The organism is Lyngbya sp. PCC 8106, assembly GCF_000169095.1.
Classification (GTDB): domain Bacteria; phylum Cyanobacteriota; class Cyanobacteriia; order Cyanobacteriales; family Microcoleaceae; genus Capilliphycus.
This window is the reverse complement of the sequence record NZ_AAVU01000003.1, coordinates 230,687-284,203: the sequence shown is the minus strand read 5'-3', so window position 1 is coordinate 284,203 and position 53,517 is coordinate 230,687. Positions and strand designations below refer to the sequence as shown.

Sequence of the window (53,517 nt, the reverse complement as noted above, 5' to 3'; positions counted from 1 at the left end):
TGTTGTCATTGTGGGGGGGGTGTAATCATGATTTTAATTCGCTTTTTTTCTCCGGTTTTATCTGTATTACCCATTACACTGTTTAGCAGTTTACCTGCTTTTGCGGTTACTTCCCAACCCATAGAAAATTTTGCGGTAAATTCTGATACTTTTTATCAAGTTTCTCCCGTTTCCGGTTCTGAAATTATCCTCACCCAAGCCATTACCCCCGCAAATGATGGTACGGGTACGGTGGTAACGCCCGAGGGAAATCGCTTCAATATTGAAGGCGGAACTCGTTCGGGAAATGGGGAAAATTTATTTCATAGTTTTGAGAAGTTTGGACTCGATGAAGGTCAAATTGCCAACTTTTTATCTAATCCTGAAATTCGCAACATTTTAGGTCGAGTTATTGGGGGTGATGCCTCTTTTATTAACGGTTTAATTGAGATGACAGGAGGCAGTTCTAACCTGTTTTTAATTAATCCATCGGGAATTTTATTTGGGCCGAATTCACAGTTAAATCTTCCCGGTGATTTTACCGCAACCACAGCAAACGGCGTACAGTTTGGCGAGGAATGGTTCAATGCTGAAGGGTTAAATAACTACGAAATATTAATCGGAAATCCAACGGGGTTTGCGTTTACAATGGCAAATCCTGGAAGCGTGATTAACTTCGGAACTTTAGCCGTTGAACGAGGACAAAATTTAACATTATTAGGTGGAACAGTTGTTAACGCTGGACAACTTTCAGCCCCAGAAGGACAGGTGATTATTACTTCTGTTCCCGGTGAAAATTTTGTTAGAATTAGTCAAGCCGGACAACTTTTAAGTTTAGAAATTCAACCGATAGTTCCCGGTAGTAGTCAACCGAATAATTGGTCAATTCCGATTACCAGTTTACCCGATTTATTAACTAGAGGGGTGAGTGGCTATGACATGGCGGCTAAAGTTAACCCCGATGGAAGTGTAGACTTAACTGTTTCTGATACCACCATTCCCGTCAATTCTGGGACAACAATTGCGTCGGGAGAGGTGGATGTTTCGGGAGAAATAGGCGGAACTGTGGGAATTTTTGGGGAAAGAGTTGGGGTAATTGATGCTAATATAAACGCCTCTGGAACAAATGGCGGTGGTACTGTTTTAATAGGCGGAGATTATAAAGGACAGGGAGAAGTTCCTAATGCGTTAAGGACGTTTGTTAATCGCAGTACGATTATTAATGCAGATGGTTTATTAAGCGGAGATGGCGGACGGGTTATTGTCTGGGCGGATGAAGTCACGGGGTTTTATGGGAATATTAATACTAGGGGTGGGAGTGAGTTAGGAAACGGGGGATTTGTTGAAGTTTCGGGGAAAGAAAGTTTGATTTTTGATGGAATTGTTGATACTTCGGCAGTGAATGGTAATTTCGGGACGTTATTACTTGATCCTCGAAATATTACAATTATTCAAGACCTAACTGCCAACCCAACCGATGGTGAATTACCTGATATTTTTCAAGATGATTTTGCTAATCAAGATGTTACAGTTAATTCAACGACGCTAGAGTTTCAAACCGGAAATATTATTTTAGAGGCGACTGAAAATATAACAGTTGCAGATGGAATATCTCTCACTTTTGTAGAAGGGGAAGGTTCAATTACCTTTACAGCAGATGCAGACAATAATAACACTGGTAACTTCTTAATGGATCAAACTCAATCCATTAATACTGTGGGAAGAAACCTCACCATTTCGGGAGTAGAAATTACGATGGGAACACTATCTACTCAGGGAGGAAATGTTAATCTTAATGCTTTAGGAAATCAAGCAGAAATTAATCTTGATGGTCAAGGAGCTGCTTCTATAACTACAGGAGGAGGAGTAGTTAATATTACGGCGGGAAATGACACTGCAACTCAAGGCGGTTTGATTCAAATCAATGGTCAAATCAACAGTGGAATTTTCCCATCTGCTGATGATTCTGGAGGAGGAGATATTGAAATTAATGCTTTAGGAAACAACAGTTTAATTGATATAAAAACACCAGATGATGATACTACAGAAGTTGATCTTACTACTCCACTGGTAACAAACGGAGAAGGAGAGATCAACCTGACAGCTTCGGGAAATGGTGGTCAAATTCTTATTACAAATGGATTGGCAGCCATAGATAATCCATTTGCGGCTATAGTTACAGAGAGAGGAAATATTACACTAACGGTTGGAAATAAGACAGCTAATCAACGCAGTTCTATTAAAATAAGCGGTGATATTAATTCTACAATGTCTCCTTTTCCCATAACAGTTACTCTCAATTCGTTAGGAAATAGCAGTGAAATTGTAGTACAGCGAATAGCAGCATCAGGAGGAATAATTAACCTTAATGCAGGGAGTGAAACAGCTACTCAATCTAGTTCAATTAGAGTAGTAGATTACATTGGGACATCCAGTATTAGAGGAGGAGAAATTAATATTAGGCTTTTTGGAAATAATAGTACCTTAGATGTAGGGGATCTCCGTACAACAGGAGGAGAGATTAATGTTAATGTTGGTAATGTTAATAGTGAAGGAGGTTTAATTAGAATAAGAAACGGAATTAATACGGATCTCGGCGATCTTGTTGAGGTTTTAGATGATCCTAACAATCCGGCTGATAGAATAGCTAATATTGAACTTAATTTTTTGGGAAATGGAGGTCAAATTACAGTAGGAAATTTAAGCACAACTGGAGGAGAGGTCAATATTACTGCGGGAAATGAAACGGCTAACCAACCGAGTTCGATTACAATTAATGGTGAAATTAATACATCGAGTGGTGGTGATAATCCTGCTGATATTAATCTCACAACTTTGGGAAATGGTGGTCAAATTCTTATAGAAGGAACTCCAGACTTAGCAAGTTTAAGAACAACTGGAGGAGAGGTTAATATTACTGCCGGGAATAAAACGGCTAACCAACCGAGTTCGATTGAAATCACGGGAGGAATTAATACTTCAGGTGATAATCCTGCTGATATTAATCTCACAACTTTCGGAGATGGAGGTCAAATTTTTGTTACAACCAGTCCCAATTTTGCTGCTTTAGCAACTTCTGGTGGAAATATTAATCTCACAGTTGGAAGTGATATAGTCAATCCAACAAATCCTATTCAAATTGATATTAGTGGAATTGATACAACAGGAATTAGTGGTGGAAATATTAATTTTAGTGCGATTGGAAATGGCGGTCAAATTAGCACCGGAAACTTAACTACAACGGGAGGAGTAGTTGATTTTAATTTTAATAATAATAATACCAATCAACCCATTTTACTTCAAACGGGTTTTATCGATACATCTCGCGATAGTGATGGAGATGTCAATCTCAATATTATCGGAAGTGGTAATATTATTACGCAAGAATTAGTGACAACAGGAGGAGAAATCAACCTAAATATTGGGGAGAATAACGCCACTCAACCGAGTTCCATTCAAATCAACTCAATTGATACTTCTCGCGCACCTGAAGGCAATATAACCCTTAATGCTTTAGGAAATGGAGGTCAAATTACGACTCAACAAATGATTACAAATGGAGGAGATGTTGACCTCACAGTTGGGAGTGATACAGCGACTCAACCAAGTTCTATTGATATTGGTTTTATTAATACATCTCGGGGAAGTGATGGCAATATTAATCTCAATGCTTTAGGAAATGGCGGTCAAATTACGACTCAACAATTAATTACAACGGGAGGAGATGTTAACTTAGTAGTTGGAAATAATACAGCCAACCAAGGAAGTTCTATTCAAGTCTCGGGAGAAATAGATACTTCTACGGGTGTTGAAGGTAATATTAATCTAAGTGCGTTAGGAAATGGAGGTAATATTATTACGAATAATTTCATCACAAATGGAGGGGATATTAACCTCCAAGCCGGAAGTAATACAGCCAACCAAGCAAGTTCTATTCAAGTTGGTTCTCTGACTACAACTTCGATTAATGGTGACGGAAATATTAGCTTAGATGTTCAGTCTGGAACCGGAAATACAAGTATACTAACAAATGAAATTAACTCAACTTCCAGCATGGGAACCGGAGGAAATGTTAGTATTAATGCAGGGTCTAATACGGGAAATAGTACAATAACAATTGGCGATATTGATTCCTCTGCTAATCAAGGTAAAGGAGGAAATATTTCTTTCACCAGTGTCACTGAAGATGATAATATTCCCACTTCGACTACAAATGGTGCAAATATTACGTTAAATAATAATCAAACCTTTAACGCTGGAACAGGAACAATTAGCCTTAATAACGTGGGTATAGCTGCGGGAAATAATAACTTAATATTAACCGCAGATGAAATTAACTTTGATATTGATAATAGTCGCACGATTTCAGGAAGTGGCAATTTAAACCTACAATCCTTTACTCCAGAACGAGGAATTAATGTCGCTAATTCTGACAATACTGATACTACCAATCTAAATCTAACTCAAGCTGAAATTAACTTAATTCAAAATGGCTTTGAGTCAATTATTATCGGACGTGATAACAGTAGCGGAACCATTACTGTTGTTAATCCCGTTACTTTTAATGACCCTTTAACCCTACAAACCCCATTGGGTGATATTACCGTTGATGGAACGTTAACGGGATTGGATAATGCTTCGATTACATTAATAGGTTTAGGCGAAACAACCACACTCAATGCTGATATTATTACTGCTGGAAATCCCATTACAATTAATGATAGCGTTGTTATCGGAGTAAATACTGTTAATCTCGATACGACTAATAATTTGAATCAACCGGGTGCTAATATTACTATTCTCGGAACCGTTAACGGAACCAACCCGAATACAGAAACTTTAAACGTCATCGCAGGAGTTGGAGATGTTAACTTTAACAATGCAATTGGCAATTTAATTCCTCTCTCTAGACTGCAAATTAATAGTGCAGCTAATGTGACGTTTAGCAATGCGTTAACCACAGATAATATTACTTTAACGAGCGATGAAATCAACTTTGAAGGCGGTAATAATTCAGTTACCGGAAATAGCATAAACATTCGACCGAGTACAGTTAATAATATTGAGGTTGGAAGTTCAACAGATACGAATACCGATACACTCAACCTGACCCCAAGCGATTTAGCTACATTAAATAATTTTGAGTTAATTACCATCGGTGGTTTGAATTTTAGTGGAAATATTACCTTTGAAGGAAATGCAGAGTTTTCTGACCCAGTGGTTATTGATGCTGGTAATGGTTCAATTACTTCTAATAACAATTCAGGAATTATTGGAACAGATAATGCTTCTATTACCTTGAATGCAGATAGTGAAATTAATATCGGTCAACTCTCAACTGAAGGCGAAGCAATTAACTTAAATTCAATTGGCGATAGCGGACAAGTCACGACAGGAAATATTACTACAAATGGCGGTAATCTTAATATTTTAGCGGGGAATAACTTTATAGATAATTTAACCCCTAATTCGATTACAACCGGAACAATTAATACCTCATCTAACAGTGGAAATGGCGGTAATATTAATCTCGATGTTCAGTCAGGAAGTGGAAACGCAACTCTAGAAACGGGTGAAATCAATTCAACTTCTATTAGTGGGAGTGGAGGAGTTGTTAATCTGAATGCGCGTACAAATACAGGAGTAAGTAACATCACTGTTGGAAATATTAATTCATCTGTTAATGGCGGGATTGGCGGAAATATTACTTTCAGTAGTAGCTTTATCGGACGGGAACAGCAAGAATTGAGTCTAGATGGTGCCAATTTAACACTCAATAACAGTCAAACTCTGAACGCTGGAACCGGAACAATTACATTTAATAATGTCGGTATTGTCGCCGGAAATAATGATTTAACCCTCACCGCAGATGAGATAAATTTTGATATTAGTGGAAATAATCGGACAGTTTCAGGAAGTGGAAATTTAACTCTACAACCCTTTAGCGTTAATCAAAATATTGTTATTGATGGAACAGACAGCGGAGATTCCACAACCCTTGATTTAACCTCAAATGAACTTGCATTACTTGAAAATGGATTGAGTTCAATTACGGTTGGAAGAACCGACTCATCTGGTACAATTACGGTTGCAAATAGCGTTACATTTAATGATCCAATTATCCTACAATCTCCCGAGGGTTCAATTGATATTGGTGGAATTTTAACGGGAATAGATGATGCTTCTATCACTCTCAATGCTAACTTAATTAATCTCAGTGAAGGAATTACAACCGACAACGAAAATATTACCATTCAAGGGAATGAAATTAATCTAACTGGAAACACAACACTGGATACTGATAATACAGGTGGCGGCGATATTACAATTAACGGAAATATTAACGGAAATTCTGACCTTACCCTCACAACTGGAACCGGAAATATTAGTTTTTCAGGGACAATTGGGGAAACTCTACCCGTTGGAAATATTACCGCCAATAGTAGTGGAATGACTGAATTTAGCGGAACAGTTAATGCTAATAGTCTGACAACAGATACAGGCGGTTCTACTGAACTCAACGGTGATATTACGACGACAAACAACCAAACCTATAATGATTTTGTGAACCTTTTGGGTGATGTAATACTTGATAGCAGTAATGGGAATGGTAGTATTAACTTTGCATCCACCGTTGACGGAAATTTTAACTTACAACTTAATTCTGGTACAGGTAATATTACACTCGGAACCGTCGGAGATAATCAACCTTTATCTTCCTTAACTGTTAATAGTCAAGGTCAAACTAATTTAGGAGGAAATATTACCACAAATGGTTTTGAGGGTGTTGACTTTGAAAATGCTTCAACCGTTGAATTAAGTGATAATATTAGTATTAATACCCGTTCGGGAAATGGACTAATTAACTTTAGTCAAGCAAGCATTAATGGAAATTTTGATCTAGAACTAAATGCAGGTAACGGTGAGATAAATTTAGGAACAGTGGGAAATAATACCCCGCTTAATTCTTTGACCCTTACAACCACTGGTTTAACCACTTTAAATAATAATCTAACAACAAACAATAATATTGACTTCACTCAAGCAACAGGGGGAACCCAACTCAATACTGATGTTATTATTACCAGCAATAACGGGAATATATCATTTGAAAATAGTCCGATAACCGGAACCGGAAACAGCTTAACTCTTGATACAACCGGAGAAATTTTTCTGGATAATGTGGGTGAGGATAATAATGAAATTGGAGGCGTTACCATCACCAATGCTAACATTGTTAATCTATTGGGTAATATCTATACAGATGGCGGTATTAACTTTCCCAGTGTCACAACAATTAACCTCAATAGTGATACAGTTACTCTCGAAACCGATAGCGATAATGGAAATATTAATCTTTCGGATGCTTCGGTTGAAGGAAGTGGCGGATTAATTATTAATGCAGGAAGTGGTCAAGTTAATTTAGGTACTTTTGGTAATAGTATCCCCCCTGAAAGTTTAACTATTAATACATCTGGCTTAACCACTCTCAATGGTAATCTCACAATTAATAATAATATTGATTTCATTCAAGCTACAGGTGGAACCCAACTCAACACCGATGTTAATATTACCAGCAACACCGGAAATATTTTATTTGAAAATAGTCCAATCACTGGTACCGGAAATAACTTAACTCTTGATACATCAGGTAATATTTCACTTAACAATGTCGGTCAAGAGGGAAATGAACTCAACGAATTAATTATTAGTAATGCTAATAGTATTAACTTATTTGGTGATATCTTTACAAATAATAGTTTAGACTTTGTAGGTGCAACAACTGTTAATATTGCGGGAAGTTCAGTAACACTGCAAACCAACAGCGGAAATGGAAATATTAACTTTTCAGGTGTTCCAATTGAAGCCACAGCAACCGGAAACGAACTCATTTTTAATGCAGGAAGTGGTAACATTACTTTAAACAGAGTAGGGACTAATATTCCTCTTGATTCTTTATTGATTAACACAAGTGGTCAAACCAATTTAGAGGGAAATATTAATATTAGTGGCGTTGATGGGATTACCTTTGAAAATGCGACCAATATTGTTTTAATTAATGATGTAATTATCAATACAACTTTAGGAAATGGAAGCATAAACTTTAATAATGCTACCATTAATGGTAATTCTAACTTAGAACTCAATGCGGGAACGGGTAATATTACATTGGGAACAGTCGGAAATAATATTCCTTTAAATCTTTTATCCATTAATACAAGTGGATTAACGAATTTAGGAGGGAATATTAATATTAGTGGTACTGATGGGATTACCTTTGAAAATGCAGCCAATATTGTTTTAACCAATGACGTTCAGATTGATACAAGTTTTGGAAATGGAATTATTAATTTTGGAACGGGAACGGTTGATGGGAATTTTAATTTACAACTGAGTGCAGGTAACGGTAATATTATCTTGAGTACATTTGGACAAAATGAGACTCTAAATTTACTGGATATTCAAACAACAGGATTAACAACTCTTAACGGTAATCTCACAACAAACGAGAGTATTAACTTTACTCAAGCAACGGGTGGAACTGAACTTAATACTGATGTTATCATTAATAGTAACAATGGTAATATTGATTTTAATAATAGTCCAATCTCAGGAACGGGTAACAATTTAACACTCAATGCACCCAACGGAAATATTATTTTAGATGCAATCGGAAGTTCAGGGAATGGGTTAGGTGAAATTACAGTTAATAGCAGTGGAATTACTCAATTTAACGCCACTGTGAACGCCAGTAGCTTAACTACAGATATAGCAGGAATAACTGAACTCAACGCTGATATCACCACAACGGGAGAGAATGGTCAAAACTACGGTGATGCAGTGAACATCTTAAATAATATTACTTTAACGGGTGATGAAATTAACTTTAATAATACTGTCTCTGGGAATAATATCAATTTAACATTACAGCCTTTTAGTTCAAGTTTTCCTGTTGAAATTGGAGGAAATAGCAATAATAATTTGAGTGTTTTAAATTTAACAAATACTGAACTAAACTTTTTACAAAATGGCTTCAACTTAATCACAGTTGGGAGCAATAACACCGGAACAATTACTGCTGCTGGGAATATATCATTCCGTGACCCTGTTAGACTTCAATCTGCTACTTCTATTGAAACAACAGGATTTACAATTACAGGAACGGATAACGCAGCAATTACGTTCAACGCCAATCAAAATATTAATGTCAGTAATATTATTAATCCTAACGGTAATATTAACTTCACAACAAATAATGGTTCAATCAATGCTAATAATTTATTGGGTCGTTCTGTAAATTTAACGACAAGTGGAGGTAATATTACTCTCGATTTTAATCAAAACTTTTCTTTCAATAACCCCAACGTTCAGACTAATGGTGGTGATTTTAATATCAACAGTTTGGATTCCATTCAACTTTTAGGAAGTGGAATTATTCAAACAACCGGAGGAGATATTACCCTTTCAGGAACCAATATTAATAGTGAAATAAACTTTAATTCTAGTAATCCTCAAGGTCTAGGCGGTAATATTAATTTAACCGCAACAGAGGGAACAATTTCTACTGCTAATTTAAACAGTTCTGGCTTAACAGGAGGTGATATTACTGTTATCGCTCCGACTGCAATTATTACCGGAGAAATTAACAGTAGTGGTATCATTGGTGATGGTGGAAACGTAATTATTGACCCGGTTGGTGATGTTGAAGTTGAGTTTATTAACGCTCAAGGTGGGCAAAATGGTCAAGGGGGAAATGTACTTCTTGAATCAACAGGTGGATTTGTTCGAGCAACTCGATCTTTTATCGATCAAAATAACATTAATGCCAGTATTTCTACAGCAGGTGGACAGGGAGGAGGTTCTATTACAATTCGACATCAAGGGGGGTTAGCTGATGAACCCATTGCTAGTTTTGAAATCGGAAATACAAACCTAACTGAGAATGATAATGGTACAGCCGCAGCTATTACAACAGGTGAATTTACGATTAATTCTGACAACTCTTTTCCCGAATCTTTTACAGTGGGAAATATTGCAATTCAAACTGATGATCTAGCGACACCAACACCAACACCAACTCCCACCCCAACTCCCACACCAACTCCAATTGAACCCACTCCAATTGAACCCACTCAACCGGAATTTCCTGGCGATATTTTACCCCGTCAAAACCCTGTTGAACCTTTATCAATTTCTGCTAGTCTTCCTTGTAGTCCAGTAGATGCGGGAGTGTTAGCAGTTGAACAGGGATACACTCAAGATTTTGAAGAATATTGGGGAATATCTGCGAGTAAATCTGCAAAAGGTTTACTGGAAACCTGTGATGCTTTAAGTCAAATTGCCGGAATTACAGGGATTAAACCTGCTGTTATTTATGTTAACTTTGTTCCGGTTGAATATGATATAGAAGCTCAAGAAAATCAGGTCAATGTAATCGATTCTCCATCAGAAAAACCTGATCAAAAGGGTAGTTATCAGCTCGAATTAGTAATGATTACTGCTGAAGGTCAACCGATTCGGAAACGAATTTCTGGGGTGACTCGTGATCAAGTTTTAAAACAACGAAACTTTTTCTTTAGAGAAATTTTTCCAACGACTCGCAGAAGTAGTTTTTTACCCTATGCTCAACAATTTTATCAATGGTTGATTGCTCCATTACAAGCTGAGTTAGAAGCACAAGAAATCAATAACTTAGTCTTTATTATGGACGAAGGATTACGTTCTTTACCTTTAGCCGCTTTACATGATGGTGAACAATTTTTAATTGAAAAATATAGCGTAGGACTTGCACCTAGTTTGACCTTAACTGAAACTCGTTATAGTGATGTTAAACAAGCTCGTGTTTTGGCGATGGGTTCAACTGAATTTCCCGCTGATTCTAGATTAAACGATTTACCTGCGGTGTCAGCAGAAGTCAATATTATTGCGGATAATGTATGGAATGGAGAATCATTTTTAAATGAAAACTTTACAATTGAAAATTTAAAAAAAGAACGATTTGCAACACCTTTTGGTATTGTTCACTTAGCAACTCATGCAGAATTTAGGACGGGACAACCCAATAATTCTTATATTCAATTTTGGGATGATAAACTTAGACTTGATCAAGTACGAGATTTAGGATGGAATCAACCTCCCGTGAAATTATTAGTCTTAAGCGCTTGTCAAACGGCTTTAGGAGATCGTGAAGCCGAGTTAGGTTTTGCAGGTTTTGCGGCGAAAGCAGGAGTAGAATCTGTAATCGCTAGCTTATGGAAAGTCGATGATCAAGCCACATTTGCACTCATGGTTGATTTTTATCAACAATTAACCCAAGCGCCAATTAAAGCCGAAGCCTTAAGACAAACTCAAATTGCTTTATTAAGGGGAGAAGTTCGGATCGAAGATTCACGCCTAATTTTACCGGATCGAGAAATCACTTTACCTCCAGAATTTGATAACTCTGGAATTGAAATTTTTTCTGACCCTCAATACTGGGCTGCATTTACAATTATCGGTAGCCCTTGGTAGTTTAGAAGCCTTTTATATACTCAGAATTAGGCTATTGATTTGAATACTGACTTCTTTTAATTTGTTCCTGTTCCATTGCTTCAAATAAGGCTTGAAAATTACCTTCTCCAAATCCTTTGGCTTCAACAAGATTTCCATTAACCCAACTGTTTCTACGTTCTATAAACTCAAAAAAGAATGTGGGTTCCTCAAAAATAGGCTGAGTAAAAATTTGTAATAACATTGCGTCTGAATCAGACATATCAATCAGGATTTCATACTCTTGAATCGTTTTCCAGTCGGCGGGTGATAACTCATTTTGATTTAACTGTTGTTGTAACTGGCTATAATAGAAAGGAGATACGGAAATAAATTGTAATCCTTGCTGTCTCAACTGACCAACAACTTGAATAATATTTTGAGTTTTCAACGCAATATGTTGAATTCCTGCACCTCGATTAACATCGATAAATTCCTGAATTTGTGACTTTTCTGATGTAGGTTCATTAATGGGAAACTGCACATTTTTATGTTCATCAACCAGCACTTGACTATGCAAACCAGAACGCTTTGTTTGAATATCAAATGTCTGTTTAGATTCAAACTGAAGAACCTGTTTATACCAGTTTACAGCCGCTTGTAAATCTCCTGCATTCACATTTAAAACGACATGATCAATTCCGACAATATGAGAATGAACTTGAGAATAGGGAATGGGAAAAGGAACAGAAGGAAGCAACTTCCAGTGAGGATGATTTTGCCGTTCTACTAAGGTATGATGTAACCCACTCCAGCCCACAATAGTAAACCATTTTAGGAGACTATTATCGACAGAATATTGTTGAATCGGTTGCATCATTTTAACCCCTTCAACTTTCATTCGTTGAGCCGCAGATTCTATATCCTCAACTTGAAATGCCACATCTACAATACCAGACGGATGTTGCTCCAAATACTCAGCCACCGGACTCGCATCCGTTACCGGAGAAGATAACAGAAAATAAACCGATCCATGCTGTATAATTTCTGTATGAGTATCAGAGGTTGTCACACATCCCTGAGCTTGAAAACCCAACTTCTGAATAAACCAATCTCGTGATGCCTTAGCATTGGTGACATAAAAATGTAGATGATCAAACTGCATCATAAACTCCCACTATTTGGTGTTTGGAATCAACGCTCAATTCCTCATTCCCTATTCTTTCTCACTAAAAGAATAAATGACTATCGGGTTGAATATTAATCTCCATTGGAACAGCCTGAGGTTCGGCTGAGAGTGCAAATAAAATTGCATCGGCTGCCGTTTCAGAACTGAGCATTTTTGAACGGTCAACCTTTAAACTAACACTATCCCAAAAAGGAGTATCAACCCCCCCAAGATAGAATAATGTAAATTTAATTCCATACCGACGCATTTCATCAGCCATACACTTACTAAAGCCAACTACCCCAAATTTAGAAGCACAATAAGCACTTCCCATTGCCATCGAATGTTTTCCTAAAATCCCAATTACATTACAAATATGACCAGATTTTTGCTGTTTCATCACACTCGCAACCGCTTGAGTGGTATAAAAACTCCCCTTGAGGTTCAAGTCCAACATTCTATCGAGGTCAGAGGGTTCGATTTTATTCCACTGTTTGAGAATTCCGGCGCCGGCTGCATTGACCAAAATATCAATCTGGCCGAAGTGACTTTCGGCTTTTTGCATCAATCCTTCAACTTGCTGCGGGTCAGTGATATCAGTTGAAACCGCCAAAACGTCTGGTGTTCCCAATTCTGAAGCTAAGGTTTCCAATTTATGGCTGTCTCTGGCGGCCAACACCAGTTTGACCCCGGATTGGACTAACTTTCGGGCGACGGCTGAACCGATTCCACCTGTTCCCCCAACGATTACCGCTACTTTGTCTCGCATTTCGTTACATTTCTTAAAAACTCCCTTCTTAGTATAGTCACAACCGTCCGAGTCGGGGAAAGACAAAAGATAGATTTATTCAACTTCTGAAAAATAAACTCCATCTGTCCCTCAAATTAACGACAATATTCTGATTTGGCAAAGATTCACTCAAAAAAGTGACTGTGCAATGGATAACCCAGTGATTAGATTAGAACTATGAATATCAATCCACTGGAAGTTTAGAGATGCAAACCACAGATTTTTATCCGAAAACGATTCAATCTCTACCGATTGTGCGTCGGGGGAGTCAAGGAAAAACCATTAAAAACTTGCAAGAACGCCTCAGTATTTTGGGATACAAATTATTAATTGACGAAGTTTTTGGTATGGCGACTGAAGCAATGGTCAAACAATTTCAAAGAGAAAATCGATTATTAGTCGATGGCATTGTTGGGTCGGAAACTTGGAATACGTTATTGAAAGCGACTAGCGTTCCTTTTGAGGCTCTACAATCTTTACCGATTCTCAGTTTTGGAAGTGTGGGAAATGATGTGATTAGGTTGCAAAATCGTCTGAATGATTTTGAGATTAATTTGCTGGTTAATGGTATTTTTGCCTCAAAAACAGAAGGAGCTGTTAAACAATTTCAACGCCGTTTTGGGTTGACTGCTGATGGAATTGTTGGGCCTTTTACATGGAATGCTTTGCTGCATGAATTCTTTTAGGTAAAGGATGAATTGATTAAATTGACCATTCATTTTCCCTCTAAAATAGCTTTGACTCTCCCTGAAGTCTCCTTTTTTGAGATTAAGGGAATTTTTATGTTGTTTATATTTTAGACTTGACTTGGACTGAAACCCAAACATTCATTTACATAAATGAGTGACTACCCAATCCTGTTTAGATTAACTATATTAGAACTATAGAAACAAGTTAGTTGGGAAATCAATCATGCAATCAAAAACAACTATTGTACGTCGGGGCAGCCAAGGTTAAGCCGTGAAAGATATCCAAGCACAACTGAATATTTTTGGGGCAAAATTAGTTGAAGACGGTATCTTTGGGGCAACTACAGAAGCAGCCGTTAAAGAGTTTCAAAAAAAGAGTGGATTAACGGTTGATGGAATTGTTGGGCCGAAAACAATCAATATTTTATCTCAGGCGACTTCGGTTCCTATCCGCACTCTAAATTCTCTACCAATTTTGCGTCAAGGTAGTAAAGGAGAAGATGTAATCCAGATTCAAAATAACTTAAATAATTATTCGGGAGAAAACTTAGTTGTTGATGGTGTCTTTGGAAACGCTACAGAAGCAGCCATCAAGAAATTTCAAGCCGAAAAAGGGTTAGTTGTTGATGGAATTGTTGGTCGTTTAACTTGGAATGCTTTACTGCATCCTTTCTTCTAATTCCCTGAGAATATCGATGTAGGAGTCATGTAAACCCGTGACTCCTCAATTCTCAAAAAGCAGATTAGATTTATTCAAGTTCACTAATTTCAGGAAGTATTAATCATGCAAACATCCAGTATTTCTTCTACAACCGTTAAATCTTTACCCATTTTGCAGTTAGGTAAAACCGGAGATAATGTCATCTATCTACAAAATAGCCTCAATATTGTAGGTGCTAATCTCAGAATAGATGGAGTTTTTGGTTCTGATACGGAAATAGCAGTTAAGCGGTTTCAAAGAGATAATGAGTTAATCATTGATGGGATTGTTGGGTCGCAAACTTGGAGAATTTTATTAGAAATTACAACAGCCCCGTTAGATAATCCTGATGATGATTTTCCGGTTTTAAAAGTAGGAAATACTGGAAAAATTGTTTTTGAATTGCAAACTCATCTGAATAATATTGAGGCTAATTTAGTCGTTGATGGGATTTTTGGGGTGAAAACATTAGATGCAGTTAAGCTATTTCAACTTAAACATGGATTAGTAGCAAACGGAATTGTTGGGCTTAATACTTGGAAAGAAATTCTGAATCAAGAATTTTTATATATGGATTAAATCAACAGATTTTTAACCGATTTTCCCCTTTATTCTTCTTCTGAAGATGAAGGGAAATTTGGCGTTAGTAAACACACACTCCAGCCTCTTTCGGTTTCCTCTAACTCAAAAGAACTACACATATCAATAAATTTTGGGAACTTACCTCCCGGCTGAAGTTGTTTAATTACTTGGGTAATGGCTTGACCATATTTTTTATTAAAGTAACTTCCTAAGATTGATAACGAAATGCAAGAACTGGTGGTTTTAGCAGTGAGTTCTTTAACAATTTGAACGAGGGCGATTTCTAACTGTTCAATGGATTGAATTTTCACTAAACCATTGGTTGAATTTTCGTCCGCAGCAGGCGTTAACTCATCTTTCGGATATGCGAGTTCAAATAAAGTCACATAGGTTTGGGACTTTTCAGAAGGTTGATGAATGGCAAAAATTTGAGGGTTGTTAATAAATATGTCTCTGGCTTTAGATTCGGGAAAATGGGCAGAAACAACTTGACTAATTGTTATTTTGTAGGTATCTTTATAGAGGGAAGAAAGACGCGAGAGTTTAATCCATTGACTATTAATACGCTTTTGTTCGGAGCGAACTAAATCTTGTAACTGTACTAGAAATTTATCTAACGAGGGAATATCGCTAGAAGATGTTAAATTAAATTGTTGAGTTTCCCCGGTTCGATTATCAAACACCAGAATCTGATCTTTTTTCTTCTTGACCTGATAAACTGTTAACCCATGAGCTTGTAGAGTATTGCATAGATGAGTCAAGGCCCGATCAGACGAACAAACCAAAACTTCTTGGGCTGTGGGATAATAGACGAAAATAGAAGAACCAACTGTCGCCATTTTTAAATCAGCACTATCTTTTCCGGGCGGAACATGAATGAGTTGATACCCTCGCTGATGCAACTCAATATCTTTTTTTCCCATGCTACGCCAATTAGCAAAAGCAACCTTAATTTGCAACGGACAGGTACAAACACTTTCTAAAAATTTCTCGGTTTCGACATCCAATTGAAGATTTTCCACATCCAACAACAGAATACTAATTCCACTGGTTGAAAAACTGCGCCCATTAAAATAGAGTTGTTGAGGGTTGATTTCCCCAGGATGTGGATAAGGAGTCAGTTTAGGGTTTGGATAAATCAGTTGTTCGAGTTGAGCAATAACAGCCTGATATTCCGAGGATTGAAGAAATTCCCCACTCAGCAAAACCTTGAGATAATTTTGAACTTTCGCCCGTAATTTCTCAGGCGGCTTGACCTGACTCAACCCTTGAGAAATCTTCTGGAAAAAGATAGACTCATAGCGCGGTTGATGCCAGGGAATATTTTGGTAGCGAGGATTAAGCCATTGAGGATGCTGCTTCTGGAGTGAAACCAGAGTTTGATAAAGAAAATGGCAAACCGTATCGACTACAGTAGAATCATTAGTCCCAAGTTGGTGATTTGGATGGGGCATGACCCTGCAAGTCCGATCAAGATATCTGATGCTCTATTCTTTAAGAGTAACACGTTGGGCGACGGGAATGCGATCATGTCCAAAAAACTCACCCCCCTTTCGGGCTTATTGAGGCTGAACCCTCTGCAAAATGAAGCGCCACAACCAGCCAACCGCAATTAATCCTAAACCCACTAACCAAATTTGCCACTCTACCCAAAACGCCAGAAAAAAACACGATACTAGCCCAATCACTGCTATCGGCTTCGGATAAAGTCGTCCTTCCGGCGGAATTTTTAACGCGGCAAAATTCGTAATAGCATAATAAATTAAAACATTAAACGCACTAAATGACCATGTTGTTTTCACATTCCCAATCAACACCAACACCCCAATAATCACCGTAACAACAATCACCGCAATTGTAGGAGTCGTTTGAGAAGGGTTGAGTCGCGCCACTTGACGAGGCATATCTCCCCGTCTCCCCATCGCCAACAACACCCGGGATAACCCCAAAATCAAATTCAGCAACACCCCCAACATCGCCGTTATCGCCCCAACAGCCACAACTTGAGGAATTCCCGGTATTCCAAACTGACTCGCCGCCACTTCCAACGGTGCCACCTTTTGCGTCGCATCACTCAAGCCCTCAACCCCAACTGCGGCGACTCCCACCACAGCCACCGTCAAATACAACAACATTGTGACAATCATCGTGGTAATCATCGCTTTGGGAATCGTCACTCGGGGTTCACGCACTTCTTCACCTAAAGTCGCAATACGTCCATATCCGGTGTAGGCAACAAACATTAATGCAGTGGCTTGTAATAAAGCGGCGATGGGATTTTCAGCCGTAAAAAAAGGCATTAAATTGTTAGCAGTCGTTGGAGATAATGCCGTTGGTAAACCCGTGATAATAAAGATAAGTAAGGAAAATAACGTTAACGAAACAATCCCTAAATTAGCTAGATTAGAACGACGAATTCCATTTAAAACAATGACTGTAATCGTGATAACTGCAATTAAAGCTGTCGGTATCAATAAACCATTATCCAAGCCCAAAGCGTTGAGAAAATAACCCGCAAATCCTAAAGCAGCAGTCGCTGCCGAGGCACTTTTTGCGAGTAGAAACATCCAACCTGCGGTAAACCCAAAAAAGGGATTGAGATATTTGTAACCATATTCATAAGTTCCACCACTCACGGAATGATTAGCTGCAAGTTGAGCGCTACTCAACCCATTACATAAAGCAACCATCGCCCCAATTGCCACCGCTAAAATAACAGACGGCCCAGCAATTCCCGTCGCAATTCCAATACTTACAAATACCCCCGTTCCAATAATTGAACCTAACCCCATTAAGGTAGCACCAAAAACCCCAAGTTCTCGTTGTAGGGATGGCATTTGACCTGACATTTAGCGATTTCTCCCAAAAATCATTGATTGATTATAATCTAATTTCGTTAATGGCAGGTTAACAATCACAATGTTTTTGAGTAATCGAGAGTGATATGATGCTAATTTGATGATTTTGATTGTCGGACTTTAAAAATATGTTTCCAGGTAATATCACCTAAAACAAGAGAGTAAAAAAGCTGTAATAATCAAATAAAAAAAGAAAGACTTAGAGGAAAATTAAACCCCTTGTATAACCAATTTTATCCATTTGTTCATTATAATAGACTAAATAGACCATCACTCCAGAAAAATAATGGCGAGAGATTTACGGGGATTCCTCAAACGGCTAGAAGAACAGGGACAATTACGACGGATTAGTGCTTTAGTAGACCCCGACTTAGAAATTGCAGAAATTTCCAACCGAATGTTACAATCCGGTGGCCCAGGTTTATTGTTTGAGAACGTCAAAGGGTCGCCTCATCCTGTTGCTATCAACTTACTCGGAACCGAACAACGAGTCTGTTTAGCAATGAATATGGAAAAACCCCAAGAATTAGAAGAATTGGGGAGAAAACTCGGAATGCTGCAACAACCGAAACCCCCGAAAAAAATATCGCAAGCCGTAGACTTTGGGAAAGTATTATTTGATGTTGTCAAAGCCAAACCCGGACGAAATTTCTTTCCTCCTTGTCAACAAGTCATCCTCGAAGGAGAAGAACTAGATTTAAGCAAAATTCCCATGATTCGCCCCTATCCTAAAGATGCGGGTAAGATTATTACATTAGGCTTAGTGATTACCAAAGACTGCGAAACCGGAACTCCAAATGTTGGCGTTTATCGCTTACAATTGCAGTCCAAAACAACCATGACTGTACATTGGTTATCGGTTCGGGGAGGGGCAAGACACCTGCGAAAAGCCGCTGAAAACGGCAAAAAACTAGAAATTGCGATCGCATTAGGCGTTGATCCGTTAATCATAATGGCGGCTGCTACACCCATTCCCGTTGATTTATCTGAATGGTTATTTGCCGGATTATATGGCGGTTCCGGTGTACAACTCGCTAAGTGTAAAACCGTTGATTTAGAAGTTCCCGCCGACTCCGAATTTGTACTCGAAGGAACCATTACCCCCGGCGAAATGTTACCCGACGGGCCGTTTGGAGATCATATGGGGTATTACGGTGGCGTTGAAGATTCGCCGTTAATTCGATTTCACTGCATGACTCATCGCAAAGACCCGATTTATTTAACCACATTTAGCGGTCGTCCCCCCAAAGAAGAAGCGATGATGGCGATCGCTTTAAACCGCATTTATACCCCAATTTTACGACAACAAGTTTCTGAAATTGTTGACTTTTTCTTACCCATGGAAGCGTTAAGTTATAAAGCAGCAATTATCTCCATTGATAAAGCGTATCCGGGTCAAGCCAGGCGGGCGGCGTTGGCTTTTTGGAGTGCATTACCTCAGTTTACTTATACCAAATTTGTAATTGTTGTGGATAAAACGATTAATATTCGTGATCCGCGTCAAGTTGTCTGGGCAATTTCGTCTAAAGTTGACCCCTCTCGGGATGTATTTATTCTTCCCAATACGCCCTTTGATACGTTAGATTTTGCCAGCGAAAAAATTGGTTTAGGTGGACGAATGGGAATAGATGCAACGACCAAAATTCCTCCCGAAACCGACCATGAATGGGGCGAAGCATTGGAGTCTGATGTTGATGTCGCGGCGATGGTTTCTCGACGTTGGGCGGAATATGGGTTAGGAGATTTGAATTTAACCGAAGTAGACCCCAATAAATTTGGCTACGACATCCAATAATTCAACTATTTTCCAATATTTTAGGGGCGCTGTCTGGGTGTTCTATGGGCGTTCTATGGGCGTTCTATGGGCGTTCTATGGGCGTTCTATGGGCGCAAGCCTTGCGCCCCTACGAAGGGAAAAATAGCGGAAAACTATTTGATCATCACCAATACCAAATATGAATCAATGTCATTCCTAATCTCTCGGAAAAATGTTAGATTGGGCGCTGTATGGGCGTTGTAGGGGCGCAAGGCTTGCGCCCTCATGCTTGCGCCCAGCCTACGGTTGGACTATCCCCAATACCAAATATGAATCAATGTCATTCCTAATCTCTCGGAAAAATGTTAGATTGGGCGCTGTACGGGCGTTGTAGGGGCGCAAGGCTTGCGCCCTTATGCTTGCGCCCAGCCTACGGTTGGACTATCCCCAATACCAAATATGAATCAATATCATTCCCAATATCATCGCCGTTCTATTCGTCTTCAGGGGTATGATTATTCTCAAGCTGGTTTTTATTTTATCACCTTATGTACTCGCGATCGCCAATGTTGGTTCGGCGAAATAAAAAACGGGAAAATGCACCTCAATTCTATTGGTTCTATTGTCGCTGAAGAATGGTTAAAATCTGCCAAAATCCGATCAGAAATTGAATTAGATGAATGGATTATTATGCCGAATCATTTTCACGCGATTGTGATTATTAAAACAGAAATTAATAACGGTTTTGGCGAACAGTTGGAAAACAATCCCGGTGCCAGAAAACACCGATCTTTGTCTACATTAATTTCAGGGTTTAAAGCCGGAGTAACAAAACGAATTAGTGAAATTCGTCAAATTTCAGGCGTTTCGATTTGGCAGCGCAACTATTATGAACATATTATTCGAGATGAATTATCATTGTATAATATCCGAAAATATATCCTCGAAAATCCATTATCTTGGTCGGAAGATCCAGAAAACCCTCAAAAATATTCCCATTATCAAACGATTGAATTAGATTTACCCTTTTGATCGCTATCTATTTAACGTTTTTCAAAAATTGTAGGGGTGCAAGGCTTGCGCCCTCTGAGTGGCTTCACAGGAAAACTGCCAACCAAAAGTGATCGGCAGCTCCGGATTACTCCAGATTATTTGTAGAATCCCGCATTCTTAGACTGCAAACGCCTTGATTTTGCTCCCCATTTCTGAGAAAACGACTAAAATACGCTCTCATTCAGCCCTCAGAGAGACGAGATTAACCCAATCGGCAGATAACAGTCCCCCCTAGACCTGTGTTATAAGTATTTATATTTCTTAATCTTTTTTTATCAAATGTTTATATCTTCGACGAGGCTAGCCAAAATCAAAGCCAATATCAAGAAGAATATATTTTTCGGTAAGAAGCCCACCCCAGAACTAATAGCAATATTACTCGTATACTTCGTTCAAGGCATCTTAGGACTGGCGCGACTTGCTGTGAGCTTCTTTCTCAAAGACGACTTGGGAATGACGCCTGCTGAAGTCTCAGCAATGTTGGGAATCGTCGTCTTACCTTGGGTAATCAAACCTTTATTTGGCTTTCTTTCCGACGGTTTACCCCTATTTGGCTATCGTCGCCGACCCTATCTGATTTTATCAGGTTTTTTGGGTGCGATCGCCTGGATTGCGATGGCAACAGTCGTAGATAGTCCCCTCACCGCCACTCTCGTCATCACCCTCAGTTCGTTGTCTGTCGCCATCAGTGATGTGATTGTAGACTCATTAGTAGTTGAACGGGCGCGAAAAGAATCCCTCAGTGATGTCGGTTCCTTGCAATCCTTGTGTTGGGGAAGTTCAGCTTTAGGGGGATTAATTACTGCTTATCTCAGTGGTTTTTTATTAGAAATCGTCACCGTAAAAACTGTCTTTTTAATCACTGCAAGTTTTCCTTTAATTGTCTGTGGAGTGGCTTGGCTAATCACAGAAGAAAAAGTGGGCGATCGCTCAAATCTAGAAACCGTTAAACAACAAATTCGTCAACTCCGTCAGGCTGTTACTCAAAAAACAATCTGGCTACCGATGGCTTTTTTATTCATCTGGCAAGCCACCCCAACAGCCGATTCAGCTTTCTTTTATTTCACCACAAACGAACTCGGATTTCAACCCGAATTTTTAGGGCGAGTTCGCCTAGTGACCAGTATCGCCTCTTTAGTCGGTGTGCTGCTATTTCAACGCTTTTTTAAAACCGTTCCCTTTCGCAAAATCTTCACTTGGTCTACAATTTTATCAGCAGTTCTTGGCTTGACAATGTTATTGCTTGTCACCCATGCTAACCGTGCATTAGGCATAGATGATCATTGGTTTAGTTTAGGCGATAGTCTAATTTTAACCGTCATGGGACAAATCGCCTATATGCCTGTTTTAGTGTTAGCAGCGCGTTTGTGTCCGCCTGGAGTTGAAGCAACTTTATTTGCGTTGTTAATGTCAGTGTATAATCTAGCCGGACTCTTATCTCACGAATCTGGAGCATTATTAACTCACCTACTCGGAGTAACAGAACATCAGTTTGAAAACCTCTGGATACTGGTGATGATTACCAATATTTCCACACTGCTTCCCCTTCTCTTTCTTAACTGGTTGCCCAATCTTAGCGCAGAAGCAGAGGGAGAAAATTCTGATTCTAAAATGCCAATCTCTCAACGCACTGGACACAATCATGTACCCGAATTTGTACCAGAATATGAGGGGATTGGGATTCGAGATTAAAGTCGAATAACACCTCCTCAATGATTTTTTGGATAGACTTTTATTAAACTTCTCACACTCAAAAAAAGAACAATGACTAACCTACAAATGCCGAAACCTTTCGTAAAGAAAGAATTATCTTACAATACCAAAGACTGGCAAAAAGGCTATCAATCTCAACCCCATGAATATGACTATCCGATAGAAGATATCGAAGGGAAAATTCCACCGGAATTAACAGGAACTTTGTATAGGAACGGCCCCGGTTTATTAGATATTAATGGTTATCCTGTCCATCATCCTTTTGATGGCGATGGGATGATTTCGGCAATTCAATTTTCCCAAGGACGCGCCCACTATCGCAACCGTTATGTAAGAACGAAAGGATATGTTGAAGAACAAAAAGCAGGAATTCCTCTTTATCGGGGTGTATTTGGGACTCAAAAACCGGGCGGTATATTGGCAAATGCGTTTGATTTGCGTTTAAAAAACATTGCCAATACTCAAGTAATTTATTGGGGTAATAAACTGTTAGCCTTGTGGGAAGCAGCCGAACCTCATCAACTCGATCCTCAAACCTTAGAAACCATTGGAATTGATTATTTAGATGGCATTTTAGAACCGGGCGATGCGTTTTCAGCCCATCCTTGTATTGACCCCCATTGTGAGTTAGACGAGGGCGAACAATGTCTCGTGAACTTCTCCATTAAACCCGGACTTTCTACCACATTTACTATTTATGAACTGAGTCCCCAAGGCAAACTTTTACGCAAACACGCCCATTCTGTACCCGGATTTGCCTTTGTTCACGATTTCGCCATTACCCCAAATTATTGTATTTTCTTCCAAAATCCAGTTAGTTTTAATCCTCTACCCTTTCTGTTTGGGTTTTGTGGGGCGGGAGAATGTGTTAACTTTAAACCCAAACAACCGACTCGGATTATTGTCATTCCTCGTAATCAAAAAGAACAACCGGGAATCAAATGTTTTGAAACTCACTCGGGGTTTGTTTTCCATCACGCCAACGCCTACGAACAAGGGGATAAAATTTGTGTAGATTCAATTTGTTATCAATCCCTTCCCGGAGTTGATCCGCAAGCCGATTTTCACGATACAGATTTTACCGCATTAGATCCAGGGCAATTGTGGCATTTTGAGATTAATTTGAAAACAGGTCAAGTCGAACGTCAGCAAGTTGACAGCCGTTGTTGTGAGTTTCCCACCCTCAATCCCGAATGGGTTGGACGTCCCTATCGTTATGTCTACCTCGGCGCCGCCCACGATGCGGAGGGAAATGCACCGTTACAGGGAGTTCTCAAGCTAGACTTGCAAACGGGTGAACGTCAACTCTGGAGTGCAGCCCCTCACGGCTTTTCCGGTGAACCTGTGTTTGTTCCCCATCCTAACGGTGTCAACGAAGATGATGGCTGGCTCTTGACATTGGTGTATGATGCGAGTTATCATCGCTCAGATATTGTGATTTTAGATGCAAAAGATCTTAACAGGGGGCCAGTTGCCCAATTGCATCTCAAGCATCATATTCCCTATGGTTTACACGGAACGTTTGCTCACATTTAAAAGATTGAAGCTGTCTCCGCGACATTAGATTCCATGCCTTTTCCTAAACAGGAGGGCGTGGAATTTGAATGAATTTTGGTGTTGAGTGGGTTGTTAGTTGACTGCAAAAATAGATCTGGCCGAATCTTCCCCGGTAGTGCTACTGTGGAGTCAAACTTCTACCTGACATTGACTCAGGTCGGTATGGCGAGATTCTGGGACAACTTTACTCATCTACTCTTACTCAACAATGCCTCAAGAAGCGTCAACAGTGGCAATCCGGTTTAGTATCGTCATCACCACTTATAACCGCTTAAATTTGTTGAAACGGGCGATCAATTCCGCCTTAAAACAAACGGTTCCCTGTGAGGTGGTCGTTGCTGATGATTGTTCCTCTGATGGGACTGAAGAATATGTCAAAAATTTGTGTCAATCTCAACTTAAACAGAGCGATCGCCGTCTAATTTACCATCGTAATGAGCGCAATAGTGGTCATTCCCAAACAATGAATATGGGGGTGAGTGTTGCATCGGGAGAGTGGATTAAACCTGTTGATGATGATGATTATCTCGCTCCAAATTGTATCGAAGAAATGGCACAGGCGATCGCAATTCATCAGACGACAATCACCCCTGAAAAAAACTCTAAAGCCGTGATTTGTTCGGCTCAAGCAGCACAGGTTGATCCCAACGGACGAGAACTCAGCCGCACTCGAATTATTGGGCCTGGAAAAGCATTTTATATTCCTCAAGAAGACATTCATTATGGAATGTTACTCGAACAAGTTCCCTTTGGAACTCCGGTACAAGTTGCTTATCGCCGAGATGCCTTTCTTAAATCTGGAGGGTGGGATTCGAGTTTGGATGTGAATTTTGATGATATAGATTCTTGGATTAAAATCGCTCAGTTTGGAGATGCTATTTTTATTAATCGTTGTTTAGCTTACCGAACGGTTTGGCCGGGAGCTTATAATCAAAAGTTGTCTCTAGAAAAGCGACTGAGAACGAATATTTTAATCAAAGAGAAAATTTATCCTCTGATTCATCAAAAGCATCATCATCGGCTTCCTGACCTGGCACAAATTCGTAATTATTTGAGATTACATTGGGGCTTAGTTGCCTTGAAATCAGCTAAAATAAATCCAGCATTTAAGATGGCTTCTTCTGCTCTTTTATCACAAAAAGCTTGGAAAATTTTGTTGTTATCAATGGCAACTCGTAATCAACCAAAACTCTCTGAAGTCAGTTTTTCGGAGTTAGAAAATAATCGTTCCACAGTTCATCCCGATGTAGAAGCCGACATTTACAATCCTCAGCAGCTTAAAACCTATCTCAAACTTCGTAGTGGTTTAACAGCCGTGCAACGAGGAAAGCTCAATAAAGCGTATAAAAATTTATTTCCATCCTTATTATCTCCCGCTAATTTAAAGGTTTTTATGAACCTCTTGATTTTAGATAATTCTAAAGATATTGTTGACATTCAGAAACATATTTTGATTCAGTAAAAACGCTCAATATTAGTTTTAAAATGTGGAAAACTGCCAAAACTTTACTCACGACTTATTATGCCTATATGTTAGAGTATCGGGCTGAACTTTTTTTATGGGTATTATCCGGTTCATTACCTTTTATTGTTATGGGAATTTGGGTAAAAGCTGCTCAATCTCAGGAACTTGCCCTAGAACCAGTTCAGTTTGCACGTTATTTTCTTGCCGCTTTTTTAGTTCGACAATCTAACGTCGTTTGGGTGATTTGGGAATTTGAGCGAGAAGTCATTCAAGGGAAACTCTCGCCGCGATTACTTCAACCCATTGATCCCGTTTGGCATCATTTTTTCTCGCATATCGCCGAACGATTTGCCCGATTTCCCTTTATTATCGGACTGGTATTGCTATTTTTTACCCTCTATCCCCAAGCTTTTTGGCTACCGAGTTTGAGTACCACTTTAATCTTTCTTTTAATTCTTTTAGTTGCTTTTTGCTTACGATTTTTAATTCAATATACCTTAGCCTTAGCTGCATTTTGGACTGAACGAGCATCCGCCTTAGAAGAACTATGGTTTTTACCTTATTTGTTCCTATCTGGAGTGATTGCTCCTTTAGAAATGTTCCCCCCAACCTTGCGAGAAATTGTTCTGTGGACACCGTTTCCTTACTTAGTCAATTTTCCCGCTTCAGTGTTAGTGGGACTACCAACCAATATTGGGCGAGGGTTAATGGTAATGTTGGGTTGGGGTATAGTTATGTTTGTATTAAACCGTTGGTTATGGCGAAAAGGGCTGCGACAGTATTCAGGAATGGGGGCTTGATGGCGATGAATTTTAGACTTAAACAATCGTTTTAAGTTGCTCGGCGACTTGCTTTAAATTTTCAGTTCCGATTCGAGTTTGACGAATACCCAGTGCAGTTTCTTTTGCTCCTTGATTAATACTCTCCATTGCTTCTACGACTTGTTGAATGGCGAGGACTTCCTGTTGAACATTGAGAGAAATTTGTTGATTGTACATCACAACTGTATTAATCGTATTAGTAATACCAACAAAGGCTTGAGTTGTGTTTTGGGTCATGCTCATACTCCAGTTTACTGTTTTTTTACCTTCCTCTGCTGCTATAACTGTAGAACGAATTGAATTTTGAATCTCATCAACCAAAGTATTAATTTCTTCAGTTGATTTTTTACTTTTATCTGCTAATTTTTGAATTTCTGAAGCAACAATCGAAAAACCTCGACCCTGTTCTCCTGCTCTAACTGCTTCTACCGCAGCATTGAGTGCTAACATATTGGTTTGACTAGCCAGATCACTAACAATTAGAGAAATATTACCAATTTGACTGGTTTGTTCACTTAATCTAGTAATTTGATCCGCAATTTCTTTAACTCTTTGCGTTAATTGGTTCATACCTTCTAATGTTTGGGAAACGGTATTATTTCCATTTTCTGCTGCTTGGAGTGCAAGCTGTGCCTTCTCAGATGCCGCATCTGCTTGTGAGGCAGATTGACGTGAAGATGCTTCTAATTCATCCATTGTTGTCGTGGTTGTATTAACCGAAGCCGCTTGTCCTGAAGCCGTGCGTTCTTGTTGTTCAATGGCTGTGGCAATCTCATGAGCCGAAATTGCAATTGTATTCGCAACAGTATTAATCGGTTGAATCGCGAGTCTATTGATCAAAAATAATACGAGAATGCCGACTAGAAAAACAGTGATTAATCCAATCCAAGCTCCTAAATTAACTAATTGATAATCGAGTTGAGTCCGTTCTTGTCTTTGGCTGAGAAGATCACTTTCGACTGCGATCATCTCTGCTATTTGTATCCGAATTTCATCCATGATTTGTTTGCCTTGAGCTGACAGCATAATATCCAAAACCATGTCATCTTGTCCGGCTTTCTTTAAATTAATCGTTTGTTGTAGTTCGGTGAGTTTGTTGTTTGCTAGTTCTTCAACTTTAGTAAGTCTTTCGAGTTGTTCAGGATTATCTGATATTTTGTCACTTAATTGATCAAAGTCATCATCTAAATTCTGTTCAGTATGATTATAGGGGTCGAGAAATTCATCCTGTCCTGTAATAATAAAACCTCGTTGTCCGGTTTCAGCATCAACTAAACTTTTTTCTAAACCTCTTAACATTGATTGCACTTGATAGGTATGGGCAACCCACTCGGAAGACTCTTTTAAAGTGGAGGTACTATTCAGCGTAATTAAGCTGTTAATACTCACAATTAAAAGAATAACTCCAAATCCTAACGGTAAAATTTGTTTGATATTCATCGTTTTTCCTGTTGTCACTTCTATTATTCTTGAATAAAGTGATTATCTGAACAGTCCTATCTCGGTGATGGTAAATAAGTGATCTTAAAAGAGAAAAGAGAACAAACAACGATAATAGGACTCTCTATCGGGTGAAGTTGTATTGAAACGGTCAGGGAACTCTTTCTATAGTAACTCTCCTGAGACCGAAGCTTTTGAACGAGGCGACAAATTCAACGACTACAAAATCTTAGACAGTTTGAATTTAACCGTGTCCTTGGTTGATCTCTATGAAGATGTCACCCTAGAGAGTCATTCTACAGAAACTCCAGACACCTAAATTGGATTGAGAATTGAGTAATATTTATGACTGTGATGGGGGGAACTTACTTCTAACGATAGAGGTCTTTTTTGCTATCTGGCGATCAAAATTGCATAAGCGTCAAAATTTAAGCCATATGTACTTTTGACAGATGCTAGTTCATCTGCGCCCTATGTACATTGATGAATGTCAGTTCATCTCAACCCCATACCAGTCTGATGAGTGAAGTGTTTACCGAATCTATTCTACCAGAGTGCCAAACTCTCGAATCCTGGGTTGCTCAAGAAGTTGAACTTCAACTGAGAACCCTTCCGGGCGAGATTACCCAATCTATTGATAAAAACCAGGCGATCGCTTACGTTCTCAAGTTTCTTCCACCAATGGGGAAAAAGACTGATAGCCAATGGCATTGGCCACCTGAAAAAATGGGTAAAATGTTGCAAGAGTTGATTACAGATGCGGCAACATTATCTTTAATTCGTTTGGTATCTAGTCATCGAGCTTAGAACTTAATTTTGAGAATGAGATCAAATTCAGGGCTAAAAACAAGGGGCGCCCAATTCGCGCCCTAAACTCTATTTTTATTGTGTAAATTAAACAGACTTTTGCAAAGGAAATCCTAAAGTTTCTCGTTGTTCTAAATACCGCCCAGCCACTCGTCGAGCTAAGTTGCGAATTCTGCCGATATAACGAGTGCGTTCAGTCACAGCAATCACACCCCGAGCATCCAAGAGGTTAAAGCTGTGAGAACATTTCAATACATAATCTAAACTCGGCAAAACTAATCCTTTGTCGATTAATTGTTCGGCTTCTTGTTCATACAAGCTAAAGAGAGTAAACAGTAATTCAGGGTTCGAGGCTTCAAAATTGTAGGTGCAATGTTCGACTTCTCCCTGAAGATAAATATCCCCATAATTAATCGTATCTGTCCAGGCAATTTTCGTCATGGCATCGACATCTTGAAGATACATTGCCAGTCGTTCCAGTCCGTAGGTAATTTCAATAGAAACGGGACGACAATCTATTCCGCCACATTGTTGAAAATAGGTGAATTGGGTAATTTCCATTCCATCTAACCAGACTTCCCAACCGACTCCCCAGGCGCCTAAAGTGGGAGATTCCCAGTTATCTTCGACAAACCGCACATCATGATCTTCGGGTTGAATTCCCAGCGATCGCAGGGAGTCGAGATAAACCTCTTGAATGTTATCAGGAGAAGGTTTAATCAAGACTTGGTATTGAAAATAATGTTGAAAACGGTTTGGATTTTCGCCATAACGTCCATCGGTGGGACGGCGACAGGGTTCGATGTAGGCGACAGACCAGGGTTCAGGGCCGATCGCCCGCAGAAAGGTATGAGGACTCATGGTTCCCGCCCCTTTTTCGGTGTCGTAGGGTTGGGCGATTAAACACCCGCGATCGCTCCAAAATTGATGTAAAGTGGCAATGACGGATTGAAAGTTCACTGGTTTGACTCTAGTTTAATGATTTCTCATTTTATGATCATAGATGTACCTCCAGAAATCAAACGAGGAACTTCCCCGATTATTAACTCCAGTTTTGAAGGGTTAGAACTGATCCCCGAACAACTTTTTCAACAAGCGGGTATTCCTTAAGCTATGATTTGTTATTTTTTCGGAGGGGAAAAACCAGTTAACTTATACAAATTATGCACTTCAATTTGAGTTAAGTCTCGCCATTGACCCGGTTTTAATCCGTCTAAACGAAAATCAGCGATCGCCACTCGAACTAACCTCAAAGTTGGGAATCCCACGGCTGCGGTCATCCGACGTATTTGACGATTGCGACCTTCGGTAAGGGTGATTTCTAGCCAAGCGGTGGGAACAGTTTTGCGAAAACGAATCGGCGGATCACGAGGAGGTAAAGCGGGTTCTGTGGGAAGTAATTGCACTTGAGCGCTTCGAGTTTGATAGTCTTTGATCTGCACACCCGCGCGCAAAGCATTCAAGGCGGTTTCATCCGGTATGTGTTCCACCTGAACCCAGTAAGTTCGAGGGTGATTAAATTTGCGATGACTCAAACGATGTTGAATTTTGCCTTGATTGGTAAGCAGCAATAATCCTTCACTATCGCGGTCTAATCGTCCGACGGGATACACCCCAGGAATTGAGATAAAATCTTTGAGGGTTTTCCGGGGGGAAGTGGTCGGATCGTTATCGGTAAATTGGCATAAAACGTCATAAGGTTTATAAAACAAAATAGATTGAGCAGGCATATTCTTCAAAAGATAATGAACCCGAAAGCGAGAATAGATTGCACCGGAGTGGACGAAACGTGATCTGTCCTTAAAATCACTGGTTTTGAGAACTTGAATTCAATGATCTTTTTAGGTTCATACTGTATATCGAGATACCAGAAATCATCTTAAGAGAGAACTTAAATTCAATTTATTCCGGATTTGCTCTCATCGTTGTTGATCCAATGCTATTAGAGATTCTATAGAGGACAGTGCTTTCAATTCCTATGGAGTATTATCCACTAGGATTTTTCAAGCAGACCTCAGCTAGATTACCATCGGGAAGTCACAGTGATCTCTGCGGTCAGGTTAGGAGGTTCCACTTTCGGAACTTAAACAACTTGAATTTCTTCCATAAAATAACCAGGGTAAAGTGATAGTTAAGTAGAAAGCTATTCGCGCCAGATAAGAACTACCGTACAAATTTTGTGAGACCTTACAAGCTGAATAAGTACCGAAGGTTTCCTCTATAGGCTGATTTTAGATTTATTCAAGGGAGATCGAACAATGTTTTTTCGTAATAAAATCCACACAACGCCTTGTGATTCTCAACCGATTACAATTATAGGAGAAGGTATTGTCTCTGAAGAAATTCAACCTTATCGTCAAGGTCGAGTCAAATTTCGTGGAACTTGGTGGAATGCTCGATGTGTAACGAATACCACAGTCAGACCCGGAACTATTGTTCATATTGTCAAGAAAGAAAATATTACTTTGTTTGTTGTACCTGCACCTTTTGAGTAAATCTAAAGTTGAGCGCTACCTCAAATAAAGGTATGAATTGAACTTGATTATTGAATTCCGTCAGACGCATCTTCTTTTTGAGGGGATGTGTTTTTTATCGGGTATACTGTTGTATTCTCGCTGTCTCGGAGTGTATAGATCGGTCACTCGCTCTATGTTTTCGGAAAAATTAAAGCTTTGTTTAAGATTGGGGTCAAACATTGCGAACTTCTGTAAACTTAGATTAGAACAACTTGATCTCATATTTTACAATAATGTCAAATCAAAAATTCAACTCCGATAATAACCCGAATAGAGTTTTGTCTCCTTCAAGTGATCCTCAGTTGAAAAAGTTTAATAAACGTTTGAAAGCCAATGGTCAACGAGATTTTGCCGTACAAGAAACATTGAATTGTCTTCTCAAGAAGCTACAAGTCAATCGGGTTGTACTGTATTATTTTTATCGCCAATGGGAAGGACAAGTCACATTTGAGGCTTTAAGTCATCCCAAATGGTCAATTTATGGTTCAATAGGAGGAGATGAATGTTTTAATGACGAATATGCCGCGTTATATCTTGCGGGTCGAACACGAGCGATTTCAGATATAGAAGTAGAACCGATTCAGGATTGTCATAAAGATTTTTTGCGGAGTATAGAAGTGAGAGCAAATTTAGCCGTACCTGTTTTGTTGAATCACCAGCAGTTATGGGGATTGTTGATTGCTCATCATTGTGAGAGTTCTCGTTCTTGGTCGCCATCAGATGTTGAACTTTTACAAGATGCAGCTCAGGCTTTAGTAGATGATCTTGCTTATTTAACTTAATTTTTTTGGCAATATCACGACACTAACGAACTGAAATAGAGGAGAATGAGGGCGTTTTATCATCAAATTTAAAACGATTAAAGTGGAGTTTTAATGACAAATTATGTCCCTTCATTCGGAGTTGAAAGAGAGTATAACTTGGTATCTGAGATTAATCTAATTTTGTTAATTAGCTGAAGTGACTACATCTTGAAACTGAATTTTAACAATGGCTCGTCTCAATTAGTCATTTAAAAAGGATGGGTTGTTTGATGAATCTTTTTTGCTCAATAAATTCAGACTTGGAATTTACCATAAACTTAACTGAATTGGATTCTGATCGAGTTGATCCCACGGTAGAGTAGGGACACAAACTCTAGACTGTTCAAGCATTTTTTGAAACTGATGTGCATGAGAAGGTGATTTTTCTTCCCTCGGACAGTGCATGAAAAAATAAACCCGAGTTCCTTGAGAAAGCCATTGTTTAATTTGAGTCACCCATTCTTGCAAAAAAGGAACATTGATTGCCAATTTAGGATGAGAAATAAATCGAACTAAACTAAAGGATGTTGTTGTTTTAAATTGAACAGGAACATTCGGTTTCCGTCGTTTACTATGTAAAGTTTTAAGAAATCTGTTGAGCGACTTCCCGGTGGATAAAAATCACCAATCCAGTCTTTATAAGCCCAAACTGCACAACCGAGAAAAAATTGAGATTTGTGGGATTGAGTCATTAAAATTAAATTGCGGTCACACCATTTAAAACCTCTTGAATTTGATCATATCTAAATCACTCCTGAAATCATTTTCTGATTGTAGCAATCAAATTAAAACGGTATTCAGCATGAAGTTTGTACAAACTGAATACCCAATAGAGGAAAACCATGTTGAAAGTGAATCGATCAATTTTAAACTTTCACCTTTGACAAGGTGGTAAAATAGTGTTGAGCAATAATTTCAGGAGTTAACTTCGCTTCTAAATATTGACGACCAGCATCACCCATTTGAGTTGCTAATTGAGGGTCAGATGCTAGTAAACGAATAAACTGAGCGAGTTGAGTTCCATCTCTATTATCAAATGCAGCGCCACATTTTGCTTCTTCAAGCAGTTGACGTAAATAGGAATGGGATTCACAAACAACAGCAACCGGACGTCCTGCGGCTAAGACTCCATAAAATTTACTGGGGGCGACAATTCCTTCCATTCCTTCACTGACACTGACTAAGGAAAGATCACAAGCAGTTAGAGAATAGGGTAATACGGCTTTGTCTTGATAGGGTAAGAACACGCAGTTATCTAATCTTAATTCTTGTACTTTCTTCATGCAAGTCTCTCGCTTTGCTCCGCCACCAATGAAGACAAATTGAATCGGTTCATTTTGTAATTCGACAGCAGCTTCTATAATGGTGTCCATGTCATGACATCGACCCATATTACCGGAATATAATACGGTAAATTTTTCCAGTAGGTTGAATTCCCGGACAAACCAATTTTCGGTTTTATTCAGGGGTTTAATAAACTTAGAATCAGCCCAGTTTTGAATCACACTGATTTTAGGCTCAATCTGAGGACATTTAGCTATGATTCTATCTTTCATGGTTGAGCTGAGTACAATAATTGAGTCGGCTCTTTTCCAAACTTTACCGTTCATCCAATCCCAAAATTTAACGAGTGGGTTTTTGGGTGAAATTAAGCCAAGTTCTACAGCGACATCTGGATACAAATCATACAATAAACAAGCGTAATGCTGACCAAAACAGAGATGGGCTAAATAACCCAAAATGGTTAGGTATGGTGGTGCTGTTGTCAGCAATAAAACCTCTGAGCGGTTAACACTTCTGAGCAAGTGTAGACCTGATCTAAAGCAAAAAAATAATCCATTTAGAGCTTTACCTCTAATTCTTTTTGACCAAATCTGAGTGGTTCGGGTTCGCTGAATATGTACTCCTTTATCGATTTCTTTTTGAGGAGCTTTGCTATTTTGAAAGGCATATCCAGGCTGTCCTGTAAAGATTTTTACCCGCATTCCTAAGCTTTGGAGTTGAGTGGCTAGTTCTGCAATCAGTTGTCCTGTTGCGGCATAGTCTGGAGGATAAAATTGAGTAATAATTGCAAGTTGACTGGCTTGAAAACTGTGAAAATTAGTAGATTTTTCTGAGGTTTTCTGCTTGTCAACGGATGCAGTTTTTACTTTTCCCAGATGTATCTTAGACATTGTAGATTCGTTGATCATAACTAAAAGCTTAGATAGATTTAGCTAAATTGGATGCAATCAATTGTTAACCCTTCTTACAAAAATTGAAACAAATATCCGGAATTTACGAAGGTTTTATGAAAAGATTTTAATGTCTTTTTTATGAAAAAATAGAATATACTTTTGAGCGGTTTTTTATACTTAAAACAGTATATTTGATAACAATTTTTAATATTAAACTTGGTTTTAAGTTAATCCTGAAAATATCTATCGAGAGATAGACTAATAATATTTATGATTGACTTATAGTAAAGAGTTTACTGAAAAGAGATAATATTTAATTCAGTTCAAAGATAGAGGAAGTCAATTATTTTTTTAAATGACTCCATAGAAAGATTAAACTAAAAACTTTAGCAATAGAAGATTAAGTAATCTGACTTCATCTATTGCTTGAGGTTCAGCAAGTAATCAATACAAATTTAAGGAAAGATAGAAAGCCCTGGGGAAATAGCTATTTCATCAATCTTTACAATGCTTAGAACTTTGCTACATCCACTCAGTTTAACTACTAAGCCTAAGCAGTTGTTTTGACTCCCATTAATAGTAGTCTCTTTGATCAAATAAGTTACAGGGGTTTTTGTAAAGTTAACCTGATTTTATGTAAAGCTTTTGTAAAAAGACAGTCCATTTTGTGAACACAAAAAAAATCCTCTATCATCCCACTTATTGGGTTTGTGGTGTCTATAAAGGATAATTTTTTAGATCTCCGTAATCATAATATCATCAACTTTATTGAATGCAAGCAAAGTCTAAACAATGATTAATCAACTGAATTGAGCTGTTTATTCTCCCCCAAATTTCGACTCATATAAATGAGTAATCCGGTTGCTCCGAGTCCATAAAATATCCCACCTGGAATCCCAATAATTGCCAGAGCTAAACATCCCACCCATAACGTCAATGTATAGATATATAGAACAGTTAATCGTTGGGATAAACCTCGATTGAGCAGTCGGTGATGCAAATGACTTCGATCCGCATAAAAAGGGGATTTACCATCGGAAATTCGAGCGATAATCACAACTAACATATCTAAAATAGGAACAAATAAAATCAGAAAGGGAAGAATAACTAGACTAAAATCAGAGGTTTTCATCAATCCAATGACAGCCAAACTCGCGAGTGTAAATCCGATAAAATAAGACCCTCCATCTCCCATAAAAATTTGAGCGGGGCTAAAGTTATAGCGGAGAAATCCTAGAGTTGCAGTGGCTAAAGTCACAGCAATTAAAGCGGCTGCGGGTTGATTGATGGACAAACAAATCACCAACATGATACAAGCTGAAATTCCCGATATTCCTGCTGCTAGTCCGTCTAAACCATCCATCCAGTTAATCGCATTGACAACTCCGGCTAACCAAATAATGGTAATTGGTAAACTCAAAAGACCTAAAGGGATTAATCCGAATCCGGGAATGGGTAGGAATTCAATCCTCACTCCAACAATCCAGACTAAACTAGCAACGCCGAATTGTAGTCCTAATCGGGTAAAGGGAGATAAATCCGATAAATCATCGGTTAATCCAATCAGAAAAAATAAGAATCCTCCGACAATGACTCCCCAAAATTCTAAGATTTTGACGGGAGGTAAACAGGTGAAATCATCAAATAATCCAACAATTAAACAGCTACTTAGGGTTGCCAAACAGATTGCAATTCCACCCAAACGAACAATCGGCTTGTCGTGAATTTTTCGTTCTCCAGGATGATCAAAATATCCAGTATTTAGACCGATTGATCGAACAAGCGGTGTACTTAAGAGAACAATAAGGATAGAAAGAATGAAGGCAACCCCATAAGGATAAAAAAATACCATAGTGTGGGGAAATGAAGAGTGTCAAGGTTGCGCGATTTCCATTCCTCTATACCAAATTGTCATTTCATATCCGGATTACTCAGCAACAGAGAATTTGGAATCGGGGGTGAGAGATTCGGAAGTGTTTTGAATCATTTCTGGAATAGCTTCTCGAATGGTTCGTTTTTTAATCAGTTGAGCGGGATTTCCAGCATAAATGGTCATCGCTGCGAGAGAATGTCCGGTTACACTTCCTAGCCCTAAAATTGCACCCTGACCGACTCGGACTCCTGGCCCAATAATGGCTCGGGCTGCTATCCAACTCCTCTGTTCAATGTAAATTTCGGCGGTGATTAGTTGAAAATGGGGATCACTCCAATCATGGTTTCCCGTACACAGATAAATATCCTGAGACAGACAAACGTGACTTTCAATCGTAACGAGGGCTAAATTATCAATCCAGGCATTTTCACCAATCCAAACATGATCCCCAACGGTTAAACGCCAGGGAAATTTGATGCGAACTCCGGGCTTGATCCGCACGCCTTGACCAATTTTGGCACCAAATCGACGCAAAATTAAGACTTTCAAGCCTGAAAATGGGAGTAGTCGGCTACGAACGAGGGGGTCGCCGAGAAAGAACCACAGAAGTTGTTGGAATAGGGGAGCGCCGGGAGTGTAGGTTCCAGTCGTGTATTGGTTTAAACGCATGAGTCATTGCTACTCTAGGGTTAAGACTTGCTCCGGTTCGCCCTGTGATCACCCACAGAATAGAACGTCCCATATCCCGCCAGATCCGCAAGGAGGATTCTTCTTTTTCTGGAGTTGGAACGGCAACTGGGGTAAAGGTGATTCCTTGACTTCCGAGTACAATCGTGGCGATCGCTTGGGAGCGAGGGAGATGAAAATCTGAGGTAATTAAGTAAATATGTTGGATATTCCGTTGTTTGAACTCATCGACCATTGAGGTAAAATTTGTTACCGTATCCACCGCGAGATAATCGAGGTGAACCCGACGATCCGGGACTCCTGCGGCGCGAAAAATATCCATCGCAGGTTCACGGGGAATTCCAGATGACACCCAAATGTCTAAGTCGGGGTGATCTTGGGCGAATTGAGCGGTAAACAGTTCTCGATTTGATCCTCCCCCCAGGGTGAGAATGGCTTGGGGTTGGGGGGCTTGAGAGTGAGCGATCGCCAGTTGGACTGGAATAATGCTGATCAGAAATAGAAGCAGAATTGAGCCAGCCCAGATAATCCAATGGTCGGGTGATTGTGTGCGCTGAAACCACTTCATAAATTCGCTGTTTTACTATTATAGTAACTGATGCTAAGTTAGATCGGGGAGTAAAGATTGATTCTGGGTTTGGTATCTGTCGATCAGAGGAAGACAAATTGCTCTGATCTGAGTTAAATTTTGACTCAACTTTGGATTAAGAGGAGGTTATTTAAAGCCAGTTTATTATTTTACCAATAAAGTAATAAGATTACGTAAAATCGCTCAAATTTTTCCTGAGAAAATTCTCACATTCTGTAAAATGAACCAGAATGATTTGAGTGCTGGATTGAATCTCTACTCGTAATAACAGAGTAAGGATTTTCTCAACAAACTCCCATTCATCTGTTGAATTTAATCCTATCCCCCTCTTTCTGAGTCACCCAATAAGCAATTGCTTTTGACAACAGCTCCAAAGTTTGGATTCAACTCCTGGAGAAATTAATTTCATGTTCAATCCCATCGCTTCTATCTACCACTCAACTCTAACCGCAGGTGTTGCTAGTTTAATTAGTTTTGCAGCCCTGTTTGGATTGGAGAATTCGGCTCAAGCTATCGTCCTCAACGGTGGTTTTGAGACGGGTGATTTCTCTACTGAATGGATGTCCATTGGTGACACTCGCATTGTCACAAATACTTATGGTGTAACTTCGACTGAAGGGGAGTTTCAAGCCTTAATTACAAGTAAATACGGCTCGGTTACAGATCCCGATTTGGAATCTTTCCTCGATTTATCTCTAGGGAATCTAGATACTCTATTGTCAGCCAAGGTTGTTGAAGGTTCAGCGCTCAAACAAACGCTCACCGTTCGAGCGGGAGAGACTCTCAGGTTTTCTTGGAATTTCCTCTCCAATGAAACTGTATTTGATAATAATGAGCAAACGTTCAATGACTTGGCGTTTGTCTCCATTGGAAGTACAGTTCTAAAAATTGCCGATACTTCTAGTTTAGCCAATCCGTCGAACACCATCTTTAATACAGAAACCGGATACAAAACCTTTTCCTACACCTTCACTCAAGGAGGAACCTATCTATTAGGAATTGGGGTTGTAGATGTGGATGATAGTAATGATTTCTTCCCCTCGGGTTTGTTGGTGGACAATGTGGAAATTCAATCTGTTCCTGAACCGATGACGATTTTAGGTTCGTTAGTTGCATTAGGAATGGGGGCGCTTCTCAAAAAGCATCGTTCCCAAGACCAGAACCAAGATTAAATCTCATCGCTTCTAGAATAGTTTTAACACGCGATCGCTTTGATTCTCTCGGAATTGAGGCGATTATTTTTTGGGGATCAACTTAATCTTTACAAAAGGGGGGGTTTTTTAAAGCTGAACCCTTGAGTATCTTCACAAATCCCCTAGAAATGTAAAAAACAGGGGGTTGATTCCTGAATATTTTTAAAAACGCTGTAAATTGAGGCGACTGAAGTGAACATCAATTTGGTTATTGCATTTCAGTACCAGACTCAAAAGTATTTTTTGAAACAAAAAACATCTGGGTGTCTCTATGCTCACACTCAATTTTTGGAGAAATGTCTTAGATGACAACTGTAAATTTTCTGAAAAAAGCTCTGATGGCGGCAACGGGTGCCACTGTTGTTACTCTCGCCGGAGGACAAGCAGCCGAAGCTGTTACTTTCAACTTTGGAGGATTTGACTTAGATAACTCTCTGTCTTTCTCTGAAGGCGGTATCGATCTCACAGCTACGGGATTTGCCACAAATGGCAACCGTCAGGTTTCGCGAGGGCCTAATGGTTTGGGAGTTTTTGGAGGTTTTGGTGACAGTTTTCAGGTTGATGGGTTAGGGTTTAACGAAACTCTCCAATTAGAGTTCAACAAGCAAATTAGTTTGGTTTCTGCAACCTTTTCGCGAGTTGGCTTTAACGATGACTTCCGACTCCTGGTTGATGGAAATCAGTTAGTTAGTGCTGATATTCCCGGTACTGGAACCTTCGATTTTACCTCATTTGCGCTAGCTGACAGAACAGGTTCTGTTTTAGGATTTACTGTCGCAGATAATAACGATGACTACTTCCTCCGTTCTATTGAAGTTGAACCTGTTCCCGAACCTTTAACCATCCTGGGTTCTCTATCTGCCCTCGGAATGGGTGCTGCGCTGAAGAAAAAACAGCAGAAAAAGAGCTAAATTTTACTCTCGTTATTCGACCCTCGATCTGTTGATTTTAACTCTCTAAACTATTCCTTTAACTTGAAGATAAAGGGATTGAGATAAAGTGTTTTTCCATTTTTTAATAGACAAAGCGATCGCAAATTTTCTGTTTTTGGAGATGCGATCGCTTATTTCGTGGCACAAATTATGATAATTTCTCTCAAATCTTTAAGTAATTTTAAGAAGACTGAAACTCTCACAATTTTCACAAAATGGGTGATTTTTGAAAGTTGAATTCAAGTTCAGTATACAAAATATAAAGAGTCTGTAAAGCTATAGTGGTAAATCCGGAAAAGTATTCCAAGTTTGGAAAAGGGGAGTAATGATTTAACTCCGTAAATACACGGTTAAGTCTAATCAGTAACTATACCTTCAACTCCGAGAAGGATTCGGAAATCAAAAAAGAGGAGTAATGATCAGGCTTCAGAGTTTACGGTAGGGTCAAGCCATAAACACAACAAGTTAAGGATTAAATTTGGCACTGAAGCCTGTCATCAAGAGTTTTTTAACAACAAGGGAACACTACCAAAGCTACATTATTGAACCCAGCCACCTTTGAAGTTACAACTTTTTTGTAATTTCATCTGTGAGGTAATGATTTTAGTTGCCTCTTTCTAATGTAAACAACGATTTTTTGGGGAATTTGTGTTATGACAGTTTCATCTGTTCTAAAAACATTATCAGTCGCTACGACAGGAGCTATTGCAATCGCTTTCTCTGCGGGAGAAGCAGCACAGGCTGTCTTCATCGATTTCAGACGTCCTGGCCAACCCGTTGACTTCTTTCCTGAGTTAACTTTTTTCTCTCCATCTGGATTAAACGTCACCGCAACTGGTGCTACTCTAAATGGAGTTTCAAAAAACATTAATCAAAGCCAATTTGGTTTAGGGATCGGAAATGTTAGTCCTATTGAAGTTAATGGTCGTCCAGGAATCGCTAATGACGAAGTTTTAAGTCTTGATTTTTCAACTAAGGTCAAGGTCAATGAAGTTCTGTTTAGTCTAGCTAGTGGAGAGGATAACGTCTCGTTCCGATTAGATGGCGATAACAGTAAAAGCTTACTCAATCAAGTGCTAGGTGCTTCTGGTGTTTTTAGCTTTTCTGGAACATCTCTCGAAAATATATTTGCTGATGTCGTTGAGATTGGAGCTTTACAACCTAATGATTCCTTCTTCATTGCAGGAATCGATGTTGAACCGATTCCTGAACCCTTTACTATCTTGGGTTCTTTATCTGCTTTAGGTGCTGGAACTTTGATGAAAAAACAATACGAAAAGCGCCAAAACAAAGTCAATTCTGATGCCTAATTGATTGATAAAATTACCTAGAATAACCCCTTCATTCTCTCTCAGTGAGGGGGTTTTCTGACTATAAATGCTGATGGCTATGAATGCAACTTATCCTGTATTATTTCAACGCCTCAAAACCTCTCCCTTCTGGCTTTTAACAATTGGTTCCGGCTTGATGGCGATTCATCTGACGTTAGTTTGGAGAGCGGATAATCCTAATACACTCGGCACCAGTATTTTATTTTGGTCTGCTGTTGCATCATTGGTTTGGCAAAGACGCGATGACTTGAAACTCGAAAGCGGAGTATTTGCGAGTCTCGTTGGTTTTTTGCTCATTGCTATCATTTTGATTAGAAGTGCTTCAATTCCGTTAGGGGGAAATTTCTTTGATTTGATTCCAGTTTTGTCAGGTTTAGGACTGGGGTTACTCGCCTCTGGTTTTCGGGGATTAAAACAATATTGGACTGAGTTAGTCGCTCTATTTTTTATTGGCGCTCCTCGTTTACTAGAACCTTGGATTGTTGATATTTCACCAATTACAGCAAAATTTTCTGCATTTATATTGTGGTATTCCGGTTTTGAAGCCAAACTTAATGGAGTATATATCAGTTTACCAACCGGAACTGTAGAAGTTTATCCGGGGTGTTCGGGTATCGAAACCATGATTCATTTGTCAGGTTTAGCACTACTGTTTCTGCTGATGTTTCCGACGAATTGGATACAGAAAATTTTTGTACCCATCGTGGCTTTAAGTATAGGATTTTTTGTGAATGGATTTCGGGTCATGTTGTTGGCTATTTTAGTTGCACAGAATAATACAGAAGCTTTTGACTATTGGCATCATCGCGATGGTTCATTTGTTTTTTCTATTATAGCTGTGTTGCTGTTTGGGTTATTTTGCTGGTTTTTATTACAACAAAGTGATCAGGAACCCCAAGAAAATAAAATAGAGGGTTATGAGTTATGAAGTTTTGGCATCAACTGCGAACTCCTCTGTTAGTATTTACGGGTAGCTTTGTGATCTTAGTTTTAGCCCGAGTTGTGTTTGCATCTTCTACTCAAACTCTTAGCAAAGCAACTATAAATTTACCCGAAGTAGTGCCATTGTCTGAGTGGGATATCGCTAGTTCTACTGTTGAAAAAACTGATAAAGAATCCCTATTTAAGCCACCAGATCAACGCTATAAATATGTTCAGAATAATATTGATCTGAATATTGAAATGCGCTATCTTACCGGAGGAGATATAGAGAAAATGGTTGAAAAATATCAGCTTTCTCCATCATTCCCTCTAGTCCGTCAGCAAGATAAAGTCGGTTTTTATGGGCTTTTCGTTACTCAAGATCAAGCTTATCTCAGTGCTTGTATCAACCCGAAGGGAATCAGTACGTTTACTCGCAAGCAATACCAACAGAATCAGTCTATTTATACCCTAGAATGGAATCGCTTTATTCCCTGGTTTTTGGGACAAAAACAACTGCGAAAACGGGGATGTTTGTGGGCAAATTTATCAATTCCTCTAGAAGATTCTTCCCCAGAAGCGGCTTATCAAGTCTTAGAGAAAGCTTGGTTTTCCTGGTATACATGGTGGTCTGCTAACTTTCCCAGTTTAAACTGAGAGGGTTGACGATCTCATTTAGTCAACTTTTTATTTTTTCTTAGTAGCTATGACTCAAGTAGATAGTTCTTCTTCTAATCAATCTGTAGAAGTTTTACGACGTTTTAATATCAGTCTTCTACGTTCTATTAATCTCATTCGATGGGTAGGATATGGATTTTTAGTTCTGAGTTTATTTGACTTAATTGATATCTTGTATCCACCTGACTTTATGAATCCTTCTTGGGAATTACAAACAATGGGACAGTTAGTGGAACGAGTGGCTGTTCCTCTCCTCGGATTTGTCTTAATCTTTTTTGGTGAACGCAATTCCAGAGATCGTTGGGAAATTCCAGTTGTGAGTTTTTTATCTTGGTTAACTTTATTCTATGGAGTTATCTTTTTATTACTCATTCCTCTTGGATTGTTTAATACTTTGAGAATTGATCGTCAAGCCAATCAACAAATCTCGACTCAGGTTAATCAAGTTCAAACTCAGATTAAACAAGTTAAAGATCAACTTAAAACGGTCAATAATCCGACAGAAATGGAAAGTTTACTGAGTCAGATTAACCCTCAAGGAGGTGTACCAGAAATTGACAGTTTCCAGCAATTTGAAGATATCAAAAATCGTCTATCAACTGTTGTAGAAAATAGCGACAAACAACTCACAACTCGAGCAAAAGAAGCTCGTAGTACCCAACGCCAAAACCTTTTTAAGCGTTCGATTAAATGGAATTTAGGGGCTTTGATTACCAGTGCTTTATTTATTAGTCTGTGGAAAGGAACAGTCTGGGCGAGACAAAAATGGTAATTTGATTATTATTTAGCCATAATAAATAGCACTAAACAGCAAATTTTGTCTGCTTGTCGTTTGAGATAAAGTTCTATGGAAGAAAGATCAAAAGTTGTTGCTATTCCCGATCAAATCTCTACTCATTTGGGCGGAGAGACTTTGATTTTACATCTAACATCTGGAACATATTATGGTTTGAATCCAGTCGGAAAAAGAATTTGGGATCTGATTCAGGAGCCAAAAACGGTTGCAGAAATTAGAGACACTTTACTGACTGAATATGAGGTGGATCTTGAACAATGCGATCGCGATCTCAAAGCAATATTACAACAATTGTCAGAACAACAATTAATTAAGATTGATGACGAAACAACTGCATAAGTTTTTGACTCTGGCAAATCACAGTTACTAATTTCTAATTAAAGCCTTAATTTTGATCAAATTAAACCCATAAGAATTAAGGCTTTTTAAAAGTTGATCTTTAATTATACTTAAAATAATTAAGACAATTATTGATTGAATAAGTTGATTTAATTGAATATACTTCAGCCTTGTATTAATATTTTTGCGATATAATATTTAAGTTTTATTGATTTCTTTTTCAATTAACCGAACTGACAGCAAAATTTCTGCTAAAGTTCGTTGAAAGGCATAATACAATCCTGCCCAACCATCCAAAACTCCACCTTTTAATATTAAGCAATAAAAGAGAATAATCAGAGGAGCAAAAATCATTTTTTGTCGGATGCGATCACTCAAACTTAATTCTGATACGGGTGTTTCTTGAAGTTTTTTAGCTTCGATAATCATGTAGCGATCTTGCGCCCATAGCCAACGACCAAGAGACTTACGATCATCGTGATTAATATAAGAAGATAACATTCCTGAGTTACCTTGAACTTTTAATAATTGTGTATGTCCATCATCAATATAAACACCTTTTTCTCGTTTAAATAAAACCTCTCGGGGCGGAAGTATTGTTCCTCGTAAAGGTTGACCAAAAACACAGTATCTAAATCGCACAAAATAACTATCAAATTGAGTCTCAAGAGAAAGCATTTTGATTTCCTCAATCAGTTTATCTGTTAACTGATAATCCGCATCGAGAGACAAAACCCATTCTGATGTGACTTGTTCTAAACCATAGTTCCATTGATGGGTATGAGTATCAAACTCTCGTTGAAATATCTCAACTTGGGGATAAGACTTCAATATTTTTAGGGTTGAGTCTGTACTGTAGCTATCAATAACTACAATTCGTTTAGCCCAAGTAAGCTGTTTAAGCGTGCGATCAATGTTGGGAGACTCGTTGTAAGTGAGAATCACAGGGGTTATTTTTTCTAGCATAAAATCGGAACTTAATTTTATAGAATTGAGTTTTAAATATATAAAATTAATCTCTCTATTGATTAATTAATTCTGCAAAATCATCTAGATATACTTTTGCAATTTGTTCATAGCTATAGTGCTGCGCTTTCTTAGCCACATTTTGCCCAATATTCATCGTTTTTTCCCAATTTTGAATAGCTAAGGCAAATTTTTCAGCGAGATTTTGTACTGCGTTTTCACTACGATGATCAAAAAAGTAGCCGTCAATTCCGTCTTGAATATAATCTTCAAAACAAGCAAGATTAGAAACAATAGGAACTAAACCTGTTGCCATTGCTTCGAGAGGTGCAACTGGAAAAGCTTCTCCTTTTTCGGCTAGGGAAGGATAGCAAAATAAGTCAGCCGAACGATAAGTATCAGCAAGTTTACAAGGCTCAAAAATTGGATCAACAAAATCAATCGGTAAACCTTGAGCTTTAGTTTTAAGTATGCGTAAATATTCTTCTCCTCCGCCTCCTTGATTTCCTTTAATGGGGCCGACTATCTTTAAGCTAACTGGAAAATTTTTTTGAACTAAAATACCAAAGGCTTCTATAAGAAGATGAATCCCTTTTTCAGGATGAACTCGACCAACATATAGAATTGTTTTTTCCGTTCGATTAACTTTAGGATAAGTTGGAGGCGAAAAGATAGAAGTATCAATCGGATTTGGAATAATTCGCATTCGAGGAATAGCGGCTGGATATTCTTGGGCTATTCCCTGTTGAATAACACGAGATAAAGCCACAAACCGAGTTACACCTGCATACAAACCTAAGCGATATTGACCTTTTGGAAATCGACCTGCATGAATGACAATTTTACCTGCATCCGGACGAAAAGTAGCGGCAAAAGCAGGCAACCAAAAATCATTAATAATTAGAATATCTGCCGAAGGTAAAGTCGGAAATGTTGTCAAACTATAAGCAAAATCTTTAACTAAATCTAGATAAATATTTGTGCTTTGAGGAAGTCCACCTCGACGAATATAGGTGACTTTATTCCTAATTTCGTGATTGGGTTGACCTGGATAGGAACGACAGAGAATTTTAACTTGATGACCTTGAGTTGCAAAAGATTCTGCTAAACCTTGCCAAATTCTTCCTGTTGAACCCCCTTGCAAGGCTGGAACAGGAAGCCAAGGGCCTGTCACAATAGTAATTCGCATGAAAGTAGGTGAGTTTAGGGTAACTTTAGAGCCTTAAAATACTCATATTCCAACCCTTTCTTCCAACGTTAAATGAGATATCCGGAGTGATTGATGATTTCCATAAAAATAGTTAATCTAGATGAATACTATTCGGATGATTACCCTCTCCTAATATCCAGTGATAAACTTTTGACATTTCCTCAGCAATTACATCCCAAGAATATTTTTTCTCAACCATTATTCGTCCTTTATATCCCATTTCTTGACGTTCCTGATCTGACAAGTTTATTGCTTCGAGTAGAGCTTTTTTTAATGCTTCTTGGTTGTCATCAATCCACCAACCACAATTGTATTCAACTAACTCTTTCCAAGGCGCACCTTTAGTTGTGATAGCAGGAGTACCATAAGCGAGAGACTCAGCAATAGCAATTCCAAAGTTTTCTGAATGAGTCGGTAAGACAAATAAATCAGATTGACTGAGAGCGGTGACTTTCAGTTCTCCTGATAGCATCCCCGTAAATGTAACTTTTTCTGTTAGTTGTAACTGAGTTGTTAAAGATTCAAGTTTTGCTTTATAGGAAATTAAATCCGGGCCAGCAATAATTAAGTGCCAGTTGGGAAATTGATTGACTAATGATTGCCAAACATAGAGAAGATTATCTATTCCCTTTTTCGGATGTAGTCTCGATAAAAAGAGCAACCATTTTTTGTTATTGAGTTTGGGAAAAGTTTGAATTAAGACTTCTCGCTTGGGTAAGTTAGAAAGTGATGGAATAGTGATTCCATTAGGAATTAATGCAATGGGTTGTTTATAACCGAGTCGGCGAATTGACTGTACTTCTTCATCTGAAGTCGCATGAAAAGCAGTCGCACTCTTTAGATTTTTACGTTCATATAAAATCCAAGCTAATCTTTTTTTGTACCAACTATGTTTTAGTGACCAGGATTCTAACATTCCTCTGGGAGAAATAACGAGAGGTAATTGATTAATCAAAGCAGCTTGACGAGCATAAATATTAGGAAACATCCATAATCCATGATTATGAATTAGATCGATTTCGGCAGAAGCTAGTTGCTCAAGATGTTGATAAGCACTAGGTTGAAAACCTCGCAAATATCGAGCAATTGGAGTTGCATTATAGCTATGAAGTTTGACTCCATTTGTTGCCAGTTGATGACCAACTTTTTGATAATTTAAGGTGAACAGGTGAGGAAATATTTGTTGTTCAGATAAAGCTTGGGTCAGATGGGTAACTGAATAAGCTGGCCCTCCAACTTCTTCATTAATACTGGCAACAACGTGACAAATATGAGGATAACAGTTTTGAGGTTTGATGGCTAATTTTTGAGACATTTCAGATGATCCTGTGGGTAGATAAAGTTTTAAAAATTACTAATATATTGATTTAAGCAAGCTGTAAACTGCTCAAATCCATAAATTTCAATAACTTTTTTTCGTAATTTTTCGGGTTGATACATCAGAGGAAGTGGATAGGTCTGTTGTAAGATTTTAATTAATGTTTGAGTAATTTCTTTGGTATCATCTGGATTGACTAAAGCTCCCAGTTCACCTTGATACAAAGCATCAATTGCACCATCTTGATTACCTGCTAAGACAGGTTTTCCACAGGCTAAAGCTTCTAAAAAAACAATACCAAAGCCTTCTAGTTTACTTGGCATTGCAAACACATCACAAAGATTATAATGATCACAAAGTTCTGAATCAGGAACAAATCCGGCTAGTGTAACGCAGTCTTGAAGTTTATGTTGAGCAATTGATTGTTCTAGGCGAGGTCGGTCGTCTCCTTTACCTGCAATAATATAATGAATATTAGGTATAGCTTGACGAATTTGCGGTAATACTTCTAAAATTTTGTCGTAACCTCGATAAGATTCCTGACTGACTAAACGATTAACTGTTAATATAATGGGCTGTTCTGGTTTGAGTTTATATCGCTCTAATAGATAGGAAGATTTGCTAGAAATTGTAAATCGATTGCTGTCGAATGTATTCGGTAAAAGAGAGAGTTTTTTGGGGTCGAGATGTTGTTCTTGAATTAAGCGATTGCGTGTGTAGTTGCTAACACAGAGAATTTTATCTGCATTATGAAGTGCTTTTTTTCGAGCAGGATTTTGAATATTCCATGCTTCTATTCCATGTGCTATTGTCCAATACGGAATACCTCGTAGTCGTTTTAAATAGTCCGCCGCTATGGTAAAGTTCAGGTGAGTGCTAATAATCAGATCAGGATGTTGTAAAATTCCACTACTAAGTATTTGACTAGCAAAAATTCCAGTTCTCGCTTTCATTGGCCATGTTCCCGAAAAGTGGAAGTTAGTATTTTTACAAGTAGCAAGTTTGTCAGAAGCCTGAGTATCATGCTTTAAAAAAACATCGTATTGAATCTGGCTATTAATATTTTGTAAAGCTTCTAAAAAAAACGATGAGTAAACTTGAATACCTCCTTTAAATTCAAACATATTAGGAAGCCAAAGATGAATTTTATTAAACTTGTTATGTTTGGGCATAGAGAGGCTATAAATTTAAAAGAGTAAGTTAGATTTTTTTCAGAAATCAATCTTCTAAAAATGAATAGAATCTGGCGGGTTATATCCTCGGATAATCCATTGATATACTTTTGACATTTCTTGGGCAATTGAGTTCCAAGAATATTGAGTTTTGACTAAATTTCTTCCCCTTAATCCCATTGCTTGACGTTCTTGATCTGAGAGTTGCATGGCTTCAGTTAAAGCACCTGCAAGTGTGGGTTGTGTATTTTCTATCCACCAGCCACACTCATAGATTAATAAGTCTTTCCAAGGCGCTCCTTTAGTTGTAATCACTGGAACTCCATAGGCTAAAGCTTCTGCAATTGCAATACCAAAATTTTCAGAATGGGTCGGTAAAACAAACAAGCTAGCATTAGTTAATGCAGTCTTTTTTTTATCTGCTGAAAGCATCCCTGTAAATGTGACACGCTGCTGAATTCCTAATTCTGCGACTAATAGTTCTAGTTTTGTTTGATATCCTAATGAATCAGGCCCAGCGATAATTAAATGCCAATCGTCGAAAATCTCTGAGATTATTTTCCATGTTAATAGGAGATTATCTACTCCTTTTTTTGGGTGTATTCTTGACAAAAAAAGTAACCACTTTTTGTTTTTTAGCTCTGGAAAATATTGAGTCAGAATCTCTCGATCATATTGAATAATTGGATCTTCAAATTCTACTCCATTAGGAATAATTGCAACAGGTTGTCGAAATCCTAAACTCCGAATTGCCAATAATTCTTCCAAAGATGTTGCATGAAAGACTGTAGCACTTAATAAATTTTTGTATTCATATAATAACCAAGCTATACATTTTTTAAAATGATGAAATTTGATAGACCACGAACTCAGCATTCCGTGAGTTGAAATGACAAAAGGTAATTGATGTTTCAGGGCAGATTGACGTGCATAAAGATTGGGAAACATCCACAAACCATGATTGTGAATTAAATCCAATTCTGTTGCTGCTAATTCCCACAGCGCACGACTAGCCCTTGGATGAAGTCCTCGAACATAGCGAGCAATTCGGTTAGCACGATAGCTATGAACTTTAACTCCTGGTGTTGTAACTTGTTGACCACATTGCTGATAATCTAAGGTAAATAAATAAGAACATATTCCCTGATTAGCAAGAACTTCAGCAAGACTTGTAACGGCAAAAGCAGTACCGCCTGTCTGCTCATTGATACTAGCAACGACTTGACAAATCCGGAGTGGGTTTGTATGACTTGAAGTGAATGGCAAGGACTGACAACGAGTGTTATAATCAAACGTCATACAAATTTTATAAAAACTGTAAAAGATCTAAAAATAGTAGACACTTAATAAAATACAGAACTTATTACGTTGATCCGGAATTAAAAGTTTGATTTGATGTAATTTTTATATTTTAACTGTAATTTAATTCTATGTTTTTAGTTTTTGATATATCTTGATGTACTCTAAAATCATATTTTCGGTTTTAAATCTTTGAGCATTAATTAAACCTTGATCAATTATTTCTTTTCGTTTAGGTAGATTAAAAATGATTTGATCAGCTACTTGTTGAGGATGAGCAGGATCGACGTATATTGCAGCTTCACCTCCAATTTCATTCATAGGAGGACGATTTGATGTGAATACTGGACAACCACAGGCTTGAGCTTCAATAATTGGCCAACCAAAACCTTCTTGTAAAGAGGGAAAGAGTAAAGCAATTGCACCTGAATAAAGCGCACGTAAATATTCTGAATCAACATTAATGAGTTCAATTATATTTTGACTTAAGTGATTAGTTTGAATGTATTCATTTATTTCTGAAGTGAAAGGTTTTCCAACCATAATTAAATGCAGTTTAGATGATTTATAGATAGAAAATAGTTGTTTAAAAATATAAATTACACCCAATCTATTCTTGTACCAATGATTTGCTCCTACGTGTAAAATATAGTGACAATTTTTAGGGACTCCTAAAGCTTCTAAATAATATTCTACTTTGTTGGATTTCATCGGACTATAAGCATAATTTAATCCTTGATAAATTACAGAAACAGCCTCGGGTGGAATTGATGAAAGACGTAATAAATCTTTTTGAGTCTGTTTAGAAACACAAACTACACTTTGAGCTTGATTGAGTCCCTTAATAATCATTTGTTGTAATTGTTTACCAGTCCAGCCAGTTTTGTATTCTGTAAATTCTCCCAAACCTGCGCGAATTGCTAATAAATCATGGCACGTTACAACATGAGGAATGTGTTGTAAATATTGAGTATATATTGCATTTCCATGATCACAAATATGAACAACATCAGCCCAAGATAATGCTTGATGCAGTTCTAACGGAAACAGAAAAATTTTATCAATGTAACCTAACCATTTTCCTATGGGTTTTAAGGTGGCTTGAAAGTTTCCTAACTTAGGTTTAGGGCATAAAATTCGCACCTGATGACCAAATGTAGGCAAAGTGGTAGCTAGGATAGCTAAAAATTTCTCCATGCTAATAATTGCATCAGGTTCGTAATTTCCAATCAATAAAATTTTCATTTAATGTCTTTAAATTTTGCCGTATTAACTTGCTTAGATTTCCAATTCCAGAGAAGTCGTTTGATTTGAATTATGATTTCACCCGGTAATAGACTGAGTGCTAAGTTTTTAGCGCTTGCTTTTAGCGTTAAAGTCAATAGCTGACGATGTAAACTGATCAGATCTTGAAGGGTCATTGTCGCAATTGATGTATTTGGAAAAGCAGGATAATCAGTTTTATAACCAAATCCTAAATAGTTCATAATTTTCGGATTTATATTATCAATAAACTCTGTATTGACTAAATTTTTTTCACCATGTCCAATTACATTACAACCCACTTGATCAACTTGAAAAAGTAGAGTATTTCGAGTATAATTGTCATCTTTAAAAGGTTCTGCCCGATGAACTGCATGAATATTACAAAGAATTAAACTTCCTTTCTTCATGGGAAAAGTTATAATATATTTTTTGTATTTTTCTTCTATAAAATTATCACTTAAATAAATTTCATGGTTATGTTTATGAGACCACAAATGAGAGTCTTGAACTAACTGAAATGGATTTTTTGTAACATCAGAGAGATAAAATAAAAATAGCAATCCTGGCATATCATGTTTACTTGAAAGTTGTCTACCAACTTGTCGATTATTGTCTGTATGCCAAGGCATATGAGATATTTTTTGAGTTTGATAAATACGATGATTAATTAAAACATATCTATCCTGAAAGTAGTTTTCACAAATCTCTAAAATTTGAGGTGAGGTAATTAAGTCGTAAGCTTTTTTAGATTTAGCGAGACAATGAGTTAAAAATTTCTGATGTTTTGCTATAACAACACCGACATCATTCGCATTAACTAAGACTTGGTTAAAATTAACTTCTTGAAGTAACTCATCAATGTACTCTTCAGTTAAAGCTTCTTCAAACACAAAAAATCCTTTTTGGTGGAGAGAGTCAACAATTTTATCAGTAGTAACATTTTGGAAATTAGAGGTATACATTGTGTCTCCTTTTGATAGTGAAAAGATCTAATTTTTGTTAGGAAAATCAATAATTAAGTATTAAGATGATTGATAGCACTTCTCAGTCCTTGAGTTGCTTGAACATAGCTATAACTTGTGATTATATTGCGACTTTCTTCTCCCCATTGTTTTAATTTTTTGAGATCTAAGAAAGCCTTTTGTAAACAATTTACTAAGGCGGAAATATTTCCGGCGGGAAAAACTAATCCATTCTGGTTTGAATGAATTAAATCTTGGGCGCATCCAACATGATCGCTTGCAATAACTGCCCGAGAAAGACACATCGCTTCATTAATCACCAGTCCCCACGTTTCCCAAGCCCCATAACTGGGTAAAACGACAAGATCAGCTATTGCATAGGTACGTGGCATTTGACTCTGATTTTGAAAAGGAGCAAAATAAATTGATGAGTGATTTGTTGCTTGTGACCGCAATTCATTTTCTAAAGAACCTGCCCCAACAAATAAGAGTGAAACCTTAGGTAAATTAGACTGTATAAAAGCCTGAAGTAAATCAAGTGGTCGTTTTTTGCTTTCAAATTTTCCAGCAAATAAAATGACAGCATGATTTTCGGGGATCTTAAGTTCTTGTTTCCAGATTTTAGCCTGTTTCATTGCTTCTTCGGTTTGAGAAAAGAAACGATTATTATCAACTGCATGGGGAGAGAAAAACAGATTTTTAGATAAAACTCCGTGATAAGTATAGTAGTTATAGTTTGCTTTTCCGACATATAAACAGGCTGAAAATTGACTATATATTAGAGAAATAAATTGACGACGCATCCATTGCTTAGTACCTGTTCTAGGTAAAATTCGATGAGAGTCTCCACGAAAAATTAGGGGAACTTTACGAGTATTCCAACGCCAAATAAAATTGTAAATACTAGCATAGTTGTAACACATTAAGAGTACACTCTGGGGCTGAAAATTTTCAACGACTGATACTAATGATGGGTTTTGAAATCCCCAAAAATGATGAGTTCCTGGCTTTGAACTTTGATTAGGGACGAATTCATAGTTATATCCTGACAATAAGGGAATATCCCACTGAATTGATTGCTTAAATCCTTGATCAACCTGTTGAGTTATACCAAAATCCCAAAGATAAAAAACTTTAATTAAAAAATCTTTTTCTTGAGCTAAATAACGAAACCAAGGGGCATAATACTGGATTGGATGAGTTGTAATGATAGCAATTTTATTCATGTTCAATCTCGTAGTAATGACTATATTCCATTAATTCAAAAACAGGATGTTCACGATTGGGAATAACTTTCATAAAGACAAATGATATCCCTACTAAAACCATACTGGATTGAAAGAGTGAGGCTACATAAACACTGGCTGACCATTCACTTTGAGCCGCAAAACTAATAATTAGAATAGAAAAAAGTGATCGGACTGATAGAATAGAAGTGTTCATACTCCAGCGAGCTACTTTACCATAAGCTATTCCCAGAATCATTCCGAGTCCAGCACAACCCATTAATCCAAAGTTTGCATAGGCTTCTGCTAAAAGTCCCCAGGCGATTGTAGTTCTGTAGGTATCTTGATAACTTTGTAATCCATAATAAACACTTAAAATATAAGTTCCTTCGTGACTCCGAGGCTTGTTAGGATAG

43 protein-coding genes (1 of these 43 running past the window's edge) are annotated in these 53,517 nt (G+C 38.2%); 21 read left to right on the top strand and 22 right to left on the bottom strand.

Translation table 11 applies throughout. The annotated features are described in order from the left end of the window. Window positions 1-27 precede the first annotated feature (27 nt). Complete coding sequence (locus L8106_RS03660) at window positions 28-11,490, top strand: CHAT domain-containing protein (RefSeq protein WP_009782847.1); 11,463 nt, start codon at window positions 28-30, stop codon at window positions 11,488-11,490. A 31-nt stretch (window positions 11,491-11,521) separates the two neighbouring features. Here the strand turns inward: L8106_RS03660 and hppD are convergent, their stop codons facing one another. Both hppD and L8106_RS03650 read right to left on the bottom strand, forming a co-directional pair. Further along, on the bottom strand, window positions 11,522-12,616 hold the full coding sequence (gene hppD, locus L8106_RS03655) for a 4-hydroxyphenylpyruvate dioxygenase (protein WP_369747802.1): 1,095 nt from the start codon (window positions 12,614-12,616) through the stop codon (window positions 11,522-11,524). 61 nt (window positions 12,617-12,677) lie between these two features. Continuing rightward, complete coding sequence (locus L8106_RS03650) at window positions 12,678-13,385, bottom strand: SDR family oxidoreductase (protein WP_009782845.1); 708 nt, start codon at window positions 13,383-13,385, stop codon at window positions 12,678-12,680. Between the two features lie 227 nt (window positions 13,386-13,612). Here L8106_RS03650 and L8106_RS03645 point away from each other — a divergent pair, with 227 nt between their 5' ends. From L8106_RS03645 to L8106_RS03635, 3 genes are all read left to right on the top strand, one after another. Next, complete coding sequence (locus L8106_RS03645; RefSeq protein WP_009782844.1) at window positions 13,613-14,092, top strand: peptidoglycan-binding protein; 480 nt, start codon at window positions 13,613-13,615, stop codon at window positions 14,090-14,092. A 274-nt stretch (window positions 14,093-14,366) separates the two neighbouring features. After that, window positions 14,367-14,774, top strand: a complete 408-nt coding sequence (locus L8106_RS34340) for a peptidoglycan-binding protein (RefSeq protein WP_009782843.1) — start codon at window positions 14,367-14,369, stop codon at window positions 14,772-14,774. 105 nt (window positions 14,775-14,879) lie between these two features. Continuing rightward, a complete protein-coding gene (locus L8106_RS03635) occupies window positions 14,880-15,374 on the top strand; it encodes a peptidoglycan-binding protein (RefSeq protein WP_009782842.1) in 495 nt (164 codons plus the stop codon). A gap of 29 nt (window positions 15,375-15,403) precedes the next feature. Here the strand turns inward: L8106_RS03635 and L8106_RS03630 are convergent, their stop codons facing one another. Beyond that, a complete protein-coding gene (locus tag L8106_RS03630) occupies window positions 15,404-16,831 on the bottom strand; it encodes an NYN domain-containing protein (protein ID WP_009782841.1) in 1,428 nt (475 codons plus the stop codon). A 105-nt stretch (window positions 16,832-16,936) separates the two neighbouring features. Continuing rightward, window positions 16,937-18,226: an APC family permease gene (locus tag L8106_RS03625; protein WP_009782840.1), complete on the bottom strand. Its 1,290-nt coding sequence runs from the start codon at window positions 18,224-18,226 to the stop codon at window positions 16,937-16,939. A gap of 295 nt (window positions 18,227-18,521) precedes the next feature. Here L8106_RS03625 and L8106_RS03620 point away from each other — a divergent pair, with 295 nt between their 5' ends. The 6 genes from L8106_RS03620 to L8106_RS03595 all read left to right on the top strand — a co-directional run bounded on the left by L8106_RS03620 (window position 18,522) and on the right by L8106_RS03595 (window position 26,579). Then, complete coding sequence (locus L8106_RS03620) at window positions 18,522-20,030, top strand: UbiD family decarboxylase (protein ID WP_009782839.1); 1,509 nt, start codon at window positions 18,522-18,524, stop codon at window positions 20,028-20,030. A gap of 420 nt (window positions 20,031-20,450) precedes the next feature. Then, window positions 20,451-21,023 carry a transposase gene (locus tag L8106_RS03615; RefSeq protein WP_009782838.1) on the top strand — a complete coding sequence of 191 codons (573 nt, stop codon included), beginning with the start codon at window positions 20,451-20,453 and terminating at the stop codon, window positions 21,021-21,023. Window positions 21,024-21,323: 300 nt separating this feature from the next. After that, the gene (locus tag L8106_RS03610; RefSeq protein ID WP_039895397.1) at window positions 21,324-22,736 is read left to right on the top strand and encodes a folate/biopterin family MFS transporter; all 1,413 of its coding nucleotides are present in this window, start codon (window positions 21,324-21,326) and stop codon (window positions 22,734-22,736) included. Window positions 22,737-22,808: 72 nt separating this feature from the next. Continuing rightward, entirely contained in the window at window positions 22,809-24,293 is a 1,485-nt protein-coding gene (locus tag L8106_RS03605; RefSeq protein ID WP_009782836.1) for a carotenoid oxygenase family protein, read from the top strand. A gap of 229 nt (window positions 24,294-24,522) precedes the next feature. Then, window positions 24,523-25,776 (top strand): glycosyltransferase family 2 protein, encoded by a 1,254-nt coding sequence (locus L8106_RS03600; RefSeq protein ID WP_009782835.1) that lies wholly within the window; start codon window positions 24,523-24,525, stop codon window positions 25,774-25,776. A 23-nt stretch (window positions 25,777-25,799) separates the two neighbouring features. After that, window positions 25,800-26,579 carry an ABC-2 family transporter protein gene (locus tag L8106_RS03595; RefSeq protein ID WP_009782834.1) on the top strand — a complete coding sequence of 260 codons (780 nt, stop codon included), beginning with the start codon at window positions 25,800-25,802 and terminating at the stop codon, window positions 26,577-26,579. A gap of 18 nt (window positions 26,580-26,597) precedes the next feature. Here the strand turns inward: L8106_RS03595 and L8106_RS03590 are convergent, their stop codons facing one another. Next, the gene (locus tag L8106_RS03590) at window positions 26,598-28,040 is read right to left on the bottom strand and encodes a CHASE3 domain-containing protein (protein WP_009782833.1); all 1,443 of its coding nucleotides are present in this window, start codon (window positions 28,038-28,040) and stop codon (window positions 26,598-26,600) included. Between the two features lie 483 nt (window positions 28,041-28,523). Here L8106_RS03590 and L8106_RS03585 point away from each other — a divergent pair, with 483 nt between their 5' ends. Next, window positions 28,524-28,847, top strand: a complete 324-nt coding sequence (locus L8106_RS03585) for a hypothetical protein (RefSeq protein WP_009782831.1) — start codon at window positions 28,524-28,526, stop codon at window positions 28,845-28,847. A gap of 87 nt (window positions 28,848-28,934) precedes the next feature. On the opposite strand, the gene glyQ is transcribed toward L8106_RS03585, so the two are convergent. Next, complete coding sequence (glyQ, locus tag L8106_RS03580; RefSeq protein WP_009782830.1) at window positions 28,935-29,807, bottom strand: glycine--tRNA ligase subunit alpha; 873 nt, start codon at window positions 29,805-29,807, stop codon at window positions 28,935-28,937. 18 nt (window positions 29,808-29,825) lie between these two features. Between glyQ and L8106_RS34155 the strand changes: the two genes are divergently transcribed. Further along, window positions 29,826-29,957, top strand: a complete 132-nt coding sequence (locus tag L8106_RS34155; RefSeq protein WP_255348874.1) for a hypothetical protein — start codon at window positions 29,826-29,828, stop codon at window positions 29,955-29,957. Between the two features lie 11 nt (window positions 29,958-29,968). On the opposite strand, the gene L8106_RS03575 is transcribed toward L8106_RS34155, so the two are convergent. Next, window positions 29,969-30,577 carry a pseudouridine synthase gene (locus L8106_RS03575; RefSeq protein ID WP_009782828.1) on the bottom strand — a complete coding sequence of 203 codons (609 nt, stop codon included), beginning with the start codon at window positions 30,575-30,577 and terminating at the stop codon, window positions 29,969-29,971. 528 nt (window positions 30,578-31,105) lie between these two features. On the opposite strand from L8106_RS03575, the gene L8106_RS03570 reads away from it, so the two are divergent. Together L8106_RS03570 and L8106_RS03565 are read left to right on the top strand one after the other, a co-directional pair. Then, window positions 31,106-31,342, top strand: a complete 237-nt coding sequence (locus tag L8106_RS03570; RefSeq protein ID WP_009782827.1) for an NfeD family protein — start codon at window positions 31,106-31,108, stop codon at window positions 31,340-31,342. Between the two features lie 254 nt (window positions 31,343-31,596). After that, entirely contained in the window at window positions 31,597-32,145 is a 549-nt protein-coding gene (locus tag L8106_RS03565) for a GAF domain-containing protein (protein WP_009782826.1), read from the top strand. A gap of 288 nt (window positions 32,146-32,433) precedes the next feature. Here L8106_RS03565 and L8106_RS31250 read toward each other — a convergent pair whose 3' ends face one another. The 6 genes from L8106_RS31250 to L8106_RS03540 all read right to left on the bottom strand — a co-directional run bounded on the left by L8106_RS31250 (window position 32,434) and on the right by L8106_RS03540 (window position 37,471). Beyond that, window positions 32,434-32,670, bottom strand: coding sequence for a DUF72 domain-containing protein (locus L8106_RS31250; protein WP_232228425.1), 237 nt, complete (start codon window positions 32,668-32,670; stop codon window positions 32,434-32,436). An 8-nt stretch (window positions 32,671-32,678) separates the two neighbouring features. Next, window positions 32,679-32,858 carry a hypothetical protein gene (locus L8106_RS31945; RefSeq protein ID WP_009782824.1) on the bottom strand — a complete coding sequence of 60 codons (180 nt, stop codon included), beginning with the start codon at window positions 32,856-32,858 and terminating at the stop codon, window positions 32,679-32,681. 174 nt (window positions 32,859-33,032) lie between these two features. Next, on the bottom strand, window positions 33,033-34,340 hold the full coding sequence (locus L8106_RS03555; protein WP_009782823.1) for a glycosyltransferase family 4 protein: 1,308 nt from the start codon (window positions 34,338-34,340) through the stop codon (window positions 33,033-33,035). A 799-nt stretch (window positions 34,341-35,139) separates the two neighbouring features. Beyond that, window positions 35,140-36,195, bottom strand: a complete 1,056-nt coding sequence (locus L8106_RS03550) for a glycosyltransferase family 4 protein (RefSeq protein ID WP_009782822.1) — start codon at window positions 36,193-36,195, stop codon at window positions 35,140-35,142. Between the two features lie 75 nt (window positions 36,196-36,270). After that, window positions 36,271-36,885, bottom strand: coding sequence for a WcaF family extracellular polysaccharide biosynthesis acetyltransferase (locus tag L8106_RS03545; protein ID WP_050779066.1), 615 nt, complete (start codon window positions 36,883-36,885; stop codon window positions 36,271-36,273). Next, the gene (locus L8106_RS03540; RefSeq protein ID WP_009782820.1) at window positions 36,788-37,471 is read right to left on the bottom strand and encodes a YdcF family protein; all 684 of its coding nucleotides are present in this window, start codon (window positions 37,469-37,471) and stop codon (window positions 36,788-36,790) included. Before L8106_RS03540 ends, L8106_RS03545 begins: the two co-directional genes overlap by 98 nt. A gap of 428 nt (window positions 37,472-37,899) precedes the next feature. Here L8106_RS03540 and L8106_RS03535 point away from each other — a divergent pair, with 428 nt between their 5' ends. From L8106_RS03535 to L8106_RS03505, 7 genes are all read left to right on the top strand, one after another. Further along, window positions 37,900-38,664, top strand: coding sequence for a PEP-CTERM sorting domain-containing protein (locus L8106_RS03535; protein WP_009782819.1), 765 nt, complete (start codon window positions 37,900-37,902; stop codon window positions 38,662-38,664). Window positions 38,665-38,990: 326 nt separating this feature from the next. Beyond that, window positions 38,991-39,596 carry a PEP-CTERM sorting domain-containing protein gene (locus L8106_RS03530; protein WP_009782818.1) on the top strand — a complete coding sequence of 202 codons (606 nt, stop codon included), beginning with the start codon at window positions 38,991-38,993 and terminating at the stop codon, window positions 39,594-39,596. A 674-nt stretch (window positions 39,597-40,270) separates the two neighbouring features. After that, window positions 40,271-40,927, top strand: coding sequence for a PEP-CTERM sorting domain-containing protein (locus L8106_RS03525; protein ID WP_009782817.1), 657 nt, complete (start codon window positions 40,271-40,273; stop codon window positions 40,925-40,927). Between the two features lie 73 nt (window positions 40,928-41,000). Then, window positions 41,001-41,876 carry a cyanoexosortase A gene (gene crtA, locus L8106_RS03520; protein ID WP_039895457.1) on the top strand — a complete coding sequence of 292 codons (876 nt, stop codon included), beginning with the start codon at window positions 41,001-41,003 and terminating at the stop codon, window positions 41,874-41,876. Next, window positions 41,873-42,526: a cyanoexosortase A system-associated protein gene (locus tag L8106_RS03515; protein WP_009782815.1), complete on the top strand. Its 654-nt coding sequence runs from the start codon at window positions 41,873-41,875 to the stop codon at window positions 42,524-42,526. The genes crtA and L8106_RS03515 overlap by 4 nt, the downstream gene beginning before the upstream one ends. Window positions 42,527-42,575: 49 nt before the next feature. Further along, entirely contained in the window at window positions 42,576-43,319 is a 744-nt protein-coding gene (locus tag L8106_RS03510) for an HpsJ family protein (protein WP_009782814.1), read from the top strand. A gap of 75 nt (window positions 43,320-43,394) precedes the next feature. After that, window positions 43,395-43,682 carry a PqqD family peptide modification chaperone gene (locus L8106_RS03505; RefSeq protein ID WP_009782813.1) on the top strand — a complete coding sequence of 96 codons (288 nt, stop codon included), beginning with the start codon at window positions 43,395-43,397 and terminating at the stop codon, window positions 43,680-43,682. Between the two features lie 198 nt (window positions 43,683-43,880). Here L8106_RS03505 and L8106_RS03500 read toward each other — a convergent pair whose 3' ends face one another. The 9 genes from L8106_RS03500 to L8106_RS03460 form a co-directional block, all read right to left on the bottom strand. Further along, the gene (locus L8106_RS03500; protein ID WP_009782812.1) at window positions 43,881-44,648 is read right to left on the bottom strand and encodes a glycosyltransferase family 2 protein; all 768 of its coding nucleotides are present in this window, start codon (window positions 44,646-44,648) and stop codon (window positions 43,881-43,883) included. Between the two features lie 55 nt (window positions 44,649-44,703). After that, window positions 44,704-45,837, bottom strand: coding sequence for a glycosyltransferase family 4 protein (locus L8106_RS03495; protein ID WP_009782811.1), 1,134 nt, complete (start codon window positions 45,835-45,837; stop codon window positions 44,704-44,706). 112 nt (window positions 45,838-45,949) lie between these two features. After that, window positions 45,950-47,173: a glycosyltransferase gene (locus L8106_RS03490; RefSeq protein ID WP_009782810.1), complete on the bottom strand. Its 1,224-nt coding sequence runs from the start codon at window positions 47,171-47,173 to the stop codon at window positions 45,950-45,952. Between the two features lie 29 nt (window positions 47,174-47,202). Then, complete coding sequence (locus L8106_RS03485; RefSeq protein ID WP_009782809.1) at window positions 47,203-48,348, bottom strand: glycosyltransferase; 1,146 nt, start codon at window positions 48,346-48,348, stop codon at window positions 47,203-47,205. Window positions 48,349-48,402: 54 nt separating this feature from the next. Further along, window positions 48,403-49,647 carry a glycosyltransferase gene (locus tag L8106_RS03480; RefSeq protein ID WP_009782808.1) on the bottom strand — a complete coding sequence of 415 codons (1,245 nt, stop codon included), beginning with the start codon at window positions 49,645-49,647 and terminating at the stop codon, window positions 48,403-48,405. Between the two features lie 129 nt (window positions 49,648-49,776). Beyond that, entirely contained in the window at window positions 49,777-50,892 is a 1,116-nt protein-coding gene (locus tag L8106_RS03475) for a glycosyltransferase family 1 protein (protein ID WP_009782807.1), read from the bottom strand. Next, a complete protein-coding gene (locus tag L8106_RS03470) occupies window positions 50,889-51,875 on the bottom strand; it encodes a phytanoyl-CoA dioxygenase family protein (protein ID WP_009782806.1) in 987 nt (328 codons plus the stop codon). Before L8106_RS03470 ends, L8106_RS03475 begins: the two co-directional genes overlap by 4 nt. Window positions 51,876-51,928: 53 nt before the next feature. After that, window positions 51,929-53,101 (bottom strand): glycosyltransferase family 4 protein, encoded by a 1,173-nt coding sequence (locus L8106_RS03465; RefSeq protein WP_009782805.1) that lies wholly within the window; start codon window positions 53,099-53,101, stop codon window positions 51,929-51,931. Then, window positions 53,094-53,517: the 3' portion of a hypothetical protein gene (locus tag L8106_RS03460; RefSeq protein WP_009782804.1), read on the bottom strand. The gene runs 1,094 nt beyond the window's last position; the window shows 424 of its 1,518 coding nt (coding positions 1,095-1,518); its start codon lies beyond the right edge, outside the window; the stop codon is at window positions 53,094-53,096. Before L8106_RS03460 ends, L8106_RS03465 begins: the two co-directional genes overlap by 8 nt.

What these genes read in the sequence shown, in the direction of transcription:
- L8106_RS03660 (WP_009782847.1), top strand. Translation starts at nt 28, where the DNA reads ATGATTTTAATTCGCTTTTTTTCTCCGGTTTTATCTGTATTACCCATT.
- hppD (WP_369747802.1), bottom strand. Translation starts at nt 12,616, where the DNA reads ATGATGCAGTTTGATCATCTACATTTTTATGTCACCAATGCTAAGGCA.
- L8106_RS03650 (WP_009782845.1), bottom strand. Translation starts at nt 13,385, where the DNA reads ATGCGAGACAAAGTAGCGGTAATCGTTGGGGGAACAGGTGGAATCGGT.
- L8106_RS03645 (WP_009782844.1), top strand. Translation starts at nt 13,613, where the DNA reads ATGCAAACCACAGATTTTTATCCGAAAACGATTCAATCTCTACCGATT.
- L8106_RS03635 (WP_009782842.1), top strand. Translation starts at nt 14,880, where the DNA reads ATGCAAACATCCAGTATTTCTTCTACAACCGTTAAATCTTTACCCATT.
- L8106_RS03630 (WP_009782841.1), bottom strand. Translation starts at nt 16,831, where the DNA reads ATGCCCCATCCAAATCACCAACTTGGGACTAATGATTCTACTGTAGTC.
- L8106_RS03625 (WP_009782840.1), bottom strand. Translation starts at nt 18,226, where the DNA reads ATGTCAGGTCAAATGCCATCCCTACAACGAGAACTTGGGGTTTTTGGT.
- L8106_RS03620 (WP_009782839.1), top strand. Translation starts at nt 18,522, where the DNA reads ATGGCGAGAGATTTACGGGGATTCCTCAAACGGCTAGAAGAACAGGGA.
- L8106_RS03615 (WP_009782838.1), top strand. Translation starts at nt 20,451, where the DNA reads ATGAATCAATATCATTCCCAATATCATCGCCGTTCTATTCGTCTTCAG.
- L8106_RS03610 (WP_039895397.1), top strand. Translation starts at nt 21,324, where the DNA reads ATGTTTATATCTTCGACGAGGCTAGCCAAAATCAAAGCCAATATCAAG.
- L8106_RS03605 (WP_009782836.1), top strand. Translation starts at nt 22,809, where the DNA reads ATGACTAACCTACAAATGCCGAAACCTTTCGTAAAGAAAGAATTATCT.
- L8106_RS03600 (WP_009782835.1), top strand. Translation starts at nt 24,523, where the DNA reads ATGCCTCAAGAAGCGTCAACAGTGGCAATCCGGTTTAGTATCGTCATC.
- L8106_RS03595 (WP_009782834.1), top strand. Translation starts at nt 25,800, where the DNA reads ATGTGGAAAACTGCCAAAACTTTACTCACGACTTATTATGCCTATATG.
- L8106_RS03590 (WP_009782833.1), bottom strand. Translation starts at nt 28,040, where the DNA reads ATGAATATCAAACAAATTTTACCGTTAGGATTTGGAGTTATTCTTTTA.
- L8106_RS03585 (WP_009782831.1), top strand. Translation starts at nt 28,524, where the DNA reads ATGAATGTCAGTTCATCTCAACCCCATACCAGTCTGATGAGTGAAGTG.
- L8106_RS34155 (WP_255348874.1), top strand. Translation starts at nt 29,826, where the DNA reads ATGATTTCTCATTTTATGATCATAGATGTACCTCCAGAAATCAAACGA.
- L8106_RS03575 (WP_009782828.1), bottom strand. Translation starts at nt 30,577, where the DNA reads ATGCCTGCTCAATCTATTTTGTTTTATAAACCTTATGACGTTTTATGC.
- L8106_RS03570 (WP_009782827.1), top strand. Translation starts at nt 31,106, where the DNA reads ATGTTTTTTCGTAATAAAATCCACACAACGCCTTGTGATTCTCAACCG.
- L8106_RS03565 (WP_009782826.1), top strand. Translation starts at nt 31,597, where the DNA reads ATGTCAAATCAAAAATTCAACTCCGATAATAACCCGAATAGAGTTTTG.
- L8106_RS31945 (WP_009782824.1), bottom strand. Translation starts at nt 32,858, where the DNA reads ATGACTCAATCCCACAAATCTCAATTTTTTCTCGGTTGTGCAGTTTGG.
- L8106_RS03555 (WP_009782823.1), bottom strand. Translation starts at nt 34,340, where the DNA reads ATGTCTAAGATACATCTGGGAAAAGTAAAAACTGCATCCGTTGACAAG.
- L8106_RS03550 (WP_009782822.1), bottom strand. Translation starts at nt 36,195, where the DNA reads ATGGTATTTTTTTATCCTTATGGGGTTGCCTTCATTCTTTCTATCCTT.
- L8106_RS03545 (WP_050779066.1), bottom strand. Translation starts at nt 36,885, where the DNA reads ATGCGTTTAAACCAATACACGACTGGAACCTACACTCCCGGCGCTCCC.
- L8106_RS03540 (WP_009782820.1), bottom strand. Translation starts at nt 37,471, where the DNA reads ATGAAGTGGTTTCAGCGCACACAATCACCCGACCATTGGATTATCTGG.
- L8106_RS03535 (WP_009782819.1), top strand. Translation starts at nt 37,900, where the DNA reads ATGTTCAATCCCATCGCTTCTATCTACCACTCAACTCTAACCGCAGGT.
- L8106_RS03530 (WP_009782818.1), top strand. Translation starts at nt 38,991, where the DNA reads ATGACAACTGTAAATTTTCTGAAAAAAGCTCTGATGGCGGCAACGGGT.
- L8106_RS03525 (WP_009782817.1), top strand. Translation starts at nt 40,271, where the DNA reads ATGACAGTTTCATCTGTTCTAAAAACATTATCAGTCGCTACGACAGGA.
- crtA (WP_039895457.1), top strand. Translation starts at nt 41,001, where the DNA reads ATGGCTATGAATGCAACTTATCCTGTATTATTTCAACGCCTCAAAACC.
- L8106_RS03515 (WP_009782815.1), top strand. Translation starts at nt 41,873, where the DNA reads ATGAAGTTTTGGCATCAACTGCGAACTCCTCTGTTAGTATTTACGGGT.
- L8106_RS03510 (WP_009782814.1), top strand. Translation starts at nt 42,576, where the DNA reads ATGACTCAAGTAGATAGTTCTTCTTCTAATCAATCTGTAGAAGTTTTA.
- L8106_RS03505 (WP_009782813.1), top strand. Translation starts at nt 43,395, where the DNA reads ATGGAAGAAAGATCAAAAGTTGTTGCTATTCCCGATCAAATCTCTACT.
- L8106_RS03500 (WP_009782812.1), bottom strand. Translation starts at nt 44,648, where the DNA reads ATGCTAGAAAAAATAACCCCTGTGATTCTCACTTACAACGAGTCTCCC.
- L8106_RS03495 (WP_009782811.1), bottom strand. Translation starts at nt 45,837, where the DNA reads ATGCGAATTACTATTGTGACAGGCCCTTGGCTTCCTGTTCCAGCCTTG.
- L8106_RS03490 (WP_009782810.1), bottom strand. Translation starts at nt 47,173, where the DNA reads ATGTCTCAAAAATTAGCCATCAAACCTCAAAACTGTTATCCTCATATT.
- L8106_RS03485 (WP_009782809.1), bottom strand. Translation starts at nt 48,348, where the DNA reads ATGCCCAAACATAACAAGTTTAATAAAATTCATCTTTGGCTTCCTAAT.
- L8106_RS03480 (WP_009782808.1), bottom strand. Translation starts at nt 49,647, where the DNA reads ATGACGTTTGATTATAACACTCGTTGTCAGTCCTTGCCATTCACTTCA.
- L8106_RS03475 (WP_009782807.1), bottom strand. Translation starts at nt 50,892, where the DNA reads ATGAAAATTTTATTGATTGGAAATTACGAACCTGATGCAATTATTAGC.
- L8106_RS03470 (WP_009782806.1), bottom strand. Translation starts at nt 51,875, where the DNA reads ATGTATACCTCTAATTTCCAAAATGTTACTACTGATAAAATTGTTGAC.
- L8106_RS03465 (WP_009782805.1), bottom strand. Translation starts at nt 53,101, where the DNA reads ATGAATAAAATTGCTATCATTACAACTCATCCAATCCAGTATTATGCC.